Origin of the sequence: Natronoflexus pectinivorans (genome assembly GCF_004345615.1) — a bacterium.
In the GTDB taxonomy this organism is placed as follows: Bacteria; Bacteroidota; Bacteroidia; order Bacteroidales; family Marinilabiliaceae; genus Natronoflexus; species Natronoflexus pectinivorans.
Map to the genome: position 1 here is coordinate 115343 of NZ_SLWK01000010.1, position 42508 is coordinate 157850.

Sequence of the window (42508 nt, forward strand, 5' to 3'; positions counted from 1 at the left end):
TTATAGCATGAGCAACCGATCTATAGATGTAAAGAATTCTGACTACCGAATATATCTCTACAATGAAGACAATAAAAAAGGCCAAGCCATATGCAGGTTCAAGGAAAAAGAGGATGCCGAAGAAGAGTTAATTAAATTGAGTGACCTCTTAGGACTCGAAGTAAAGGATTAGAAAAAATAAAGGAAAAAGAGCATATAAGCATTCTTAAATAATTACATCCCGGAAGTTTTACAACTCATTTAAAAATACGAGAAGGCAGAATCCCAATTGAATACTGCCTTCTCGTATTGAAATTTTATGTAGATTTTAGAATGAGTAACTCAATCCTAACTGAAGAACGTTGTTCTTCATTTTAAAGGCGTCTCCATCAAAATCACTAATATCCATCAATCCAAAATTATACCTTGCAAAGAAACCCAAACCAAAATCGAGTTTATAACCGGCACCAATGCCAAAACTCAAATCCAATCCTTTAATTTCATCTTTTATATCTTCTGATTCAGACTCAGTAAATCCCATAACTGAGACTTCATACTCATATTTCGCAGAGAGTAATAAGCTTATCTGGGGCCCGGCCTGGATATAAAATCCTTCAGATACGTAATAATTAAACATCAACGGAATGTCAAGATAGTCAAGTTTCATTGTTACATCAGCTTCCATCCCAAAAAAGTCATCGAAGAAATCATCAAAGAAGTCATCGAAATCATCATCAAAATCATCATCAAAAAAGGATTCTGATGCCTTTGCTCCCTTCATGGAGTATATAAGGCCGGGTTGAAAAGAAAGCCGCTCAGTTAAGAACATCTCTCCATAGACACCGATAAACAAGCCGGTTCTCGAGTCCATATCAAAGTCATCATCATCAGAAGAGACGTTTGCAATATTAACTCCGGCTGTGGCACCAAAATTCATCTGTGCAAAAGAAGTCATTGCACCAGCCAACAAAAATGTGGTGGCTATAAAAACCAAAAGCACTTTTTTCATAATCTTAAGTATTAGTTAATAATAGTAAGTACAAATTCGTAACTATTGCCAATAAAAGCAAAAAAAGAGGGATAATTAAATTATCCCTCTCTTAAATATGTTAAAATCTTATTACTAAGCTTTGTCAACTTTATTCATGTGCTGAATCAATTCAACAACTTTGGTTGAGTAACCCATTTCGTTGTCATACCAGCTAACAACTTTTACAAAGTTGTCGTTCAAAGAGATACCTGCATCAGCATCGAAAACCGAAGTTTTAACCTCACCAAGGAAGTCGTTAGAAACAACAGCTTCTTCAGTATATCCAAGCACACCATTTAGTTCGCCTTCAGAAGCAGCTTTCATAGCAGCACAAATTTCAGCATAAGAAGCAGCTTTTTCTAAACGGCAAGTAAGGTCAACTACAGATACGTTTGGAGTTGGCACACGGAAAGCCATACCGGTAAGTTTTCCATTCAAAGCAGGAATAACTTTACCTACAGCTTTAGCAGCTCCTGTAGATGAAGGAATGATGTTTTGGCCTGCACCACGTCCACCTCTCCAGTCTTTCATAGAAGGACCGTCAACAGTTTTCTGAGTAGCAGTGGTAGCATGAACAGTCGTCATCAAACCTTCAACAATACCAAACTTGTCATTCAACACCTTTGCGATTGGAGCCAAACAGTTGGTAGTACACGAAGCGTTAGAAACAAAATTCATATCTTTGGTATATTTGTCAAGGTTTACACCGCAAACAAACATAGGTGTATCATCTTTAGAAGGAGCAGACATAACTACTTTTTTAGCACCTGCCTTAATGTGTCCTTCTGCAGATTCTTTTGTAAGGAATAAACCGGTTGACTCAACAATGTATTCTGCACCAATATCGCTCCACTTTAAGTCAGCAGGGTTTCTTTCAGCAGTTACACGGATAGCGCTTCCGTTAACAATCAGTTTACCGTCTTTTACTTCAACAGTACCGTCGAAACGGCCATGAGTAGAGTCATACTTAAGCATGTAAGCCATGTAGTCAACATCAACAAGGTCGTTGATACCTACAATCTCTACATTGTCGAAATTCTGAGCGGCGCGGAACACCAAACGGCCAATACGGCCAAAACCGTTGATACCAATTTTAATTTTTGACATTTTATTTCTGTTTTAAGTGATTATTATACAGTAAAAAAAGAATTGCAATAACAGGTAAAGTGATTTTTCTCATTAGCGGTACAAAAATATAAAATGATTACTAAACATTCAAGCAATCACCTCCCTGATTCTCTGTGTGAAATGTGAAATGAAGTTAAATTGAAGAATTATTTCTCTAAAACAAAACAATACTGCATGATACAAAAAAAGGAAATCCATGATTTCCTTTTGCTCAAAGAATAACTTCGTCATTCTTTAATCCCGTATACAAACTCCTCTCAGGTTATTATGTAATAAAACCTACGTGATGTTGATATTTACAAATTACGTAAAAATCAGGCCTTAGCGGGAACTTCTGTTTCAATTACCTGGCCATAAGCAGGACAATCCCAACTACTTCTGCACGATGAGAAAGCAAGGGCAACCAGCAACAGAACAACAGCAACAGATGCAATTTTCTTCATAACTTAGTTTTTAATGGTATAAAATTAGTGTAAATGCTTTATTCAGACAATAAAAATCTTAAGTTTATTTTTGATTGGATGATTCTATAACGTAAAACTAAGCACCTTGGTTACATTTTTTATAAAACAAAAATGGCTCCTTATTTGTATTAAATATTTGAAACCCTTTATTTGTCGAGTAAAAACTGTAGCAAGAAAAAATATGAAAACATTTTTAATAAACGTATTAACAGTTTCTCTTATTGTGTTGTTTATGAATGGATGTAAAATGAATCAACCTGAACTTGTACTGAGCGGAGATGTGATTAACATGAATTCAGGAACTGTTTATTTACAAAGATTTGATGACAGAGTATTCAGAACCATCGATTCTGTTGAAATCATTGATGGTCGTTTCTCTTTTGAACCAGATATTGATTTACCCGAAATATATGGTCTTGCAACCGAGAAGGAAGGCCGTTCCTTTCTCCTTTTTCTTGAAAAAGGAGAAATTCATGTAACTCTCGACCCTGAGAGCAACCATCGTGAATCTAAAGTTGATGGCTCTTCCCTTCACGACCAGTTTGTTGCTTACAGAGAATTGGAAAATGTGAACATCCGTGAGTATATCAAAGAACACCCAAAATCACTGGTATCAGCTTATGCCTTATATCGGTTTTTCTCGTTCCGCTTAACTCCGGAGGAATTGAGAACCAACATTGACTTGCTGGATACTTCACTCCATGATACGCAGTATGTAAAAATAATGCAGCGCCTTTTAGGTATTTTTGAAGATGTGGCCATCGGTAAAAAAGCGCCAAATTTTTCGGCACAAAACCCCGAAGGCGAAGAAGTATTCCTATACGACAAATTGAATGGCAACTATCTGCTGGTAGAATTTTGGGCTTCGTGGTGTGTATTTTGCAGGCGCGAAAATCCAAACCTGGTTAAGGCGCATGATTTGTTCCACGAAAAAGGATTCGATATACTGGGTGTTTCTCTTGACAGAGATTTCGATGCCTGGGTAAATGCCATTGAAGATGACCATCTGAAATGGACAAATATTTCGGATTTAAAATTCTGGGCTAGCGAACCTGCTGCACTTTTTGGGGTAAGAGCGCTGCCTTCCAACTTCCTGCTTGACCCCGAAGGCAACATCATTGCTCAAAATTTGAAAGGTGAAGAGTTGTTTGTTTTTCTGGGAGATGTGTTGGCTGTTGAAATCAATTAATCTGACTCTATATGCCTCTTTTCAAGTGTCTATAATTTGTATTTTAAGGTTCCCGAGTTCTCGGGAGAACTCGCCAATCCAGTCATTGGTTTCGCCGATCTTCGATTCCTCTGTGTGAGAAAATCTTTGACTTCGTCGATCTGACGATTCTCATGGCTCGTTTCATCTGTTTTTTGTTTTGGGTTCATGGTTTATGGTTTTGAGTTGATTGTTCCGCTTCGCGGAATTCTACTCTCTTCGTGCACTTCATATATTCTAATTTGTTTTTAAGTAACCACATGGGACTCGGTTTCAGGAATATTCCTAAAAATTGTGAAAACTGTTTGTATTATCAATTGACATTCCGATTTTTGCAAAGTTTTTCTGATTAAATATTTTTAGGATTAATGGGGATAGAAAAGGGGATATTTCAGCGAACTGAGTTGCTCATGGGCAAAATGCGCATGGAAGCAATTGCGACAAAAAAAGTGATTATTTTCGGAATTGGCGGAGTGGGTAGCTGGTGCGCTGAGAGTTTAATCAGAACGGGCATTCATCACCTCACCATTGTCGATTCAGACCGGGTGTGTGTAACCAATATTAACCGACAATTGCATGCCACATCCAAAACCGTTGGCGAGGTAAAAACTGAAGTTTTAAAAAAGCGGTTGTTGGAAATAAATCCAAAAGCAAGCATTACTGCCATACAAAAAATTTATAATCAGGAAAATCACGCCTCTTTTGAACTAGAGAAATACGATTACATCATTGATGCCATCGACAGTTTGGGCAGTAAAATTCACCTCATCAGAATGGCCACCAGAACCAATGCCAAATTGTTTTCATCCATGGGAGCTTCATTAAAAATTGACCCCACCCGCATAAAAGTGGCTGAATTTTGGGATGTAAAAGGTTGTCCGCTCGGCTCCAGGGTAAGAAAAATGATTCGCAAAGGCGACCTTCCGGCTAAAAAATTCCTTTGCGTTTACAGCGATGAACTTTTGGAAAATGCAGGAGAAGGCTCCAGTTGTGGCACAACTGCTTGTCTTTGTCCGAAAGCCGTTGTCGCACCGGGTGACCCGGAGCTGGCCAACCACGAATGGTGCAGCAAAAAAGCTGTAATAAATGGTACTGCAGCACATATCACTTCAATATTTGGGTTTACCATTGCAGGGTTGGTGGTTCAGGATATTTACCATGAAGTGGAAAAAGTTGAGGTTGCTTGTTGTTAGGGTTTATAGTTTTGAGTTCAGGGTTTTGGGTTTTAAGTTTTGGGTTTTAAGTTTAAAGTTTAAGGTTTCGGAGCGTAGCGGAGTCCCGCATAGCGGGAAAGGTTGACTACTACCCTAAACCCTACTCCTTTTCGGGAGCTACCTGAGCCATATCAAATTTACCGACCTTGTAAAGGGAGTTTTCGCTCTCGAATTGGCTAAATCGACAAGGGCATGGTTTAAAAACACTACAGCTGGAGAACAAAAGCAGAAGTATAAACAACCGTAAAGATATTTTAATATATTGCCGCATTTTGAGGTAATTAAGAATACTATCTTTTATACTTAGATTTCAATTTAAAAGTTTCATGATTATAATTTTTCCCGATGAAATTTTCGAGATTTCTCCCTTTGGTCGAAAAGACTAAGCTTTCGTGGTATATTGCTTTGAATGGGGTTCGTGTGAAAGGCATTACGGTTAATTTAGTTACGTTAGCCCTGATATCTTCGTAGCAGATAAACATCTATCCAAAGTACCCAAGGGGCGTTAGCCCTGGCATCTAACCTACAAAGTTACAAATCACCACAAATCAGTAAGGTTCATTTTTAATCTGCTCCCCATTCCAAATGCACAATTAATCTTTTAGATTTCAGGGCTACCGCCCCTCTGGTTACTACGCTTGATGCTTAATTCTACGAAGATTACAGGGCTACGCCCCTGAGATACAGCAAATCAAAAACCATCAGTTGTCATCACAATATTTGCATTGTCAATAATCATCCTCTTATGTGTCGGATGGCAACCATCATGGATGTTTCACGTGTTTACAACTTGTGTTCCCAATGATTCGGGAGAACTTGCCAGATAATCATCAAAATTTGCGAGAACAAATATCAAGTAAAACCAGAATTATCTCCAGCGCTCCCCCCAAGCCCGTTCGGCCGAGACTTCGGTGTGAGACTTCGGTGTGAGACTTCGGTGTGAGCTCAGTCGAACACTCAGTCGAACACTCAGTTGAACACTCAGTCGAACACTCAGTCGAAGCCAATGGGAAAAGCCAATGGGAAAAGCCAAACGCACTATTCAATCCCATTTTTAACTTGTTCATGTATCTCGCATCAGCATTTTACGACAATTTCATAATTCCGGCAGACTTATAAATACATAATTTTGTAGATTTGTGCAAAACCCAAAGGCATGGCACTTTTAATCACACTTACAATTACCATCATTTTGCAGTTTTTTGCGGCCGCCGTAGCTGTAAAACTTACCAGGGTTACAAAATATAACCTCTCATGGATTCTGATTTCATTTGGATTCATTTTTATGGCAGTGCAAAGGTTAGCCGAATTACTGCCTTTTATTGCCGATGTTGAACCTCAAACTTACCGGCTATTCTATATTTGGCTTGGAGCCATTACCAGCCTGTTTTTTGCCGGAGGGGTATTTCTAATACAGAAAATCTTTCAGTACATGAAAGAGGTTGAAATGCAAACACGTAACCAGGAGAAAGCTCTTCTCAATGCCATCATTCAGGCCGAAGAGCGGGAGCGTCGCCGTTTTGCCACAGAAATCCACGACGGTCTCGGACCGTTGTTATCGACCATCAAAATGTCCATCAGTTCATTGGCAGCAAATGAGGCAAACGATGCCAACCTATCAGTTATAAAAAACACCAACATTGCCATTGGCGAGGCCATTAAAAGTGTGCAGGAAATTTCAAACAACCTGAGTCCGCACATGCTTAAAAACTTCGGTGTGGCAAAAGCCATCCGAAACTTCATCAATAAAGTGAACCAGAGTAAAGGACTAAAAGTAACGTTAAAAACCAATGCTCTTGACATCAGATTTCCGGAAGGCATAGAGATATTGGTTTACCGTTCGGTTTGTGAGCTTATAAATAACACCATAAAGCACTCCGAGGCCACAAAGGTTGAAATAGACTTCCAGGTAAGAAACAGCTTAATTGAGTTGAAATACAAAGACAATGGAGTTGGATTTGATACTCAAAACCTGTTTGCAGATAAAAAAGATTCGGGCACCGGGTATTTTAACATGTTCAGTCGAATAAAATCACTTCACGGAACCATGGAGGTGTTTTCAAACAAAAACAAAGGCGTTTATGTAATCATAACAATTCCGGCAAATGAAAAATGACAGAGAAAAAATTAAGGTATTTTTGGTGGATGACCACACCCTTTTCTTAAACGGCCTTGCCATGCTGTTAAGCTCCATGCCGGAAATGGAAATCATTGGCAAAGCCTTTAATGGCAAAGAGTTTATCGAAAAACTCCCTGATAACATGCCGGATGTGGTATTGATGGATATTGCCATGCCTGAAATGGATGGCATAGAAGCAACCCGAAGAGCACTGGAAATCAACCCGCAATTAAAAATCATAACGCTTTCGATGTATGATGACCAGGAATATTATACCAAAATGGTTCAATGCGGTGTAAATGGTTTCATACTAAAGGACAGTGATATACAGGAGGTTCGAAATGCTATTTCCACCGTTGCCGACGGTGGAAACTATTTCTCCCACGAATTACTGCGAAACCTGATTCTTACCCAAAAACAAAAAGAACATCATAGCACCACCGAAGACGACCTCTCCGGCAGAGAACTGGAGATACTTATTGAAATTTGTCAGGGGCTTTCCAACAACGATATTGCCGAAAAGCTCTTCATCAGCAAACGTACCGTTGAGAAACACCGGGCCAACATCCTTCTAAAAACAGAATGTAAAAACACGGCCAGTCTTGTGGTTTATGCAATTAAAAACCAGTTAATTGAAATATAAATAGGTATTTATACTACCTCTATATACGTATTTCCTCCCATTATAATAGGAGAAAACAAGGCTACTTTTGATTTGCTAAACCAAATCGAAAACAATGGTCAGTTATTTCTCTCTCCTGAAGCAGGACATCAGGTTCATTGAAGGCTTAAATGCCTGTATGAATTGCGGTGTTTGCACCGCAATTTGTCCGGCGGCTGCCTATTTCGACTACGACCCCCGAAAAATTTGTCAGGATATTCAGACAAAAGACAATTCAACCATCGAATCGATATTAAAAAGCGATGATATCTGGATGTGTGGACAGTGTCTTTCATGTAAAACCCGTTGTCCGCGGGACAACACGCCGGGTTACATCATACAAGTATTACGCAAAGTATCGCAAAAAACCGGACTGTTTGTTCACTCTTCGTTGGGACGTCAGCAACTTCAGATAAAGCGAACCATTGGGCACAGCATTTTAGAAACAGGGTACTGTGTACATCCCAAACTGGTAAAACCGGAGTTACATCCCGAACAGGGACCTGTTTGGGAGTGGGTTCTGGAAAACGGCGAAGAACTCTACAAACAATGCGGTTCAAACTACTATAAACCAGGAGAAGGCGGCGTTCGCAAGATTGATGAAAACACTTTATCCGAGCTCCACTCCATTTTTGAGGAGACCGGAGCCATGGAGTTGTTTGATGATATTGAGAAAGGGATGGAAAAACATCATCAATCCAAGGCAAAACATGCAGAGAGGGAATAACACACATCATGCTCCTGAAATTTGAGAAAAATTTATGACAGCACTTAAATCCAAAATAACACCATCATGTTAAAAACATGGAATGAATACCAAAAACAGGTTCCCGATGACCATTTTTTCTATGTACGGAGTTGTATCAGACAAACATTTTTTCCGGGTTCGGAAACAATGCTTCTGAGAATACTTCGGGAACATCTCAATAAAGATGTGTTTGAAGACCCACGTCATACCACCTGCACCGGAATAGGTTATCACTCCGATATCATTCCCCTTGAAACAATTATGACGGTGGTTGGCCGGCAGTTGGCACTAATGACCGAAGCCGGATACAAAAACCTGTTGGTATCGTGTGTCACTTCCTTTGGCATTTACCTGGAAATGTTGGATATGTGGAAACATTTTCCGGAAAAGCTGGAAGAGACCAGAAATGCACTTAGAAAATCCACTAACAGGGAATTTGAGATACCCGAATCGGTTTCGCATGCTTCGGATGTAATTTTTCATTTTAAGGATGAAATCAGGGAAAAATCAAATCTGAAACTTATAAACAAACTAACTGGTCAACCACTAAAAGTGGTTGACCATATAGGCTGCCATTACGCAAAAATATTTCCTCACGAAGGTTTTGGAGGGGCTGAATTTCCATCAGTTTTATCCGGACTGATTAAAACATGGGGCGGGGAAATGATTGATTATCCTGAAAGACGTCACTGTTGCGGATTTGGTTTTCGTCACTACCTGGTACAGGAGAACAGAGGATACTCTATCTCAAATGCCAAAATAAAATTTGAATCCATGGCTCCATACAAGCCGGATTTCATCATTGCCAATTGTCCAGGCTGCGCCATGTTTCTGGATAAATGGCAATACACTTTGGCCGAAATGACAGGAAAAACCTACGACACAGAAAGCAATGGAATACCGGTTTTGACCTACGAAGAACTGGCCGGATTAATGCTTGGCCATAACCCCTGGCAAATGGGAATGCAAATGCACCAAATTAACGTGGAACCCCTTTTGGAAAAACTGGGTTATAAATATACCAAAAAGGAGAAATTTTACCTGGCAGGAAAACCAACCAAATCGCCATCGGCTTGTTCAGTGCTGATGGCTTAAATTAAGAAAAAAACATGCAACAACCAACAGTCAGCATTATTGGAGCAGGGCCGGCAGGACTAAATGCAGCAATCAGCCTGGCAAAAATGGAGATAAGAGTTAACCTGTTTGAAAAACAGGTTAAACCGGGCGGACAACTCTCCCACTGGCACACTTTGTTTCCTGATATGTACGATGCTAAAACGCTGCTGAAATCAACCATCAATGAAATCAGCCACCCACACATAAAGCTATATACAACGGTAAATATTAGACAAATAAAGAGGCAAAACAACCAATGGATTATTTCATCAGATGGAAACCAGGAATTTATATCAGATGCTGTGATAATAACATCCGGGTTCAACCTATTTGATGCCACCAAAAAAGAGGAATACGGATATGGTATTTATCCACAGGTTATAACCTCTTTAGAGTTGGAACAGATGTTTAACGGGCGGCGTGAATGGCCGTTTTCAAAAGACATTGAGGCACCCAAAGCCGGATTTGTTCATTGCGTGGGTTCACGTGACACCAAATGCGGAAACAACTGGTGCAGCAAGGTTTGTTGTGTGAAGGCGGTAAAACAGGCCATTGAATTTAAAAAGCAGTTCCCAAAAGCCGAGGTGAGCTGTTTTTATATGGATTTGCGCATGTTTGGTAAAGGTTACGAAGAGCTTTACATGAAAGCTCAGGTTGATTTCAACATCCAGTTCATCAGGGGTCGTTTGTCCGAAGCTTCGCCATCAAACGGGAATAAAGTACATGTAAAAGCTGAGGACACACTGATGAACCGACCATTAAAGCAAAATTTGGACATGTTGGTTTTAATGGTTGGAATGACCCCGGCAATATGGCTGAATCAACACGCAGAGCGCATTGATTTTGAAAAACCAAAATTTAAGCAGGGATTTATAAACCCGGTTGAGAACTACCAGAGCACTATCTATCAGAATACACCGGGAGTTTTTGCTGCAGGCACTTGTAAGGGGCCGGCATCGTTGATTGATGTGATTCAGGATGCAAAAGCTACGGCCTTTGAAGTTTTCGCATATCTGAAAAAAGAAAAACAAAATGTTGAAATACTTGAAAAAACAACATGATATGAGCCGAATAAGTTTTGGATATTCGGTTTCGGAGGGGAAAGTCATTAACCTTGACCAGCAGAAACCGGCCTGGCTTGAAAAGATTTTTGAACTTGAGCCATCATTGCACCGCTGCATTTCCTGCGGAAACTGCGCTGCAGTGTGCACAGCAGGGCACTTTACCGGCATGAAATTTTATCGCATATGCCTGAACGCGTTTAGGGGACAAACCAGTGATTTGAAGAACGATGCCAAAGCATGTATGCTTTGCGGAAAGTGCCAATTTGCCTGTCCACGAGGAGTCAACATCAGGCATGCCATAATGCTAATGACACAAATACAAAAACCATGATGCATCCATTCACCATTCCGTTTATGGCTGGTTTTACAATGATGTTTATAGTTTTAATCATCAGGTACAGCAATTGGTTTAGAGGTTTTTCCACAGAAAACCGCAAGCGAATTGCCGGCCGCATGTTTACACGCAGAAGCATTCACGCGTTGAATGAAATATTCAGGGAGTCGTTATTACACCTCAAAATATACAAAACCAACCCCATACTGGGATATATGCACATGAGCCTGGCATTTGGCTGGTTTTTGTTGATTGTTGGCGGAAAACTGGAAACATGGTACTACACCGGAAACTTTGCAAATCCACCGCAATATGCCATATTTTTCAGGTTTTTCCATCCTGTAACAGAAGCTACGGGCATTCACAGAATTATTGATTTTTACATGGAATTTTCTTTGCTGGTGGTGCTTTCCGGACTGACGATAGCCATGGTCAAACGCATCAGAAAACAGGTTGCCGGCATGAAAAACACCACGCGCCACACCCTTACCAACCGCCTTGCACTGACTTTTCTATGGTTTATTTTTCCACTCCGGCTATTGGCAGAATCGGCAACTACCTCCATACACGGTGGGGGAAGTTTCCTCACCGGAATAACTTCCGGTTTACCATTTCATCCGGCGGTGGAACTGCCTCTCTGGTGGGCATACTCCATCTCTTTAGGGGTGTTTTTCGTTTGCTTGCCGTTTTCCAGATACCTGCACATTCCCACCGAAATGATAACCATCCTGTTAAAAAAATGGGGCGTGGAACCGGAATTGAAACTAAAAACCAACAAAGGTTTACAAGCATTTGAGATACACTCCTGCTCCGGTTGTGGGATTTGCCTGGATGCCTGTCCGGCAATTGGTGTTGGCGATAAAAAATTCCAGTCGGTTTATTTTATTAATGAAATGAGGAATGGAAAAGACCATTCCAAAACAGCAGAGCTTTGCCTTAGTTGCGGGTCATGCCAACAGGCATGTCCCGTTGGCATTCAACTTGAACCTCTGAGGATTTCAGCAAGAGAGAATCTTAATTCCGAAATGCGATTCAACCACACCTATCTGCCATCAAAAATGATATTGTGGCGCGAAACCACAGATGTTATCCTGTTTACAGGCTGCATGGGCAGAATGAATCCCCGCACCACACAATCAATGAAGAAACTGTTTGATGAGGCCGGTATAGGTTACGTTCATGCCGATGAAGATGAAAACATTTGCTGCGGACGACCAATGGTTCTGACCGGTGCATCAGAACAGGCAGAACTTATGATGTCACGAAATCGTGACATCATACATTCATACAACGCCAAAGTTCTGGTAACCACCTGTCCCATCTGTTACAAACAGTTCAAAAACAGTTACAAACTGAACATCCCCGTTGTGCATCACTCCATGTATATCAACCAGTTAATGGAAGAAGGCAAACTAAACCGGCACCACTCAAACTTGAATTTTTCCTATCACGACCCATGCGAACTTGGGAGGGCTTTTGATTGCTATGAAGCACCGCGGGAAGTTCTCAAACGTGCAGGACATGTAGTCGCACTAAGCAAGGAGAAAGAAAAATCTTTGTGCTGTGGGAACAATATGGGAACCATTCTTTTAGAACGAGAAAATCGTCAACAGATAACCGATAAAACCCTAATGGTTTTATCGGAAAACAATCCCGATTACATTGTAACTTCCTGTCCGGTATGCAAAAACACCCTTTCGCAGCAAAGCTCCATACCTGTGAGAGATATTGCAGAAGTACTCACTGATTTGCCTGAAATAAAACAGAAAACAGGAGAGAGACTTACAGCGATGAGGGAGAGTCATATAAATTAAGAAGGAATACCACACCTGTGTATAAATGCTACAATATTGTAGCATTTATTATACAGAACACTTTCACTACACCCTAACTAACAGGCAGTTAATATGCGGCATAAAGTTTGGTATGATGATGTAGAGATGATTTCCCAAAGAAAAATCAACACAAATCAATCGCAAACCTTTAATATTGACCATTTATGAAAGTTTTTATTCCCGTAATTGACTGCTCACGCAACAGGTACACCATTGCAGAAAGTTTTGATGCGTTTGGCTCAGTTTGCATTTTTGATACAAAAGAGAACCTTGTAACCTGGTACGAATCGAAAGGGGTTTCTGCAACGTATGAAGAAATTTTGGAAGAGCTAAAAAGCGATGGTGTGGCAAAAGCCATTATTTCGACAGTGCAGCCGACCACGGTAAACAGTTTCAAAAACAAAGGATTCCACATATACAAATCGGTGGGCAACGATTTACGGTTAAACCTGGAACTACTTAAAATCCGATGCCTTCCTGTTTTTAATTATGAACTGGTGCAAGAGTTGAATGAGTTGGGTTCATTTTATCCTAAAAACTCAGTATATGAAGGGACAATATGCCAGAATTAATGAATCACCTTATGCAATTGGGTCCTGTCCCAATTGCAATAAAGGCACATTCCTGCCTAAGGAATGCAATAATCCAGAAATAAATTAGAAAGCTATCATCAATTTTTTAACAAAACTTTGTTGGTTAAAATGCAACCTTAACAAGTAAACTCCGGGAGACAATTTGGCATCTACCATTATTTCATCAGCAAAAGAATGCTTGCGGTTGTATAACACATTTCCATCCATTGAAATAATTTGAACCACCCCTTCGCCTAATATGCCACTATTCATTCTAATAAAAAAGGGCTCAAAGGATGCCGGATTAGGATAAACGAGAATATCATCCTCACTCATAATAGATTTCACAAAAATAGGTGTGCCAGTATCCTCAATGGGAATTAATTCCCATTGCTGCGCCAAGCTTCCGGTATAACGCTCAGCAAACAACTCAGCTCCTTCAGCAACAGACTCTTGCGGAACTGAGATTATACGATCTGCATTTACCATAGAACTAAACACATAATGACCGCTTGCATTTCTCATAATTCTAAATTTCTGGCAATCATTATCCAACCAATCATAGGTAGCCAAAGCATTGTTGGTGTCACAGAAAGGAACATCCACAACCTGTTCTTCAAACGAAGGAGCTGTTATTGCATTTTTAAGTTTATAATATCCATCTCCCACTGAACTCAATTCCCAAATCTGACAAGGAGCATCTTCTCTAATAGCATTTTGAACTATTGGTTGCAGCCTTCCACCAGTACAACCTTGAGCCTCCCAAACCAAACCACTATTGACATTCTTAATATGATACTTACCATCAGGTATTAGATCTCGGGTAACTACGGGCCATCCATCCTCGCCAAACTCCATATCAACCAAATCTAATCTAGGATAACCGTTGCTTCTTCCATCATAATAATGAAGCGATATAATGTTCCTGCCATCTTCCTTGAGCAATCCATAATGCCCGGGCCCAATATATCTTCCAGAAGTTTCTAGAGAGAGCGTTCTTCCTCCTTGAAGAAGGCTAAGCCCATTTTTATCCAAATATGGTCCCTTTGGATTCGTTGATCTACCCATATACACCCTGTAAGTGCTTTCCATTAAACGGCAACAGGCTCCCTGCGTAAAAAACAAATAATAAAACCCATCATGATAAATCACATAAGAAGCTTCATAATCAATCCAATTAACACCTCCGGCTATATTTGTTAATGTAGCATTTTCGGGTCGTTTCCCTGTTTCAGGATCTATTTCGGTAATCCAAATACCTCTTAAATGCGATCCAAACACCATCCAATAGTCTCCTTCAGCATCTTCAAATACAGCAGGATCTATGGAGCCATAAATACTACTATGATCAGAATAAATAACCATTCCACGGTCTGTCCAGTTATTAAGGTCAGGGCTGGTAGTTAAACCAATTGCACAAGGACGATCACCCATAGAAACAGAGTAATACAAATGATAGAGTCCATTCATAAAAATTATATCAGGAGCCCAAAAAATTCCGCCAAAATCAGAAACATAATCATTTATCCACTCCGGCCATGTACCGGACTCAAAAACAGGCTCTACTTCTGTCCAATGAATTAAATCTGTGGAGGTAAGATGAATCAATGATACAAGAGGTACGCCTTGTTCGGGATTTCCTCCATGTCCGGTTCCGAAAACATGATAAACACCCTCATGCTTGATAATGGTGGAAGGATCGTGAATACCGTTAGCACCTATGGTTGCACTGCTTTCAACAATTAAAAGGTTTAATAATAGAAAAAACCCGACCAATAATGAGTAATAATTTTTCATTGCACCGAATATAACTTGAACAATAAATTAAAGGTCAAATATACGGTTACTTAGGTTAAAAAACGAAATAAAATGCAAAATTATATTTTCAACAGACCGTTAGTCTCGAATATCTCGGGACTAGATTATTAGACAACACACATAAGTAAAACCCTAATTACCAGCCTATTGAACAACACAAGAAAAAAACCCATAAACACTTAATAATTAAGCAAGTATAAAAACTAACGAACAATTAATTTAAATACAACTATAAAAAGACGATTCAAGGAAGTAAAAAGCCACTAATAAAAAAAAACTTATAAATAATTGAAGAGAAACAAAAGAGGCAGCCTCTACCCGGCACAAACCTGACTATTGGCACCTTGTCTGGACTTTAGGGCGTGATGAAAAGAAGAGTTTAAATGTGCGTTTCCTTTTTTAAGGAAAATATACAATTCAAACTCCTTCTGCGCATATGAATTCAACAACTTCATCCCAAAATCGCTCACCTGCATGTAGCTTTCATCCTTTTTTTTATCAAATTCTACCACAATTTCAGGAGCCAAACGATTCATCCGATTAATTAACCCCATAGCTTTAGTCCGGCTTAAACTTAACTCTCGTTGTGAATTCACAATAGATCCATCGGTAAGTATAAGATTTAACAATTTATACTGCACCTCATCCAATAACATTTTATTCTTATAATAAATGGTAATGGTTCCATCCAAATTAAAATTTTTATCATCCATAATCCAAAATGTTTTGAGTCCTTTGTAAAGGAGTTTCTTTTAAAAAACAACCCATATGCAAAAGCGACACCCTTCTTAATACAATCCTGTCTATCAGCGACCTATACATTTTCAACATAGAGAATAAATTACCAAAACGTAATTTTTCATGAGCATTCTACAAAAATGTAAGATTTTCCACAGGCTCTGGCTCTAATTTTCTGTTAAAAAACGACACACCACCTTAATTTCATATTTACTTCTGCAAATATAGCATAATAATCCTAAACACACCCCTATATAAAAAGGGGTATTCTTTATTTTTACATATCCTTTTAGTAACTTTACCCCTAAATAAAACAGAAAACAATTATTTGGTCATGTATGAAACGAAACCCTGAAACATATCTTGACAACTGCTATGGTTCACGAGAACTCAACCTACTGGTTGAGTTCAGCGATCTCCTTGGAAACAAGGACATTAATCTGAATCATGTCATCTCTCAACTTGGAGAGCATCTTTTGGCTGAACGTATCATTCTCACCATCTTCAACAGAGAGAGCGGACAAATTTTTATTGAAGGTCTATATGGCGTTTCGGAAGAAGAAAAGAAAGACATCAATTATTTACCGGGAGAAGGAATTATAGGTACAGTGATTGAAACCGGCAAAGCAGTTCTAATAAAAAAAACCGGAGAATCTGAAAGCTACCTAAACCGAATGCGCACACCTTTAAAGGTAAATGGAGAAGATGTTTCTTTTATTTGTGTTCCTATTCGGTATAAAAATGAGACCATCGGAACGCTTAGTTTTCATAAAATATATGGCAAAAGCCATATATTGTTCGACGAAGATGTGCGCTTGCTTAAAATTGTAGGTTCCATGATTGGTCGGGCTGTGCGACGCAAACAGGAATATGCCGAAGAGATGGCACAGCTGCTCAACGAAAATCAAACTTTAAAAGGCGTCTTAAGCAACCAGATACAATCAGACAACATTATTGGCAACAGCGGTAAAATGAGCGATGTATTTGCGCTGATTGAAAGCGTGGCTGCCACTGATGCCACTGTACTTATAAGAGGAGAAAGCGGTGTTGGAAAAGAGCTGATTGCCGATGCCATTCATCAAAACAGCCATCGTAAAGAGAAGCCTTTTATAAAAGTGAATTGCGCTGCTTTGCCGGAGAATTTAATCGAAAGTGAACTTTTCGGGCACGAAAAGGGCGCATTTACCGGAGCCATTGCTACCCGTGCCGGACGTTTCGAGGCAGCCGATGGAGGAACCTTATTTCTTGATGAATTTGGAGAAATTCCGCTTTCAACACAAGTAAAACTATTGAGGGTCATCCAGCAAAAAGAGATTGAACGCGTTGGAGCTACCAAAACCATTAAAACAGATGTAAGAATAATTTGTGCCACCAACCGCAATCTGGAAGAATTGATTCAAAAAGGAGAGTTTCGGGAGGATTTGTACTATCGGATAAACGTATTTCCTATTTATGTTCCTCCCCTGCGGGAGAGAATAAACGACATCCCTGTTTTAGTGAATCACTTTATTGATAAGTTTAATAAACTCCACGGTAAAAACATTAAGCGAATCACCTCCATGGCCATTGACTTACTAATGGTATATCATTGGCCGGGAAACATCAGAGAGTTAGAAAACTGCCTGGAAAGGGCTTGTATATTAAGTAACGATGGCGTGCTGCGTGCTCACAACATGCCTCCTACGTTACAAACTGCTGTGTCAAGCAAAACAAGTGAAACCGGCACTTTGGAAACCATTCTGGAAAAACATGAAAAACAACTCATTATGGATGCCATGGTTGCCACAAAGGGCAACATGGTAAAAGCGGCAAAAAATCTGGGAATCACAGAAAGGATGATGGGCATCAGAATTAAGAAATACAACATTGACCCCAAAAGATTCAAATCCAGAAAAGCAGACGGATAGAACTTTGACAAGATACTCAATAGATCAGTAGCCTTTTAGAATATTAGATGTAAGATACTGAGCAAAGCGAAGTCCCGCATTGCGGGATTAGACATTAGACTGATAGACAAGATTAAACAGAAAACTCCAACAATCTCTAAACACTTACAAATTGTAAGCAGCCTCGCTTTCACCCCTCCAAACTTCCCCCAAGTGGGAGGTTTAAAGTCACCAAGGGATTTCGAGGTTAATTATAATGGGGTTTACGATTTGAGACAACCTCAAAAAACAAATATAGATGCAAAATACAGATATTGAGTTTATCCATTGCGATTTTGACGACAAGGAGCATCAGCAGGCTTTTTTCTCTCTTTTGAATGAATATATGCTGCACCCAATGGGTTGTGGAGAGCCTTTTTCTGAAGATAAAAAAGAGAAACTGCTGGAAGAACTGGGAAACCATCCGTCGGCTTTTGTTCTTTTTGTAACACAAAAAGATGAGTTTGCCGGGATGGCCAACTGTTTCATTAACTACTCTACTTTCAGGGCAGCATATTACATCAATATACACGACATCATCGTCACCCAAAAACATCAAAACAAAGGATTGGGGAAAGCTCTTTTAAATGAAATCACAGCCATTGCCAAGGAAGAGGGTTGTTGTAAAGTAAACCTGGAAGTACGTGAGGATAATAACAATGCCATGGCATTGTATAGCAAAACAGGATTTGGTGAATGCAAACCACCAATGAAATTTTGGGAAATACAACTATAGGATACTACATAAATGTAGTATCCTACAAAACCAGAAAAACACCAATCGGCTACAATACTGCACATTACATCTTTTGGCACTCAGTTTGTTTTATTGTAATATATCATTAACCGGTAGTTAACAATTAAGTCGCAGATTTAAACTCAAATATTAATCTTTAAAAACCTAAACATCATGAAAGTATTTATTCCCGTAATTGACAGTTCCCGAAGCAGGTACACAATTGCAAACGGCTTTAGCGACTCAGGTTCAATCTGTGTTTTCGACACCAAAGACAACCATGTAACCTGGTACGAATCAACCGGAAACCCGGCAGGATACAGCGAAATGCTGGACGAACTCAAATCCAATGGTGTGTTCAACGTAATTGCATCCGCAGTTTCGCCAATGGCTCTGAAAGTATTTAGCGATAAAGGATTCACAGTTTACAAATCGGTTGGTAACGATTTGCTGGTAAACCTGGAATTACTGAGAATTCGGTGTCTTCCGATTTATGGGATGGAAGAGTGTATGAGTGAATTAACACCAACGTGTTTTTCTAATTGTTCGTCTTGTGAGCCGGCCATATGCCACAATTAGTCTTTGCAAGAAAACGCCAAATACTGCGTTATACTCGTCAGAAAAATACTAATTTACACAAGTTAAACTCCGTTTTTTTCTGACTTCGCAAGCATTGTCTTTGACGTTTTAGCTACGCTGATTTTCTATTCTCATCAAAGACATATAGTATTACCGTCTCAATTACCTAAAAATAAAAGCCATGTCCATAGGTCACGCGCTTAAATTTATCCACAGCTTCGAGGCAGACCAGGAACTGAGAAAAGAGTGCAACAGCTGCAAATCCTTTCCGGAACTTCTGGAACTGCTGAAAAGCCGTGATATCTATTTTACCCCACAAGAATTTGAAGAAGCCATCAATGGCCTGCTCGTAAAATGCCAAAGCTACGAACAAGCCGACTACGTAAATGAAATCATGATGTGGTTTAAGATGTTCATGATTGAAAGAAGCAACTGATCTCCTGGTGCACCCCTCCTGTTTTCTTCTGCGGTGAACGAAAAACTGACCATATCCAAAAAGATAGTTACACAGAGGGCGCTGAGAAGTCACGGAGCAACACAGAGAATGCAAAATCTCCGTGATAACTCAGTGTTCTCCGTGCAACACAATCTGCTGTAAAACACAAAATTGCTTCGCAACCTTTTCGTATATTTAACATCATTGTTTAAATGGTGCTTTCTTGTTGTGTTTTTCGGCTCAACTCTCATTTGGGTTTACTGTTTTGCATGGTTTTATTTCTTTTGTTCTCTTAACATCTAACGTTATGAAAGCACTGTTTTTTAGATTGAGAATGGCTTTTGGTTGTGAGAAGGATGAACAACCCGCTAAATATATAATTGGGTATATTGTGAGCTTCGATCCCTGTAATATTAATCACCAGTATAGAATTATCTCCAAACAAGCATATCCGCTGTTGGTAACAATTGCTCTCTGTTTCTTGCTAATTGGTGGATGTCAAAAGAATGACATTGCGACAGATAGCCTTAAATGTCCAGTAGATTCAGTGATCGGTTCGGATGATGACATCGTTGGGAAATGGAAATTGGTGAAAGGAGAAGTTTTTTCAAGTACCAGCCGGGAACTCCGAACGGAAGATTACTCATGCAATAATATCATCTATCATTTCTATCCTGATGGAAGACTTATGATAATTAGTGATATTGAAGACCATATTGGTATTATCGATGACGAGTATTCTTATTCATACGAAATTTCTTCAGAATCAAATAACAATGAAGATCAGCGGCACTATTTATTGAAGATTGACAACCACCAGTATGTTACAAGTATATCATCAAGTAAGTTAACAATTGGCCTTAATCCTGTCGATCCGTTAGCAGTATACGAATCAAGGTTGACGGCATATTTTATTAGAGTTCAGTAATCTTAAAAACAAGGGCTGAAAACAATAAAAACCTTTTACGAGAAGGTGGATACAAGGATATATTGGGAAAAACACAGAGTTACACAGAGGATTTTTATTTTATTTTGAAAGCTACGCGTTCTCCGTGTAACACAACCTGCTGTAAAACACAAAATTACTTCACAACCTTTTCGTATATTTAACATCATTGTTTAAATGGTGCTTTCTTGTTGTGCTTTTCGGCTTGATTGCATTTTAGCTTCTTGTTTTAATTCTTTTATTTACTTAACATCTAACACTATGAAAACAGAAAAAATGCTTTTAGTTATGTTGTTCTATCCTGTATTTGTTTTCGGACAAATCTGGGATTACCCAGTGAAGCCGGGAACAGAGGAATGGACTTGCATAATATCAAGTGAAGAACAATTGAAAATAGTCCAAATACCGAATGACATTCTTGCACGAATATCAACTGATGAACTTGCAAGATTATGTATAAAATATCCATTATTTTTTGAGTACACAGCCTTTAATGATGAGAGAATGGCAATCTCGTTAATGATAGAAAAATTTAATGGATTGAGAGAACTTAGTGAACGAGAGGATGGAACAATCGCTCTTATGAAAATATACGATCGAATGAAAATACAAGAAAAAGAAGGGTATATAGAAAAAGGAGAATATAGTTCTGTCTTACATTTTGAGTACATAGAATTATTATTATCATCGGACGTTTTTATTAATCAATTGAGTGTAGAAAAGCAGAAAGAATTGAGAAAGATGACTGTTGTAAAATATGGGAAAAAAATAGAGCATATTGATGTTTACGGTATGAGTGGTATCAAGACATCGCTTTTATTAAGTTCAGTAATAATAAATAAAATAAACCCCGAAAATAAAAACTACCAATTGTTAAAAGATTTTATTGCAAACTATAATTCTATTAGCAATAACCAGTTGGAAACAATTTCTATGATTAATACTCAAACTAATGAATAAAACAATACGAACATATATTATTCCCATTTTACTTGCCTTTTTTATCTCCTGTGAAAAAGAAGATACAAATAACGGGTACTATTGCGAGGAGAGTTTTGATTTGCTCATTAGCTATATGAATATGCCGCGTCCGGATGATTCATATGACTATCCCATTCGTCCTTGTATGAATCAATGGAAAGAGATGACTTCCACACAGGAAAAAATTGATGCTTGTGCAATTCCTATAACGATATTAAAAAAAATGTCCACACAGGCAGTTATACAAGCTTTGTGGGAGTACCCGTTTTCTTCGGAGCCTATACATGAGATAGGGGGCAGGAATGCACAAAAAGACTTTGAAACGGTTTTTTATAGCAATAATGCTTATAAAGAATTGCTTTTACGTAAAGACGCAGGAAAAGAGTTGTTAATACGAATATCCCTTGTTGATGCAGTTTGCAGAGGAGATAATATGTTCAAGCCATTAATGTTAGAGTTACTGATTTCTCAATCTGATTTTCTCACACAATTAAGTAATAATGAAAAAAAGGATTTAATAACTATTATATTTGAGAAAGACAGTATAAGACAAGAAGCAGGCGTCCACGGTGAACTTGGCAGTTACACCTCCTGGATGCTTATCGGAAGAACTCTTCTAAATTCGGAATATTCCCCTTTTGTTAAAGAGGTGTCCGAAAATAATGTATTAAAACTGTTTCTCGAAACGTCTATGTTTTTTGTGAACACATTAGAAGAACTTAGGCAGGTAAAGCAGATAATTTTAGATAATGGGAAAAGATTCGTTAATTCTAAATAGGAATCAACAGGAAACATCCATGTCTAGTAAAAGTGACACACAGGCGAATGATTATTCATGGATGTTCCATCTGACAAATAAAAAACAAAATATAAACAGATGAAAAAGATATATTTATTTTTGACTGGGATTCTGGCATTTACATTCTTTTGTAATGCACAGTATGTAACCTTATATACGCCAAACGGAAGTCCGGTACAAACCCTTATTCGCTCTGAAGGTTCAACTGAATGGATAACGATAACTACGAACCAATATAAAGTGGCTTACGGAGAAGAAAATGTCCTGGCTCCTGCAAGCCAAAGATACAATTGTCATAACTATGCATGGCATATGTCGGAGGGAAATACAGAAATAGTTTGGATGAACCAATATGATAGTTACGGGAATTCTAATGTTTGGAAATATTGGACTGATGGCAGTTATGTAGAGACAACCGAAAATAATGGTGAAAAAATATTTTATTATAATGGTGATCATTCTGCTATTAAATCAAAAACTGTAGCTGGAAAATATGAATCGAAGTGGGGTAGTGCCCCTCTAATGAGACATTATCCAACACAAGGGCCTTCTATTTATGAAATGTCGTATAGAAGATACTATAAGTTAGCATATGCTATCTCCGGCCCCACCACAATCTGCGATGAGGCTCCATATTCCATTAATAATCTTCCCTCTGTAGATGCCATAAACTGGACCACAAGCAACAGTCTGACTGTAATCAGCGGCCAAAACACACCCCAGGTAACTGTCTCAAGTACGGGCGAATTCAGCACTTCACATTTTGTAAAAGCAACCATCAGCATGTGTGGAAGCTCATTCGAGATTCGTAAAAATATTTCCAGAGTTGGGAATGAAAACGCTGCAATTCTCCTGTATGATATAGATGGAATGAATTCTTATCATTCCGGAACAATCTTAACCAATTACTTAGTTAAAGCCCACTTAAACAATCCTTCACCTGATCCGGGGCATTACAGGTGGACCATTATTGCTCCACCAAAAAGCGGTATTCCCAACAGGTTAGCCAGCGGACAGACCTTTCCGTTTTCGACAGACTATTCTGGTGGCTATACATTCCGGTTGAGCTATTTCGCAGAATGCGGATGGAGTACTGTAACAAAGAATATCTATTTTGGATTCGCCCCACTTGTGCAGGTTAAAATTTACCCAAACCCTGCCACTGGTGAAACTTCTGTTTCATTGGAATTAAGTTCTGGTGAGGATTTGAATTCTATGTCATCCCAAATCTGGGAATTCGAAGTTCATGATCAGAATCAACGGCTTATCACCCATCAGAGAAACATTAACAGCAATTCACATACCATTAACACAGCTGGCTGGCAAAAAGGCCTCTACATTGTAACTGTTACATACAACGGGGAGGTTTTCAGCGAGAAGCTGGTGGTGAAATAAGGAATTCGCTACACAGAGAGCACGGAGTAAGCACAGAGTTACACAGAGGAATTCTTATGCTCTTTTAAAGAGCTTCGTGTTTTCCTCTCAACATAACCTACTGAAAAACAAAAAATTGATTCGCAACCTTTTCGTATATTTAACATCATCGTTTAAATGATTTTTTACTGTTTACTCCTACGAAGAACTTTGTTCTTTCTGTGTTGCTAAATCTTTATTTGCTAGACATCATGTCGGTAAAACTGATATAAACTTTAATGAAAAAGCCATGACAAATAACACGGTACTAAAGCGAATCGGAATACTTATTCCAATTCTCGTTTTCGCACTGGGTACAGGATGCTCAAAAAACGATGCCATACCCAACCATCCCGTCGAAGTGAAATTTCAGCTGCTGAATACAGCAGGAGAGTCAACAACCACCTTTCAGGAAGGGAAGGATATATTGTTCAGGCTGGAAATAAAAAATTTGTCAGACCAAGCCATATCCCTGCTCAATTTCAGGCCTTATGACGGGCAGCTTTTCCTGGTGAAAAATTCATCCGGGGATGGTCAGAAAATAGGGTCTCCCTTGAATCTTGTGGTTCAGGTTATTGATATCTATGGATATTCCATACCGCACAATAAGAGCTATCTGCTTGTAGTAAGCTGGACAGGAGATGAAGAAAAGAGTCTCGTTCCAGAAGGATGGCGAGTTGATTATTCTAATAATGAATTTCTCCCCCCTGGGAAATACGTGGTTGAATTTACATTTGATGCTACATTCTGGGATTTCGACATACCGCAGAAAAAATTCAAAGTTGAATTTGAAGTGAACTAAACCAAAACGAGATGAAACGAGCCATGAGAACTAGTTCTCACACAGGAGGATGACTGGGTTGGCGAGTTCCATGTGGCAACTGAAAAATAAATTATAGAGTATATGAGCTACCCTAACAACGGATTGTGGAGAGATTCTATTGCCAAAACAAAAAGTGCGGGCAGGGGTTCCGGATACTCCAACGTCTATTCTCGGTTTTTCAAACAATGGAATAAAATTTGGCAGCAACCAGGTATATAGTTTTAGTATTAACCCGGGGACAAATCTCTCGCATCAATGGACTGTTTCGGGAGGTACCATCACCGGGGGACAAGGTTCTGCTTCAATTACTGTTAGAACAGCAAACATAACCGGGTACGATCTGCCTTTCAGCGCAAGCGTAAGAACCGGTAATACATGTGGATGGAGTAACTACCTGACTCGTTCCGGCTTTATAATTGCCGGAACGCTGCCTATAAACAGCATTCCGGATGACACTGAACAGAAACACACTGACCTGACAACCATGAATGAGTCCATATCAGTGAACTCAACATTTACCATAAGTCCGAATCCTACCGCAGGGGAAGTTACTATTTACCTTAACATCAACCCAATATACATAAAAGAGAGACCATTAAATTTAACGATAGAAATATATAATGCAAGCCAACAGCTCATAACCAGACAAAAAAACATCGAAAACAATTACTTATCCCTAAATACTTCCGGCTGGCAAAAAGGCCTCTACATTGTAACTGTTACATACAACGGGGAGGTTTTCAGCGAGAAGCTGGTGGTGAAATAATGGTATAGTTACACGGAGGGCACGGAGTTTTCATGGCGATGCACTGAGGTTTTTTATTCTCTGTGACAGTTCTGTGCTCTCCGTGTAGCAAAATGCAACGCGCTCAAAAACACAGATATGAAGATGGGGTGATTTAGCGTCGTACCTTTCAATTCCTCGCCACCAACCTTTCAACCTCTCTTAAATTGTCCATCTTTTTCTTTGTCAGGAAGCTTTGCACATCCCCAAGGTGCTCTTTTATGCGTTTATTACCAAACTCATATACTTTCTCTGCAAGCCCATCCAGAAAATCCCGGTCATGAGAGACCAGTATAAGTGTTCCATCAAAATCCATTAGGGCGCTCTTCAAGATGTCCTTTGTTCTTATATCCAAATGATTGGTTGGCTCATCCAAGATGAGCAAATTAACCGGCTCCAGCAGGAGTTTTATCATGGCCAGCCTGGTACGCTCTCCACCAGAAAGCACTTTCACTTTTTTATGAATATCATCTCCACCAAACATAAAAGCACCCAGGAGGTCTTTAATTTTGGTTCGGATCTCCCCCACTGCCACATCGTCAATGGTTTGAAAAACCGTAAGTTCTTCATTGAGAAGGGATGCCTGATTCTGCGCAAAGTAACCAATCTTAACGTTGTGCCCAACGGTGAGCTTCCCCTCAAAATCAGTTTCTCCCATAATGCATTTCACAAGCGTAGATTTTCCTTCCCCATTGCGACCAACAAAGGCCACTCTTTCTCCTCGTTTCAGACTGAGCGAAGCATTGGAAAAAACATTCAGATCATCATAACTTTTTGTCACCTCATCAACAATTACCGGGTAACTGCCGGATCTGGGCGATGGCGGGAATTTCAATCTAAGAGCCGAATTATCTTCCTGGTCTACCTCCACAAGCTCCAGCTTTTCAAGCATTCTCACCCGACTTTGCACCTGATTGGTTTTGGAATAAGTGCCTTTAAACCGCTCAATAAACACCTTATTATCAGCAATCATTTTTTGCTGCTCCTCATATTGTCTTTGTTGCTGCTCACGACGTTCCTTGCGCAATTCTAGGTATTGGGTATAATTCACTTTATAATCGTAAATACGCCCCATGGTAATCTCAATGGTGCGGGTGGTAATATTGTCTACGAAAGCCTTATCGTGTGAAATGACAATGACCGCTTTTGCATTGTTCACCAAAAAATCTTCCAGCCATTGGATGGACTCAATATCGAGATGATTGGTTGGCTCATCCAACAGAATGAGATCTGGATTTTTGAGCAATATTTTTGCCAGTTCGATGCGCATTCGCCAACCACCACTAAACTCGGTGGTAGGACGATTAAAATCACTCCGGGAAAACCCTAGTCCAACAAGAATTTTCTCCACCTCGGACTCGTAGTTGACCTCCTCTATACTATAAAATTTCTCACTCAGGAGAGAAACGCGCTCAATCAACTCATAATACTCTTCTGATTCATAATCGGTACGAATTGAAAGCTGGTGATTGATCTCGTCTATTTCAGTCTGCATATCATTGATGTGTGCAAAAGCCTGAGCAGTCTCCTCAAAAACTGTCCGATTGTCTTCCGTCATCAAATGCTGCGGCAAATAGGCAACTTCAGCATCCTGTGGCACAGTAACTCTGCCCGACGAGGCTTCACGTACGCCTGCCAAAATCTTTAACAAGGTTGATTTGCCCGCTCCATTTTTGCCCATGAGGGCTATCTTATCCTGATCGTTTATTGCGAAAGAAATGTTCTTAAATAATGTGGTTCCACCAAACTCAACTGTCAATCCGTCAACTGAAATCATTAATCTGTATCTGTTAAAAATTTAAGCGACAAATATAGGCAGAAACATTGGAATATTATCCCAAAACCCTTCTCTCCGTTAACGACTTAATTTCTGCCATGCCTTCGAGCATGGCAGCTAAATCTGCAGGAGAAGGTGTACGATATCCGAAATCCTCAAGGGAACAAATTCCTTCAAACTTTCCAACCAAAATACAAGTTTGCTTCATGGATGCGGTTAGCTCTGCTTCAAGAGCTTCGGCCTCCCGATACAATCCCAATGGCACATGGTGGGTAGGCAATTCTTCGTAACAAGCCATTAGAGCCACAAAATACTTCTCCAATGTCATCAAAATCATACTGTATTTGAGGTCGTCACTAAATTTAGATGATCCATTCAATGCTTTTTCAATGATTGAATAAAAACGATTGGCTTCATTAAGTGTCTCTTGTGCCAGAATTATAAAATCCTGATCAGCGGTAATTGTTTGAGTTTCCATAAACAATTGAGTTTAGATGTTGATTGAAAAAAATATTTAGCTGATGATTTATATAACCTCAAATGCTAAATCAATGCCGTTTAGTTAAGGCATTTTTCCTTCCCGCTCCCCATAATCCCCCATGGGGGAAATCCTTACGCGCGGATTGGCATCCCCTTGGGGAATATAAAGGTGAGCGCAGGCGATTATAATTTTTCATTAACTAAACGACATTGAATGCTAAATCATAAATCAGGCCAAAGCCTGATTTACAACCAAATTAAACTCATACACAACTGAATATCTACAACTTAAACAACATCTTTTTATTATAGAAGCAATTTCAATAAAAACTGAACCACCAAATTCCTACATTTTTGTAGTTTCCACTTACAATAGGTACCATAATGTTAAGAAACTGAGCCACCCCTTATTTAAACTTAATTAAAACAAGGCAACTTCACTCTTTTTTAACTCCTGATTTTCAACACACATACACAAATCCAATCATAACCTAAAAAGCAAATGGCATGGTTCGGCACACTTATTTCAATACCCCAAACCAAAGAACTAACTTAAACTTTAAATGCCATGAGAAAAATTGCTATTTACGGAAAAGGAGGAATTGGTAAAAGTACCACTACCCAAAACACAGTGGCCGGACTGGTTGAACTCGGAAAAAAAGTAATGATTGTAGGCTGCGACCCAAAAGCAGATTCAACCCGTTTATTACTTCACGGTCTTGCTCAGAAAACTGTTCTTGATACGCTTCGTGACGAAGGGGAAGATATTGAGCTGGAAGATGTACTTAAACCCGGATTTGGTGAAACCCGTTGTGTAGAATCCGGAGGCCCTGAACCCGGTGTTGGTTGTGCCGGCCGGGGTATCATTACTTCAATCAATCTTCTGGAACAACTTGGAGCTTATGATGATGACAAAGAGCTGGACTACGTATTTTATGATGTACTTGGTGATGTGGTTTGCGGAGGTTTCGCCATGCCCATCAGAGATGGAAAAGCACAGGAAGTTTACATTGTATGTTCAGGTGAAATGATGGCTATGTACGCTGCCAACAACATCTGCAAATCTATTGCAAAATTTGGAAAAGCCGGTGAAGTTCGCTTAGGAGGATTAATTTGCAACTCCAGAAAAGTGGACAACGAAGCCAATATGATTCAGGAGTTTGCCAAAAAACTTGGCACACAAATGATACATTTTGTACCTCGTGACAACATGGTTCAGCATGCAGAGATTAACAGAAAAACAGTCATCGACCACGCGCCCGACCATGTTCAGGCTGACGAGTACCGCGAATTGGCCAGAAAAATTGATGAAAACAAAATGTTTGTGCTTCCTACTCCACTTGCCATTGACGACCTGGAAAAACTTCTTATTGATTTTGGAGTCCTTAATTAAACAGACAATTAGAAATTAGAGGATTAGATTTTCACATTAAGAAAGAGAAATGTTAGGATGTAAAAACAGTTTTACTGCAAAACTCATCACAATTAAAAACCAATAAAACTCACAACTATGTATATGCTAAGAGCCATCGTACGTCCGGAAAAGTCACCGGCAGTACTTAAAGCACTATTTGATGCCGGTTTTCCGGCTGTTACAAAACTTCCGGTTTTTGGTCGCGGAAAACAACGCGGACTGAAAGTAGGGACAGTTACTTACGATGAACTACCAAAGGAGATGTTGATGCTGGTAATTCAGGATAAAGACAAAGACTTTGTTGTTGAAACCATTATGAATTCAGCGAGATCAGATGATGGCGGACAGTTTGGTGATGGAAAAATATTCGTTACACCGGTAGAAGAGGCATACACCATCTCATCGGGATATAAGGAATAACTTTTGAAGTTTAGAGTTTAGAGTTCTGGGTTTATAGTTAACTATCAACCATAAACTAAAAAACCATAAACTAAAAAACCATCAACAATAAACTAAAAATGAAAACTGAATTACATGAAACTAATACTAGCCATCATAAGAATAGCCAAGATGCAGGAGACCAAAATGGCTCTTTCGGACGCAGGATTGCCTTCGTTCACTGCAATGGCGGTACTGGGGCGGGGTAAAGGCCACGGCGACCTGGAAAAGGCCGAAGAGGTTAATCCACAGCTCCACGAGTTCATCTCCGATACACCGAGGTTCAAGTCAAAGCGATTGATAACTTTGGTTGTAACCGACGACAAAAAAGATTTAGCCGTAAAAACCATCATGGATGCCAATCACACCGGTAAAAGTGGCGACGGAAAAATATTCGTAGTCAATACCATTGATTCCATCAGGGTTCGTAACGGAGAATCAGGAGATTTAACGCTTGACTAAAGTAAGGAGGACACGATTATGGGAATGAAAAATAAAAAAGACCTGGCTAAATTCAGGGAAACGGTGATAGAAAAATATCCCAATAAGGTGGCAAAAAAAAGAGCCAAAGCCATCATCAACAACGACCCTGAGAACATCCCGGAAATTCAGGCCAACATACGAACCATACCTGGAATTATCACCCAAAGAGGTTGTACCTATGCAGGATGTAAAGGTGTGGTTTTAGGCCCCACCAGAGACATTGTGAATATTACTCACGGACCAATTGGATGCGGGTTCTATTCCTGGTTAACCCGAAGAAACCAAACATCAACCACCAGTGATGCGGATGAGAACTTTATACCTTACTGTTTTTCAACAGATATGCAGGACTCCAACATCGTTTTTGGTGGTGAAGATAAACTAAAACAGGCCGTTCGTGAGGCAGTCGAACTCTTTAATCCCAAAGCCGTTGCCATTTTCTCCACCTGCCCTGTGGGATTAATTGGTGACGACGTGCACAAAGTGGCAGAACAGATGAGGGAGGAGTTTGACAACAAAATCAACGTCTTTGGTTTCTCCTGCGAAGGATACAGGGGTGTTTCACAGTCGGCTGGTCACCACATTGCCAACAACGAGCTTTACAGAAACCTTATAGGCAATGACGACACCATGGTGGGAAGTGCCAAATACCGCATAAACATGTTGGGAGAATACAACATTGGTGGTGATGCCTTCGAAATTGAAAGAATTTTCGAAAAATGTGGTATCCAACTGGTTTCCACATTCTCCGGAAACTCAACCATTTCATCTTTTGAACAGGCTCATACGGCAGACCTTTCGCTGGTTATGTGTCACAGGTCAATTAACTATGTGGCTGAGATGCTTGAAACATCATTCGGAATTCCATGGATTAAGGTAAACCTGATTGGTGCAGACTCCACAGCTAAAGCACTTAGGAAAATCGCCGCCTATTTTGAGGACGACGAACTGAAGGCCAAAGTTGAGGAAGTAATTGCCGAAGAGATGAAAGATGTAAATGCAGCAAGAGAGGCTGTATTACCCAAAACCACCGGAAAATCAGCTATGCTTTTCGTGGGAGGTTCCAGAGCTCACCATTATCAGGATTTATTTGAAGAGCTAGAAATCAAAACCATTGCTGCCGGTTACGAGTTCGGTCACCGCGACGATTACGAAGGACGTCGTGTTATACCTTCTATTAAAATTGATGCTGATAGCCGGAACATTGAAGAAATCACAGTTAAGCGTGACGAGAAACGCTACAAAGAGCGTATGACTAAAGAAAAACTGGAGGAACTTCAAAAGCAGGTTGACCTTGAGTACAATGACTACAAAGGCCTGATGCCTCAGATGGAAAAAGGAACCCTTGTTATTGACGACCTAAGTCATTACGAAATGGACAAACTGATTGAAATGTACCAACCAGACATTTTTTGTGCCGGAGTTAAAGAAAAATATGTGGTTCAAAAAATGGGAGTACCTCTAAAACAGTTACACAACTATGATTCAGGTGGTCCATACGCCGGATTTAAAGGAGCCATCAATTTTTACAACGACATTGCCATGATGGTTTCCACATCCATTTGGAAAGAAGTGAAAGCACCATGGGAAAAAGAAGAGATGATTGAAGCTGTTTATGCTTGTTAGGTTAAGGGGGGGGGAGCTCGTGACTGACAGCTCTGTTTCTTACGCCCTCTCTCTTTTACCTTCTTCCTTTTCACCCTTTTACCTTCTTACCCTTCACCCTTTTTCACATTAATTCTTAAACCTGATTAATTATGTTATTACGACACACAACCCCAAAAGAGATAGACAGGCAGGCGTTGACCATTAATCCCGCCAAGACCTGTCAGCCGGTGGGAGCCATGTATGCAGCCCTGGGACTGCATAAATGCCTTCCCCACAGCCACGGTTCGCAAGGCTGTTGCTCCTATCACAGAAGTGCTCTCACGAGACATTTCAAAGAACCTGTTATGGCTGCCACAAGCTCATTCACCGAAGGTTCATCAGTATTTGGAGGAACTGCCAACCTGGTGCAATCCATTAACACCATTTTCACGGTGTACGAACCTGATATTATTGCCGCACATACCACCTGTTTATCAGAAACCATTGGTGATGATATGACGGCCATTATTGGAAAAGCAAAAGATGACGGGGTCGTTCCCGAAGGGAAACACGTCATTTACTGCAACACTCCCAGTTACGTGGGAACCCACGTAACCGGTTACGCCAACCAGGTAACCTCTTTCGTGAAGTCTTTTTCCACAGCCACTCCCAAAAAGAAAAATGTGGTTAACCTTGTGGCAGGCTGGATGGAACCATCCGATATGGCAGAGATTAAAAGATTGGCAAAAGTTCTGGAAGCCCGAACCATTATGTTTCCTGACTTAACCGGCGTTTTGGATGCTCCCATGGACGGGAAATTCCACATGTACCCCAACGGTGGAACGACCTTGGAGGATATGGCCGCCACCGGCGACAGCAAATTCTCCATAGGAATGGGTCCATATTCCACCGAAGATGCCTGCAAAACTCTGGAGAATAAGTGTAAGGTGAAATTTGAGATGGTGGACATCCCCATCGGACTGAAAGCCACCGACCGTTTTCTGATGTCTTTGAGCCGTCATGCAAATGTTCCGGTACCAGATGAAATCACTAACGAGCGAGGACGATTGGTTGACCTGATTGCCGACAGTGCAAGATTGCTTTACGGAAGGCGAGTTGCCCTCTGGGGTGACCCGGACACACTGATTCCATTGACGGAATTCCTGGTTTCACTTGATATGCGTCCGGTTTACGTTGTAACCGGAACTCCCGGGAAACTTTTCGATGCACGAATGAAAGAGATTCTCGAAAAAGTTCCTGAGGCCAAATTCAAAAGCGGCGAAAGAGCCGATATGTTTCAGATGCACCAGTGGATTAAACAAGAGGGAGTTGACCTGCTTATTGGCAACACATACGGAAAATACATCGCACGTGATGAGGACACCCCTTTTGTAAGATTCGGTTTCCCTATTATGGACCGCTCAGGACACAACTACATGCCAAAAACCGGCTACCAGGGAGCTGCTAATCTTGTGGTACAAATATTAGGAGCATTGCTCGACCACGAAGACAGAACCTGTTCAGAAGAAAAAATCGAGCTTCAAATGTAAATTTGGTTCATTGTAAGAAAAAAGACAAAGAACAATAAAAACACGTTTTTTACTTTTACCTGAAAACGCCGCCGGGAATTATCCCGGCGGCGTTTTAAATAATGTCCTACATGCCAAAAACGAAAGTAATCAGAGTAAAGGAAACTGTTCAAAAACAAGAATAAAACCGCCCTCCGAACTACCTTCTTGTAGAAACAAACATCAAAATCTACCAAAAAGTAGTTTTTGATAAAAACCATCAAATCACCCCCTAGTTCTAAACATCTGATTATAAACAACACATAATCTATGGCACAATATTTATATCTATTATAGTGAACCTATTATTAACAATTGCTTGAAAAAACCAATATGAATCTCCATGTCTTTGATAAGAAAAAGTCAAAGACAAGGCTTGCGAAGTCAGAAAAAACGGAGTCTAACTTGTGTAAATGAGTATTTTTCTGACGAGCATAACGAAGTATTTGGCGTTTTCTTGCAAAGACTAACTATACCTATGGCCAATTACATTCTCACACAACGTCAAAGGCAGGTAGCCCGTTCCGGAGTTGAAACCGGCAAGATGGACTGCAACAAACCCAGCGTTGCAGGGAGTGTAAGTCAGCGGGCCTGTGTGTTTTGCGGTTCCAGGGTAGTTTTGTACCCCATTGCCGATGCGCTTCATATCATTCATGGACCCATTGGCTGTGCCGCATACACATGGGACATCCGCGGAGCCATGTCCTCAGGTCCGGAGCTGCACCGCATGAGTTTTTCCACCGACCTGAGCGAGAAAGAGGTCATTTTTGGAGGAGAACCTAAACTTTACAAGGGGCTCGTGGAACTTATAGACAAATACAGTCCCAAAGCAGCATTTGTTTACTCCACCTGTATTGTTGGAATTATTGGGGATGATGTGGAGAAAATTTGTAAACAAGTGGCTCAGGACAAAAACATCCCAATTCTACCGGTGCAAGCTCCCGGATTTCAGGGGTCAAAAAAAGATGGATACAAAGTAGCCTGCGAAGCCTTGTTCAACTTGGTAGGAACTCTTGATTTACCAACTCCCTGGTTTAGTATCAACATTTTGGGAGATTTCAACCTCGCCGGAGAGTTGTGGATTCTTACCGAATATTACAAAAAAATGGGCATTCATATCAACGCCACCATTACAGGCGATGGACGAGTTGACCACATCCGCAACGCGCACAATGCCTCACTAAATGTGGTACAATGCTCAGGCTCTATGTCGCATCTTGCCCGCCTGATGAAAGAGAAGTACGGCATCCCGTTTATGCAGGTCTCCTATTTTGGTATTGAAGACATGTCCGATGCTTTATACGAAGTAGCAAAATTCTTCAAAAGTGATGACTTGATGGCCAAAGCACAGGATATTGTGAAAGATGAAATAGGCAAATTGATGCCGTCTCTGCAATGGTATAAAAACCAATTGGAAGGGAAAAAAGCCGCCATCTACGTTGGCGGTGCTTTCAAAGCCATTTCACTCATTAAAGCTTTGCGACTGATTGGTGTAAAAACCGTAGTTGTTGGCTCACAAACCGGCAATGCAGACGATTACGAAATCATTAAAAAACTCAGTGATGAAGATACAATCATCGTGGACGACTCCAACCCTGTTGAGCTTTCCAATTTTGTAAAGGAGAAACAAGCCGATGTATTTATAGGAGGGGTAAAAGAACGCCCCATTGCCTACAAAATCGGAATCGGGTTTTGCGACCATAACCACGAGCGAAAAGAAGCCCTGGCCGGATACGAAGGCATGATGAATTTCGCCAAAGAAATACACGCAACCATCATGAGTCCCGTTTGGAAATTCACCCGATAACAAAACCATCAACTAAAAACTATAAACTTTGAACATAGAACCTTGAACATAGAACATAGAACCTTAAACATCAAACTTAGAACCTAAAACGCCATGATAACTTTAAACTCCATAAACAAAGCAACTTCTTCCACCCGGAATGCATGTAAGTTGTGTGCTCCATTGGGTGCATCGCTGGTATTTAAAGGCATCGAGGGTTGCGTACCACTCATCCATGGGTCGCAGGGTTGCAGCACTTACATTCGCAGGTACATGATTAGTCATTACAAAGAACCCGTAGATATTGCTTCCACCAACTTCAGTGAAGAAGCGGCAGTTTTTGGAGGAGGTCAGAATTTTGTAACCGGCATCAACAATATCATTGAACAGTACCGTCCCGCAGTCATTGGAATTGCCTCCACTTGTCTGAGCGAAACCATTGGAGAAGATGTGGATGCACTTGTGAGAGATTACTCTGAGCAGATGAATAACGGAGGTCAGCCTCTTTTCTTCAATGTGGCTACGCCCAGTTATTGCGGAACCCACATGAACGGATTCCATCAGGCCGCTATTGCGGCCGTAGCCCGATTTGCCATGCAGGCAAAAAAAGAAGAGCACATCAATCTGTTCCCGGGGTTCGTTACCCCTGCCGACATCAGGTATCTCAAAGAATTATGCATCGATTTAGGCATTAAAGCCACCATATTCCCCGACTATTCGGAAACTCTGGACAACGTACACACTCATGAATATCAACTGATACCCACAGGAGGAACACCCATAACAGATTTGGAGAAAACCGGCTCTGCAAAAGCCACCATCGAATTTGGAACAGTTTTTAATCGTGGAGGAAAAAACATGCACGGTGCCATTCACAGCGCCGGAGAATGGTTACAACAAAAAATGTCGGTTTCCAACCATCAGTTAAACATGCCAATTGGAATTGATGCTTCTGACAAATTCATGAATGTACTGTCTGAATTCTCTGAATCACCAGTTCCCGAAAAACACGTTAAAGAGCGCGGCAGGTTGATAGATGCTTACGTGGATGCCCATAAATATGTATTCGGCAAACGTGCTGTGGTTTACGGAGAAGAAGATTTTGTTATTGCCACATCCGCTTTTCTGAAGGAGATTGGGATTGTTCCCGTGCTGGTAGCCTCCGGAGCTTCCAGCGGTGTACTAAAAAGCGCTATGAACGAAATAACAGGACCAAACGATGAAACAATATACGCCGACGGTTCCGATTTTGCCACCATGCGTGAAATGATGCAGGAACTCAAACCCGATATCATGATTGGTAACAGCAAAGGATATTACATAGCCCGTGAAATGGAAATCCCATTGGTGCGGGTTGGATTTCCAATACACGACAGATTTGGAGCTTCGCGCATGCACCACATTGGATATCGCGGCACTCAAGAACTTTTTGACCGCATAGTAAATGCGCTTATAGAATATAAACAGGAGAACAGCCCGGTTGGGTATAAGTATATATAAGTTTGAGGTTTTATGTTCAAGGTTTGAAGTTGAACATAGAACTTAAAACATAAAACTTTAAACATTAAATGTCATGACAAAAGAAACCAATACCATCGCCGCCCACCCCTGTTTCGATAAGGAAGCAAAGCATTCCCATGCCAGGGTACACTTGCCGGTTGCCCCAAGCTGCAATATTCAGTGTAATTACTGCAACCGCCAATTCGATTGCGTAAACGAAAGCCGCCCAGGAGTTACATCAACTGTACTGAAACCTTTTCAGGCATTTGAATATTTCAGAGCGCTGCACGATAAACTGGATAATCTATCCGTTGTAGGAATTGCCGGCCCCGGTGACCCTTTTGCCAATGCCGAAGAGACTTTGGAGACGATGGAGCGAATCAAATCCGCCTATCCGGACAAGCTGTTTTGCGTATCAACCAATGGCTTAAATCTATTTCCACACATCGACAAATTGGCCCAGGTTGGCGTATCGCATGTCACAATCACCATCAATGCCATTGACCCGGCCATCACTGCAAGTGTTTATAAATGGGTAAGGTTCAACAAGAAAGTTTATCGCGGGATTGAAGGCGCAAAAGTATTACTTGAACAACAGCTAAAATGTATCCCTGCATTAAAAGAGAAAGGAATCATTGTAAAAATAAACTCAGTGATTATGCCCGGGATAAACGACGAACATATAGTTGAAGTGGCTCGTGTATGTGCCGATTTGGGAGCAGATGTTTTCAACTGCATTCCCATGATAGCTACAAAAGGGACAGAATTCGAAAACCTGAAGCAGCCCGATTCAAAAATGGTATTTAAAACCCGCATGCAGGTATCGGAACATATTGAATTGATGTCGCATTGCTCAAGATGCAGAGCCGATGCCGCAGGTTTATTAGGAAAAGATTTAAAAGACACCCATGTTATGTTGAAAGAATTTGCAAAAAGAGAACCCTTTACCGAACAGGAAAGGCCTTATGTTGCAGTCGCAACCCGTGAGGGGTTGCTGGTTAACATGCACCTTGGAGAGGCCAAATCATTCTACATCTACCGCCAGTCGCCAAAAGGCTTTCAGTTTGTAGAAGAGAGAGCGGCTCCACCCACAGGAACCGGAGACAATAGATGGCTGGATATGGCCAAATTAATGAAAGATTGCCGTGCCTTACTGGTTTCAGGAGTTGGCGAAAATCCTAAGGTCATCATCAACAGCTGCGGAACACGAATCATAGAAATGACCGGACTTATTGACGAAGGATTAGACGGCATTTATAACCATAAACCCATACGAAGCATTGCCAAACAAGACGCCTTCCGATGCGGCAGCAACTGCAAAGGGAATGCACAGGGTTGTGCTTAAGGACAGTGAGCAGTGTTCACAGTGGGCAGTGAGCAGTGAGCAGTGAGTAGTGAGCAATCATCAGTTATCAGAGTATGATTAACTAAATTCTAAATTTAAAACCTTGAACCTTAAACATAGAACTTAAAACTTAAAACTTCAAACCTTAAACTTTTAACTTTAAACATACAACATTAAAAAATCTCTCTACAATGAAAAAACCTGAATTCCACATTCTTGTATGTAATTCTTTCAGAGTTGCAGGCGATGCACAAGGTGCATGCAATAAAAAAGGTGCAACCAACTTGTTGCAATACATCACCGAAGAAGCAACCGACCGCGGTCTTGATGTAGCGGTATCCACCACCGGATGCTTAAATGTATGTACCGAAGGACCGGTGATTGTTATCCATCCGAATAATTTTTGGTACGGGAAAGTTGAAAACGAGGAAGCCATAGACGAAATACTGGATTCACTGGAAGAAGGAGAGGCTTGCGAGAAGTATCTCATATCCAATTAATATCAAAAAGAAAAGGCCAGATTAACCCAAAATTACCTTCGCGGTTAATTATTCCGGCTCTGTTTTCATGGCAGAGATTGGTAGTGATGCTTTTTATCAAGCGCTGACAAACAAGCATTCCGGGATAAACCGCGAAGGTTTCTATAAAAAAACAGATGTATGGCAAAGGTAAAAACTCCACACTTTATTGACACTACTCTGAGGGATGGTGAACAAGCTCCCGGAGTGGTTTTCGATTTGGCTGAAAAAATGGCCATATGCCATTTACTTGACAGAACGGGAATCACTGAAGTGGAAATTGGAACCCCGGCCATGGGAAACAAAGAAATCAACGAAATAAGGTATCTCTGTTCTTCCGGGTTTGGCTTTATCACCACTGCTTGGTGTCGCGCATCCATTGACGATATTCTGGCTGCATCACGCTGCGGAACCGACGGAGTACACATCTCTTTTCCGGTATCAGATATTCTTCTTAACAGCATGAATAGAAACCGGGTTTGGGTGATGAAGAATATTAAAGAACTATTAGCCCGTGCCTTGGATTTGTTCCCATTTGTAACTGTGGGAGCACAGGATGGTTCGCGTTGCGAAACATCCTTCCTGAACGAATTCATTGATGCAGCAGAAAAATATGGTGCTGCACGCATCAGAATTGCTGACACAGTGGGAACACTAACGCCAAAACAAACCTCTCAGTTATTTTCATCCATTATTAAAACCCACGGCAGCATCCCCTTCGAATTTCATGCTCACAACGATTTGGGATTGGCAACAGCCAATATTCTATCAGCTTACGATGCCGGCGTGCAAAGTTTTAGCGTAACCGTTAACGGACTTGGTGAGAGAGCCGGAAACGGCGCTCTTGAAGAGGTGGCAATGGCTTTCGAAGTTGGAGAAAAAATAAGTTGCGAACTGGATACCACCCTTTTCTCTCAACTGAGCGAGATGGTTGCCAAAACCTCAAACCGCCCCATACATCCGTCAAAACCCATCACCGGGAACCTGGTTTTAACGCACGAAAGCGGAATCCATACCGCTTCAATCATTCGCGACCGAAATTCATACCAACTGATTCATGCCGAATCCATCGGACGTGAAGAAACGCCCTTTGTTTTTGGAAAACACAGCGGCAGAAACAGCATTATTCATTTCTTTAAAAATCTGCAAATTGAGATATCCGACGAGTTTTGCGATGAAATACTCTCCAGAGTAAAAGAACAGGCAGAAACTTATAAAACGCCAATAAAAGAGATTGAATTAATGGACATATACAACCAATTGCTCCACGAGAATTCAAGTACATTAACCGAAAACCCGGTGGTTTTGATGCGAACCTCGCTGAGCCAAATTGAAGAAGACTGGATAAATGAATAAATTAACATATTATATGAAACGAGTCCCATGTAACCATTTATAAACAAATAATATATACATGAAACTAAGCGCAAGAAATCAACTCAAAGGAAAAGTCCTGAAAATAGAAGAAGGACTAATCACCTCAAAAGTGATGATAGATTTAGGAAATGACAACATCATTTCCGCCATTATTTCCAAAGATGCCATTGCCGATTTGGAGTTAGAAGTAGGGAAAGATGCCGTTGCTGTTATAAAATCAACAGAGGTGATTATCGGAATTCCCTGTGAATGTAAAAAAGAGGAGTCAGACAATAAATGCGGCTGTGGCTGCAAATAGTTATGGTAGATATTCAATGCAATATCAACATAAAAAGGAACGGAGTTGCTTTTTTAAGCAACTCCAAAACCTCTCTTTTACAAGAAATCGCATCGCACGGAAGCCTTAGCGGCGCAGCAAAGCATCTGAGTATATCGTACCAACACGCCTGGAACATGATTGATGAAATGAATCGCGTTGCACCGGAACCATTGGTCGCAAAACAACGAGGTGGAGCCAATGGCGGAGGTGCTGTCTTAACCCCATACGGAAAACGGATACTAAAAGAGTTCCAATATATTGAATCGCATATAAAATCACTGATTAAAAAACTCAACACCGAAATTGCTTTTTGATTTTTTTTAATTTGCGTTATATGTTTTAGTTGATATCGAAATTTAAATAATTAAACAATGGAATCCATACAGTTTTATCCCATAGGAAAAATATTTACTCCCTTCACCAGCATCGAGAACATGCCAATACAGCCTATTGCAGCCGATGGCTGCAAAGGGTACGTTGAACTTTTGCCAAAGTTTGAAGATGGACTGAAAGACCTGGATGGCTTTTCGCACATTACTCTCATTTATCATTTTCATAAAATAACCAATTATGAATTGATGACGACTCCATTCATGGACAAAAATCCCCACGGGATTTTTGCCACCAAAGCCCCCAAAAGGCCAAATGCCATTGGAATATCAACGGTAAAACTCATTAAAATCGAAAAAAACATCATCCATATTGAACAAGTGGACATGCTAAACGAAACACCATTGCTGGATATAAAGCCATTTATCCCAAAATTTGACAACAGAACGCATGCAGAAGACGGATGGATGAAACAATACAATAATTTGCCGGAGAACTTATTGAAATCGGATGACAGGTTTAAATAACAGATTTACAATAAATAAAAGACTATGAAAAGATTATTCCTATGGTTGATGGTTGTAGTAGTAAGCATAGCCTCATTTGCACAAAAGACAAGAATCGCTGCCGCGGCAGATTTACGTTTTGCCATGGATGAAATCGTTTCGGAATTCAAGAAAGCACATAAAAACGCCTACATTGAGGTCATTTATGGCTCTTCGGGAAACGTTTTTACACAAATTATTAACGGCGGTGCACCTTATGACATCTATTTCTCTGCCGACATCAGTTATCCGCAAAAACTTTTTGAAGCCGGACTGACAACAGATGAACCAATTATGTACGCCATTGGAAGAATCGTTTTATGGAGCAGCTCATTAGATGTGAGTCAAGGAGTTGAAGTTTTGGCAGAAAACCCGCGTGCCCGAATTGCCATCGCAAACCCCTCTCATGCACCATACGGCGAACGAGCGGTTGAAACCCTCTCCCACTATGGAATTTACGACCAGATTAAACAACGTTTGATATTTGGCGAAAACATTGCGCAAGCAGCTCAGTTTTGCCTCACCGGTAATGCACAGGTGGGAATTTTAGCACTCTCCCTGGCTCTTGCGCCCAATATGCAAAATCGAGGACGTTATTTTTTAATTGATGACACCACGCACAAGCCACTTCATCAAGGATTTGTAATACTAAACCGTGCCGCAAACAACAAAACTGCACAGCAGTTCTCAAAATTCATAACGTCACCCGCAGCCGTCACAATTCTCGAGAAATATGGATTTGAAACACCCGGCAATTCAGTCGAACAATGACACAAAAAAGAGACCACCATGAACAAAATACCCGCCATCATTAAAAACATCACCGCATCAGGAGGAGTGGTACTGGTCGATTTAGAATCGGACAGTTGCCCGCTATCGACCCTGCTTGTGGATGAAGACAAATTACCGGAATGGTTAACCATAGGAGCATCAGTTTCAGCAGCATTTAAAGAATCGGAACTATCTCTGGCCGTTGATTTATCAGGAAAAATAAGTCTTCGCAACAAGTTGCCCTGTACAGTTAAAACCATTAACTATGGAGAGCTCTTAAGTATAATCCAGTTGACATTTGGCCGACACACCATCTATTCTGCCATCACCACAAGGTCGGTAAAAGCACTTGAACTCAAAACCGGAACCAAAGTCACAGCCCTCATTAAAGCAAACGAGATATCGCTGATGAAGTCGGAGAACGGAAACCGGTGAACGGTGAACGGTGAACGGTGAACGGTGAACGGAGGATGAGGCGTCCTGATATTGGTTGACTTTTTGAGTGATTAATATTCATAAGTTTTGCTAAAAAAAAAGAGTGCCTTGTCTGACATTTGAATTATTTTTTTTGTTTTGATTTGAAAATATGTTAACTAAAGGTCGCTCAGAAAAAGGAGTTTCAAACAAACTTTTTTCAAAGTCGGCAGGAGTTTTGAAGTCCAATTTTTCATGAGGACGACCAACATTATAGGCGTCAACCGCCTTTTTCAACGTTCTTTGACATTGTGAGAGGTTCTTGATACGGAAATTACAAAGATATTCATTTTTGATTGTACCATTAACTCGTTCTATATGAATGTTTTCATACACAGATTCACACA

The 42508-nt window shown here is 40.4% G+C and carries 45 protein-coding genes (1 of these 45 only partly in view); 36 read left to right on the forward strand and 9 right to left on the reverse strand.

All coding sequences use genetic code 11. The annotated features are described in order from the left end of the window. Positions 1 to 172, forward strand: partial view of a hypothetical protein gene (locus tag EV194_RS12815; RefSeq protein ID WP_132434435.1) — the final stretch only. 290 nt of this gene lie to the left of the window's left edge; the window shows 172 of its 462 coding nt (coding positions 291-462); its start codon lies beyond the left edge, outside the window; the stop codon is at positions 170 to 172. Positions 173 to 307: 135 nt separating this feature from the next. Here EV194_RS12815 and EV194_RS12820 read toward each other — a convergent pair whose 3' ends face one another. The 3 genes from EV194_RS12820 to EV194_RS17165 form a co-directional block, all read right to left on the reverse strand. Further along, on the reverse strand, positions 308 to 988 hold the full coding sequence (locus tag EV194_RS12820; RefSeq protein WP_132434436.1) for a porin family protein: 681 nt from the start codon (positions 986 to 988) through the stop codon (positions 308 to 310). 114 nt (positions 989 to 1102) lie between these two features. Continuing rightward, positions 1103 to 2116: a type I glyceraldehyde-3-phosphate dehydrogenase gene (gene gap, locus EV194_RS12825; RefSeq protein WP_132434437.1), complete on the reverse strand. Its 1014-nt coding sequence runs from the start codon at positions 2114 to 2116 to the stop codon at positions 1103 to 1105. A 335-nt stretch (positions 2117 to 2451) separates the two neighbouring features. Continuing rightward, on the reverse strand, positions 2452 to 2580 hold the full coding sequence (locus tag EV194_RS17165) for a hypothetical protein (protein WP_262708672.1): 129 nt from the start codon (positions 2578 to 2580) through the stop codon (positions 2452 to 2454). A gap of 202 nt (positions 2581 to 2782) precedes the next feature. Between EV194_RS17165 and EV194_RS12830 the strand changes: the two genes are divergently transcribed. Further along, the gene (locus EV194_RS12830) at positions 2783 to 3790 is read left to right on the forward strand and encodes a TlpA disulfide reductase family protein (protein WP_207916042.1); all 1008 of its coding nucleotides are present in this window, start codon (positions 2783 to 2785) and stop codon (positions 3788 to 3790) included. A gap of 29 nt (positions 3791 to 3819) precedes the next feature. Here EV194_RS12830 and EV194_RS16975 read toward each other — a convergent pair whose 3' ends face one another. Continuing rightward, positions 3820 to 3978: a hypothetical protein gene (locus EV194_RS16975; protein ID WP_165921890.1), complete on the reverse strand. Its 159-nt coding sequence runs from the start codon at positions 3976 to 3978 to the stop codon at positions 3820 to 3822. Positions 3979 to 4176: 198 nt separating this feature from the next. Between EV194_RS16975 and EV194_RS12835 the strand changes: the two genes are divergently transcribed. The 9 genes from EV194_RS12835 to EV194_RS12875 all read left to right on the forward strand — a co-directional run bounded on the left by EV194_RS12835 (position 4177) and on the right by EV194_RS12875 (position 13471). Continuing rightward, positions 4177 to 5001 (forward strand): tRNA threonylcarbamoyladenosine dehydratase, encoded by an 825-nt coding sequence (locus tag EV194_RS12835; protein WP_132434438.1) that lies wholly within the window; start codon positions 4177 to 4179, stop codon positions 4999 to 5001. A 1177-nt stretch (positions 5002 to 6178) separates the two neighbouring features. Beyond that, positions 6179 to 7138, forward strand: a complete 960-nt coding sequence (locus tag EV194_RS12840) for a sensor histidine kinase (RefSeq protein ID WP_132434439.1) — start codon at positions 6179 to 6181, stop codon at positions 7136 to 7138. Then, complete coding sequence (locus EV194_RS12845; RefSeq protein WP_132434440.1) at positions 7128 to 7784, forward strand: response regulator; 657 nt, start codon at positions 7128 to 7130, stop codon at positions 7782 to 7784. The genes EV194_RS12840 and EV194_RS12845 overlap by 11 nt, the downstream gene beginning before the upstream one ends. Before the next feature lie 94 nt (positions 7785 to 7878). Next, on the forward strand, positions 7879 to 8529 hold the full coding sequence (locus EV194_RS12850) for a 4Fe-4S dicluster domain-containing protein (RefSeq protein ID WP_132434441.1): 651 nt from the start codon (positions 7879 to 7881) through the stop codon (positions 8527 to 8529). 66 nt (positions 8530 to 8595) lie between these two features. Further along, positions 8596 to 9645, forward strand: a complete 1050-nt coding sequence (locus EV194_RS12855; RefSeq protein WP_132434442.1) for a heterodisulfide reductase-related iron-sulfur binding cluster — start codon at positions 8596 to 8598, stop codon at positions 9643 to 9645. Positions 9646 to 9659: 14 nt separating this feature from the next. Continuing rightward, positions 9660 to 10727 (forward strand): FAD-dependent oxidoreductase, encoded by a 1068-nt coding sequence (locus tag EV194_RS12860; protein ID WP_132434443.1) that lies wholly within the window; start codon positions 9660 to 9662, stop codon positions 10725 to 10727. A 1-nt stretch (position 10728) separates the two neighbouring features. Next, on the forward strand, positions 10729 to 11061 hold the full coding sequence (locus EV194_RS12865; protein ID WP_165921891.1) for a 4Fe-4S dicluster domain-containing protein: 333 nt from the start codon (positions 10729 to 10731) through the stop codon (positions 11059 to 11061). Then, positions 11058 to 12878 (forward strand): (Fe-S)-binding protein, encoded by a 1821-nt coding sequence (locus EV194_RS12870; RefSeq protein WP_165921892.1) that lies wholly within the window; start codon positions 11058 to 11060, stop codon positions 12876 to 12878. The genes EV194_RS12865 and EV194_RS12870 overlap by 4 nt, the downstream gene beginning before the upstream one ends. 185 nt (positions 12879 to 13063) lie before the next feature. After that, a complete protein-coding gene (locus tag EV194_RS12875) occupies positions 13064 to 13471 on the forward strand; it encodes a hypothetical protein (RefSeq protein ID WP_132434446.1) in 408 nt (135 codons plus the stop codon). An 84-nt stretch (positions 13472 to 13555) separates the two neighbouring features. Here the strand turns inward: EV194_RS12875 and EV194_RS12880 are convergent, their stop codons facing one another. Both EV194_RS12880 and EV194_RS12885 read right to left on the reverse strand, forming a co-directional pair. Beyond that, on the reverse strand, positions 13556 to 15268 hold the full coding sequence (locus EV194_RS12880; RefSeq protein ID WP_132434447.1) for a family 43 glycosylhydrolase: 1713 nt from the start codon (positions 15266 to 15268) through the stop codon (positions 13556 to 13558). Positions 15269 to 15603: 335 nt separating this feature from the next. After that, positions 15604 to 16002, reverse strand: coding sequence for a winged helix-turn-helix domain-containing protein (locus tag EV194_RS12885; protein WP_132434448.1), 399 nt, complete (start codon positions 16000 to 16002; stop codon positions 15604 to 15606). 363 nt (positions 16003 to 16365) lie between these two features. Here EV194_RS12885 and EV194_RS12890 point away from each other — a divergent pair, with 363 nt between their 5' ends. The 10 genes from EV194_RS12890 (at position 16366) to EV194_RS12935 (ending at position 25431) form a co-directional block, all read left to right on the forward strand. Beyond that, positions 16366 to 17934: a sigma-54 interaction domain-containing protein gene (locus EV194_RS12890; RefSeq protein WP_132434449.1), complete on the forward strand. Its 1569-nt coding sequence runs from the start codon at positions 16366 to 16368 to the stop codon at positions 17932 to 17934. Positions 17935 to 18211: 277 nt separating this feature from the next. After that, on the forward strand, positions 18212 to 18688 hold the full coding sequence (locus EV194_RS12895; RefSeq protein ID WP_132434450.1) for a GNAT family N-acetyltransferase: 477 nt from the start codon (positions 18212 to 18214) through the stop codon (positions 18686 to 18688). Positions 18689 to 18862: 174 nt separating this feature from the next. Next, positions 18863 to 19267 (forward strand): NifB/NifX family molybdenum-iron cluster-binding protein, encoded by a 405-nt coding sequence (locus tag EV194_RS12900; protein WP_132434451.1) that lies wholly within the window; start codon positions 18863 to 18865, stop codon positions 19265 to 19267. Positions 19268 to 19448: 181 nt separating this feature from the next. Next, a complete protein-coding gene (locus tag EV194_RS12905; RefSeq protein ID WP_132434452.1) occupies positions 19449 to 19703 on the forward strand; it encodes a Nif11-like leader peptide family natural product precursor in 255 nt (84 codons plus the stop codon). Between the two features lie 307 nt (positions 19704 to 20010). After that, a complete protein-coding gene (locus tag EV194_RS12910; protein ID WP_132434453.1) occupies positions 20011 to 20631 on the forward strand; it encodes a hypothetical protein in 621 nt (206 codons plus the stop codon). Between the two features lie 279 nt (positions 20632 to 20910). After that, positions 20911 to 21609 carry a hypothetical protein gene (locus EV194_RS12915; protein ID WP_132434454.1) on the forward strand — a complete coding sequence of 233 codons (699 nt, stop codon included), beginning with the start codon at positions 20911 to 20913 and terminating at the stop codon, positions 21607 to 21609. Then, entirely contained in the window at positions 21602 to 22408 is an 807-nt protein-coding gene (locus EV194_RS12920) for a hypothetical protein (RefSeq protein WP_132434455.1), read from the forward strand. Before EV194_RS12915 ends, EV194_RS12920 begins: the two co-directional genes overlap by 8 nt. 99 nt (positions 22409 to 22507) lie before the next feature. Beyond that, positions 22508 to 23824 (forward strand): T9SS type A sorting domain-containing protein, encoded by a 1317-nt coding sequence (locus tag EV194_RS12925; protein WP_132434456.1) that lies wholly within the window; start codon positions 22508 to 22510, stop codon positions 23822 to 23824. A 268-nt stretch (positions 23825 to 24092) separates the two neighbouring features. Continuing rightward, positions 24093 to 24644: a hypothetical protein gene (locus EV194_RS12930; protein ID WP_132434457.1), complete on the forward strand. Its 552-nt coding sequence runs from the start codon at positions 24093 to 24095 to the stop codon at positions 24642 to 24644. A gap of 154 nt (positions 24645 to 24798) precedes the next feature. Continuing rightward, positions 24799 to 25431: a T9SS type A sorting domain-containing protein gene (locus tag EV194_RS12935; protein WP_132434458.1), complete on the forward strand. Its 633-nt coding sequence runs from the start codon at positions 24799 to 24801 to the stop codon at positions 25429 to 25431. A gap of 148 nt (positions 25432 to 25579) precedes the next feature. Here EV194_RS12935 and EV194_RS12940 read toward each other — a convergent pair whose 3' ends face one another. Together EV194_RS12940 and EV194_RS12945 are read right to left on the reverse strand one after the other, a co-directional pair. Further along, positions 25580 to 27226 carry an ABC-F family ATP-binding cassette domain-containing protein gene (locus EV194_RS12940; RefSeq protein ID WP_132434459.1) on the reverse strand — a complete coding sequence of 549 codons (1647 nt, stop codon included), beginning with the start codon at positions 27224 to 27226 and terminating at the stop codon, positions 25580 to 25582. A gap of 55 nt (positions 27227 to 27281) precedes the next feature. Next, positions 27282 to 27704, reverse strand: coding sequence for a hypothetical protein (locus EV194_RS12945; RefSeq protein WP_132434460.1), 423 nt, complete (start codon positions 27702 to 27704; stop codon positions 27282 to 27284). 570 nt (positions 27705 to 28274) lie between these two features. Here EV194_RS12945 and nifH point away from each other — a divergent pair. From nifH to EV194_RS13020, 15 genes are all read left to right on the forward strand, one after another. Further along, positions 28275 to 29099: a nitrogenase iron protein gene (nifH, locus tag EV194_RS12950; RefSeq protein ID WP_132434461.1), complete on the forward strand. Its 825-nt coding sequence runs from the start codon at positions 28275 to 28277 to the stop codon at positions 29097 to 29099. Positions 29100 to 29216: 117 nt separating this feature from the next. Next, the gene (locus tag EV194_RS12955) at positions 29217 to 29540 is read left to right on the forward strand and encodes a P-II family nitrogen regulator (RefSeq protein ID WP_132434462.1); all 324 of its coding nucleotides are present in this window, start codon (positions 29217 to 29219) and stop codon (positions 29538 to 29540) included. 114 nt (positions 29541 to 29654) lie between these two features. After that, entirely contained in the window at positions 29655 to 30020 is a 366-nt protein-coding gene (locus EV194_RS12960) for a P-II family nitrogen regulator (protein ID WP_132434463.1), read from the forward strand. 24 nt (positions 30021 to 30044) lie between these two features. Continuing rightward, positions 30045 to 31667, forward strand: coding sequence for a nitrogenase component I subunit alpha (locus EV194_RS12965; RefSeq protein ID WP_132434464.1), 1623 nt, complete (start codon positions 30045 to 30047; stop codon positions 31665 to 31667). A gap of 131 nt (positions 31668 to 31798) precedes the next feature. Further along, the gene (gene nifK / locus EV194_RS12970; RefSeq protein ID WP_132434465.1) at positions 31799 to 33178 is read left to right on the forward strand and encodes a nitrogenase molybdenum-iron protein subunit beta; all 1380 of its coding nucleotides are present in this window, start codon (positions 31799 to 31801) and stop codon (positions 33176 to 33178) included. Positions 33179 to 33539: 361 nt separating this feature from the next. Next, positions 33540 to 35003 carry a nitrogenase iron-molybdenum cofactor biosynthesis protein NifE gene (gene nifE, locus EV194_RS12975; protein WP_207916044.1) on the forward strand — a complete coding sequence of 488 codons (1464 nt, stop codon included), beginning with the start codon at positions 33540 to 33542 and terminating at the stop codon, positions 35001 to 35003. A 93-nt stretch (positions 35004 to 35096) separates the two neighbouring features. After that, on the forward strand, positions 35097 to 36482 hold the full coding sequence (locus EV194_RS12980) for a nitrogenase component 1 (RefSeq protein WP_132434466.1): 1386 nt from the start codon (positions 35097 to 35099) through the stop codon (positions 36480 to 36482). Positions 36483 to 36555: 73 nt separating this feature from the next. Further along, the gene (nifB, locus tag EV194_RS12985) at positions 36556 to 37827 is read left to right on the forward strand and encodes a nitrogenase cofactor biosynthesis protein NifB (RefSeq protein WP_132434467.1); all 1272 of its coding nucleotides are present in this window, start codon (positions 36556 to 36558) and stop codon (positions 37825 to 37827) included. A gap of 191 nt (positions 37828 to 38018) precedes the next feature. Continuing rightward, complete coding sequence (locus EV194_RS12990; protein WP_132434468.1) at positions 38019 to 38327, forward strand: (2Fe-2S) ferredoxin domain-containing protein; 309 nt, start codon at positions 38019 to 38021, stop codon at positions 38325 to 38327. A 159-nt stretch (positions 38328 to 38486) separates the two neighbouring features. Continuing rightward, a complete protein-coding gene (locus EV194_RS12995; RefSeq protein ID WP_132434469.1) occupies positions 38487 to 39701 on the forward strand; it encodes a homocitrate synthase/isopropylmalate synthase family protein in 1215 nt (404 codons plus the stop codon). 58 nt (positions 39702 to 39759) lie between these two features. Continuing rightward, the gene (locus EV194_RS13000) at positions 39760 to 40020 is read left to right on the forward strand and encodes a TOBE domain-containing protein (protein ID WP_132434470.1); all 261 of its coding nucleotides are present in this window, start codon (positions 39760 to 39762) and stop codon (positions 40018 to 40020) included. Between the two features lie 2 nt (positions 40021 to 40022). Beyond that, positions 40023 to 40355 (forward strand): winged helix-turn-helix domain-containing protein, encoded by a 333-nt coding sequence (locus tag EV194_RS13005; protein ID WP_207916046.1) that lies wholly within the window; start codon positions 40023 to 40025, stop codon positions 40353 to 40355. A gap of 57 nt (positions 40356 to 40412) precedes the next feature. Beyond that, on the forward strand, positions 40413 to 40898 hold the full coding sequence (gene tsaA, locus EV194_RS13010; RefSeq protein WP_132434472.1) for a tRNA (N6-threonylcarbamoyladenosine(37)-N6)-methyltransferase TrmO: 486 nt from the start codon (positions 40413 to 40415) through the stop codon (positions 40896 to 40898). Between the two features lie 24 nt (positions 40899 to 40922). After that, entirely contained in the window at positions 40923 to 41687 is a 765-nt protein-coding gene (gene modA / locus EV194_RS13015) for a molybdate ABC transporter substrate-binding protein (protein WP_132434473.1), read from the forward strand. An 18-nt stretch (positions 41688 to 41705) separates the two neighbouring features. Continuing rightward, entirely contained in the window at positions 41706 to 42122 is a 417-nt protein-coding gene (locus tag EV194_RS13020; protein WP_132434474.1) for a TOBE domain-containing protein, read from the forward strand. 90 nt (positions 42123 to 42212) lie between these two features. Here the strand turns inward: EV194_RS13020 and EV194_RS13025 are convergent. After that, positions 42213 to 42508, reverse strand: a 296-nt coding sequence (locus EV194_RS13025) for an integrase core domain-containing protein (RefSeq protein ID WP_165921893.1), incomplete at its 5' end; no start/stop codon positions are given.

Excerpts from the sequence above, each read along its gene's own strand:
- EV194_RS12960 (WP_132434463.1), top strand. The coding sequence starts at position 29,655 with ATGAAACTAATACTAGCCATCATAAGAATAGCCAAGATGCAGGAGACC.
- EV194_RS12845 (WP_132434440.1), top strand. The coding sequence starts at position 7,128 with ATGAAAAATGACAGAGAAAAAATTAAGGTATTTTTGGTGGATGACCAC.
- EV194_RS12990 (WP_132434468.1), top strand. The coding sequence starts at position 38,019 with ATGAAAAAACCTGAATTCCACATTCTTGTATGTAATTCTTTCAGAGTT.
- EV194_RS12865 (WP_165921891.1), top strand. The coding sequence starts at position 10,729 with ATGAGCCGAATAAGTTTTGGATATTCGGTTTCGGAGGGGAAAGTCATT.
- nifH (WP_132434461.1), top strand. The coding sequence starts at position 28,275 with ATGAGAAAAATTGCTATTTACGGAAAAGGAGGAATTGGTAAAAGTACC.
- EV194_RS16975 (WP_165921890.1), bottom strand. The coding sequence starts at position 3,978 with ATGAACCCAAAACAAAAAACAGATGAAACGAGCCATGAGAATCGTCAG.
- EV194_RS12840 (WP_132434439.1), top strand. The coding sequence starts at position 6,179 with ATGGCACTTTTAATCACACTTACAATTACCATCATTTTGCAGTTTTTT.
- EV194_RS12905 (WP_132434452.1), top strand. The coding sequence starts at position 19,449 with ATGTCCATAGGTCACGCGCTTAAATTTATCCACAGCTTCGAGGCAGAC.
- EV194_RS12940 (WP_132434459.1), bottom strand. The coding sequence starts at position 27,226 with ATGATTTCAGTTGACGGATTGACAGTTGAGTTTGGTGGAACCACATTA.
- EV194_RS12880 (WP_132434447.1), bottom strand. The coding sequence starts at position 15,268 with ATGAAAAATTATTACTCATTATTGGTCGGGTTTTTTCTATTATTAAAC.
- EV194_RS12855 (WP_132434442.1), top strand. The coding sequence starts at position 8,596 with ATGTTAAAAACATGGAATGAATACCAAAAACAGGTTCCCGATGACCAT.
- EV194_RS12930 (WP_132434457.1), top strand. The coding sequence starts at position 24,093 with ATGACAAATAACACGGTACTAAAGCGAATCGGAATACTTATTCCAATT.
- EV194_RS13000 (WP_132434470.1), top strand. The coding sequence starts at position 39,760 with ATGAAACTAAGCGCAAGAAATCAACTCAAAGGAAAAGTCCTGAAAATA.
- EV194_RS12820 (WP_132434436.1), bottom strand. The coding sequence starts at position 988 with ATGAAAAAAGTGCTTTTGGTTTTTATAGCCACCACATTTTTGTTGGCT.
- EV194_RS12955 (WP_132434462.1), top strand. The coding sequence starts at position 29,217 with ATGTATATGCTAAGAGCCATCGTACGTCCGGAAAAGTCACCGGCAGTA.
- EV194_RS12870 (WP_165921892.1), top strand. The coding sequence starts at position 11,058 with ATGATGCATCCATTCACCATTCCGTTTATGGCTGGTTTTACAATGATG.
- EV194_RS12900 (WP_132434451.1), top strand. The coding sequence starts at position 18,863 with ATGAAAGTATTTATTCCCGTAATTGACAGTTCCCGAAGCAGGTACACA.
- EV194_RS13005 (WP_207916046.1), top strand. The coding sequence starts at position 40,023 with ATGGTAGATATTCAATGCAATATCAACATAAAAAGGAACGGAGTTGCT.
- EV194_RS12850 (WP_132434441.1), top strand. The coding sequence starts at position 7,879 with ATGGTCAGTTATTTCTCTCTCCTGAAGCAGGACATCAGGTTCATTGAA.
- EV194_RS12980 (WP_132434466.1), top strand. The coding sequence starts at position 35,097 with ATGATAACTTTAAACTCCATAAACAAAGCAACTTCTTCCACCCGGAAT.
- modA (WP_132434473.1), top strand. The coding sequence starts at position 40,923 with ATGAAAAGATTATTCCTATGGTTGATGGTTGTAGTAGTAAGCATAGCC.
- nifB (WP_132434467.1), top strand. The coding sequence starts at position 36,556 with ATGACAAAAGAAACCAATACCATCGCCGCCCACCCCTGTTTCGATAAG.
- EV194_RS12995 (WP_132434469.1), top strand. The coding sequence starts at position 38,487 with ATGGCAAAGGTAAAAACTCCACACTTTATTGACACTACTCTGAGGGAT.
- EV194_RS12965 (WP_132434464.1), top strand. The coding sequence starts at position 30,045 with ATGAAAAATAAAAAAGACCTGGCTAAATTCAGGGAAACGGTGATAGAA.
- EV194_RS17165 (WP_262708672.1), bottom strand. The coding sequence starts at position 2,580 with ATGAAGAAAATTGCATCTGTTGCTGTTGTTCTGTTGCTGGTTGCCCTT.
- EV194_RS12830 (WP_207916042.1), top strand. The coding sequence starts at position 2,783 with ATGAAAACATTTTTAATAAACGTATTAACAGTTTCTCTTATTGTGTTG.
- EV194_RS12860 (WP_132434443.1), top strand. The coding sequence starts at position 9,660 with ATGCAACAACCAACAGTCAGCATTATTGGAGCAGGGCCGGCAGGACTA.
- nifE (WP_207916044.1), top strand. The coding sequence starts at position 33,540 with ATGTCTTTGATAAGAAAAAGTCAAAGACAAGGCTTGCGAAGTCAGAAA.
- EV194_RS12890 (WP_132434449.1), top strand. The coding sequence starts at position 16,366 with ATGAAACGAAACCCTGAAACATATCTTGACAACTGCTATGGTTCACGA.
- tsaA (WP_132434472.1), top strand. The coding sequence starts at position 40,413 with ATGGAATCCATACAGTTTTATCCCATAGGAAAAATATTTACTCCCTTC.
- EV194_RS12920 (WP_132434455.1), top strand. The coding sequence starts at position 21,602 with ATGAATAAAACAATACGAACATATATTATTCCCATTTTACTTGCCTTT.
- EV194_RS12925 (WP_132434456.1), top strand. The coding sequence starts at position 22,508 with ATGAAAAAGATATATTTATTTTTGACTGGGATTCTGGCATTTACATTC.
- EV194_RS12895 (WP_132434450.1), top strand. The coding sequence starts at position 18,212 with ATGCAAAATACAGATATTGAGTTTATCCATTGCGATTTTGACGACAAG.
- EV194_RS12875 (WP_132434446.1), top strand. The coding sequence starts at position 13,064 with ATGAAAGTTTTTATTCCCGTAATTGACTGCTCACGCAACAGGTACACC.
- EV194_RS12885 (WP_132434448.1), bottom strand. The coding sequence starts at position 16,002 with ATGGATGATAAAAATTTTAATTTGGATGGAACCATTACCATTTATTAT.
- nifK (WP_132434465.1), top strand. The coding sequence starts at position 31,799 with ATGTTATTACGACACACAACCCCAAAAGAGATAGACAGGCAGGCGTTG.
- EV194_RS12910 (WP_132434453.1), top strand. The coding sequence starts at position 20,011 with ATGAAAGCACTGTTTTTTAGATTGAGAATGGCTTTTGGTTGTGAGAAG.
- EV194_RS12835 (WP_132434438.1), top strand. The coding sequence starts at position 4,177 with ATGGGGATAGAAAAGGGGATATTTCAGCGAACTGAGTTGCTCATGGGC.
- EV194_RS12915 (WP_132434454.1), top strand. The coding sequence starts at position 20,911 with ATGAAAACAGAAAAAATGCTTTTAGTTATGTTGTTCTATCCTGTATTT.
- EV194_RS13020 (WP_132434474.1), top strand. The coding sequence starts at position 41,706 with ATGAACAAAATACCCGCCATCATTAAAAACATCACCGCATCAGGAGGA.
- gap (WP_132434437.1), bottom strand. The coding sequence starts at position 2,116 with ATGTCAAAAATTAAAATTGGTATCAACGGTTTTGGCCGTATTGGCCGT.
- EV194_RS12945 (WP_132434460.1), bottom strand. The coding sequence starts at position 27,704 with ATGGAAACTCAAACAATTACCGCTGATCAGGATTTTATAATTCTGGCA.